The sequence below is a fragment of the Streptomyces sp. ALB3 genome, from assembly GCF_044385685.1.
Taxonomy (GTDB): domain Bacteria; phylum Actinomycetota; class Actinomycetes; order Streptomycetales; family Streptomycetaceae; genus Streptomyces.
This window is the reverse complement of the sequence record NZ_JBISCE010000039.1, coordinates 56,201-111,105: the sequence shown is the minus strand read 5'-3', so window position 1 is coordinate 111,105 and position 54,905 is coordinate 56,201. Positions and strand designations below refer to the sequence as shown.

Genomic DNA, 54,905 nt, shown 5'->3' with positions numbered 1-54,905 from the left:
GTGATGTACCCGGCGGCGAGCCGCAGTTCCTGCCCGAGCGCGCTTCCGCTCTCCGCACCGGCCGGGTTCCAGTACGTGTGGTTCGTCAGGTTCACCACGGTCGGCGCGTCCGTCGTCGCCCGGTAGGCGATCCGCAGCGCGCCGTCCTCGTCCAGGGTGTACGTCACCGACACCGCCAGCCGCCCCGGGAAGCCCTCCTCGCCGTCCTCGGCGACCAGGGAGAGCCGGACGCCGTCCGGCACCTCCTCCGCGTCCCACACCCGCTTGTCGAAGCCCCGCTCACCGCCGTGCAGCGTGTTGCGGCCCTCGTTGCGCGTCACCCGGTGCGTGCGCCCGTCCAGGACGAACGACCCACCCGCGATCCGGTTCGCGTACCGCCCGACCACGGCGCCGAAGTAGGGGCTGGTGTGCGTCTCGTACCCCTTCAGGTCCGGCAGCCCCAGGGCCACCTCGGCCCGGGTGCCGTCCCTGCCGGGCACCACGACGGACTGCACCACCGCCCCGTACGTCAGCACCCGCACCCGGGTGCCCCCGCGCTCCAGGGTCCAGCGCCGGACGGCGGTGCCGTCGCCGAGCGTGGAGAAGTCTTCGCCGTGTACCGCTGCGCCCGTCGTCACGATCAAGAACTCTACGCGGAGGGCCCGGCCGCCGTGACCTCCCGGTAGGCGATCTCCGCCAGCCTGGCCTGACCGTTGCGGCCCGGATGGAACCAGTCCCACTCACTGAGCTGCTCGCCGGTGAACCGGTAGTCGAACACCGCCCCGCCGTCGTAGCGGCAGCGCTCGTCCCGCGCGCAGACGTCCCGCAGCACCCCGTTGTACGCGACCACCCTGTCCCGCACCGCGTCGCGGCGCGCGACGGCCGCCGCACCCATGTCGTCGGCGTCCCCCAGCATGGACCGGCAGATCCCCAGCTTCCAGATCTGCTTGCCCAGCGGGTTCTCGCGCCCGGTCGACCAGAGCCGCTTGAGGTCCGGCACGCTCGACACGTACACCTGCGCCTTCGGGGCCGTGGCACGCAACCGCCCCATCGACGCCTCGAAGGAGGCACGGAAATCGGCCACCGGGGTCATGAGCGCCACCGAGTCCCGGCAGGCGTCGTTCGCGCCGATCATCACCGTGACCAGCTCGGGCTCCTCCTGTGCCGCCAGCGCCATCTGCTCCGGCAGCTGGGCCATCCTGGCGCCCGAGACGGCGTGGTTCCAGCTGTGCGAGGCGGCCTTCGAGGCACCCAGGAGCCGGACGGCCAGGCTCTTCACCCCGCCGTCGGTGCCGGTCGCCCAGGACACCTCCGGACAGTCGGCCAGCACCGCGCAGGCGTCGAAGCCCCGGGTGATCGAGTCCCCGACGGCCGCGACGGAACCGGGGCTCACGTCCCACACCGCCGTAGGGGAGGGGGAAGGGCTCGGCGCGCCCGACGTGCCTCCGTCGGAGGTGCAGCCCGTCAGCACGGACGCACCGACGAGCGCGACCGCCGTCAGAGTGGTCGCGGCTCCCCGGACACGACGGCGTGACGAACGCTCAGGCATACCTGTTTCCCCTCCGGTCACACGGGTGATTGTGCCCGTGGCACACCCGGACAGCCCCAGGTGGGGGCCCTCGCGCCCTCGCGGGTGAATGCTGGACCGATCAAGGGCCCGGGACCGACGGTACGTCACACACCCGGCCCCGGCGCACGGTAGCTTTTCCCCGTCGGACCAGTGGCGCCCGACGGGTCCGCGCACGAATCGGCGGGTCCGGTAAGTTAGCTCACGTCACATACTGTCCCTTTTCAGGAGATTCACTCCCGATGCTGTTTACTGATGACAACCTCGGGAGCCGGCCGGGAAGAGGCGGTACGGGCGCGAGGCCGCTGGGGAAGGCGAACCTCGTCCCACACTGGAGGTCCCGGTGACGACACGTGGAGTCCTTTACGTCCACTCCGCACCGCGCGCGCTGTGCCCGCACGTCGAATGGGCGGTGGGGGGCGTGCTCGGTGTGCGGGTCCAGCTGGACTGGATCAGACAACCGGCCGCGCCCGGCACCTGGCGGTCCGAGTTCTCCTGGAAGGGCCGTGCGGGTACGGCCTCGGAGCTGGCTTCGGCCCTCCGCGGCTGGGACCTGCTGCGCTTCGAGGTGACGGCGGAGCCCTGCCCCACGGCGGAGGGCGAGCGCTACAGCTCCACGCCCGGGCTCGGCATCTTCCACGCCGTCACCGGCATGCACGGCGACATCCTGGTCCCGGAGGACCGGCTGCGGGCGGCGCTGGCGCGGTCCCTGCGCGGTGAGACGGACCTGGAGGCCGAGGTCGCCAAACTCCTGGGCAAGCCGTGGGACGACGAGCTGGAGTCCTTCCGCCACGCGGGCGAGGGTGCCCCCGTGCGGTGGCTGCACCAGGTGGTGTGACGGGGGCAGCCCCTGCCCCGGCCCCGGTCGACGGTCCGGCAGAAACGTTTGGCCCCCGGCCCCGCCCGTGCGGCGCCCCCCCCCGCGACGGCGCGCACATGCGCGAGGCCCGCCTCCCGACGGGGGAAGCGGGCCTCGCGACAGGGCCGGGCGGGTCAGACCGAACGGAACGCCAGCACCACGTTGTGGCCGCCGAAGCCGAACGAGTTGTTGATCGCGGCGATCGTCCCCTCCGGCAGCGCCCGCGGTTCACCGCGCACGACGTCCGCGTCGACCGCCTCGTCGAGGTCGTCGACGTTGATGGTGGGCGGCGCGGTCCGGTGGTGCAGCGCCAGCACGGTCGCCACGGTCTCGATACCGCCCGCGCCACCCAGCAGGTGACCCGTCATGGACTTCGTGGCGGAGATCGCGACGTGGTCGAGGTCGTCGCCCAGCACCGCGCGCAGCGCCTTGATCTCCGCGACGTCACCCTGCGGCGTGGACGTGGCGTGCGCGTTCAGGTGCACCACCTCCGACGGCTTCAGGTCCGTGGAGTCCAGCAGGTTCTGCATCGCCGCGGCGATGCCGCGCCCGGTGGGCTCCGGCTGTGCGATGTGGTGGGCGTCGGCGGACAGGCCCTGGCCCAGCACCTCGCAGTAGACCCTGGCGCCCCGCGCGGCCGCGTGCTCCGCGGACTCCAGGATCACGACGCCGGCACCCTCACCGAGCACGAAGCCGTCACGGGCGGTGTCGTAGGGGCGCGAGGCCTTCTCGGGCTCGTCGTTGCTCTTCGACATCGCCATCATGTTGGCGAAGGCCGCGATCGGGAGCGGGTGGATGGCGGCCTCGGTGCCACCGGCGACGACCACGTCGGCGCGGCCGGTGCGGATCATCTCGACGGCGTAACCGATGGCCTCGGCGCCCGACGCGCAGGCGGAGACCGGGGTGTGGACACCGGCCTGGGCGTTGACCTCGAGGCCGACGTTGGCCGCGGGCCCGTTGGGCATGAGCATGGGGACGGTGTGCGGGGAGACGCGGCGTACGCCCTTCTCCTTCAGCACGTCGTACTGGTCGAGCAGGGTGATCACGCCGCCGATGCCGGAGGCGATGACCGAACCCAGGCGCTCGGGCTGGATCTTCTCGTCCTCACCGGCCTTGCCGGTGAAGCCCGCGTCCGCCCACGCCTCGCGGGCCGCGATCAGCGCGAACTGCGCCGAACGGTCCAGCTTGCGTGCGAGCGGACGGGGCAGTACCTCGCCGGGGTCGACGGCCGCGAGGGCGGCGATCCGGACGGGCAGTTCGGCGAAACGTTCGCCCTCGAGAGGCTTGACGCCGGACCGGCCGGCCATCAGACCTTCCCAGGTCGATGCGGAGTCGCCACCCAGCGGAGTGGTTGCGCCGATACCGGTGACGACCACGGTGCGATTGGTCGGGCTCACTGGAAAATCTTCTCCACGTGTAGAGGGTCGTGAATCAGCGGCGCCACCGCCGGGTGGCGACACACGGGACGGGCTGGGGTCAGCCCTGGTGCTTCAGGATGTAGTCGGCGGCGTCGCCGACCGTCTTGAGGTTCTTGACGTCCTCGTCGGGGATCTTGACGTCGAAGCGCTCCTCGGCGGCGACGACGACCTCGACCATGGACAGCGAGTCGACGTCCAGGTCGTCGGTGAAGGACTTGTCCAGCTGGACGTCCTCGACCGGGATACCGGCGATCTCGTTGACGATCTCGGCGAGACCGGTGACGATCTCTTCCTGAGTGGCGGCCATGTTGGCGCTCCTTCGATATGTTTCTGCAGGGTTCGGGCGTGCGGACCGAAAGGTCCGGTGTGCCTAGGGGAGGGTAACGACCGTCGCGGCGTAGACGAGACCCGCCCCGAAGCCGATGATGAGCGCCGTGTCGCCGCTCTTGGCCTGACCGGTCGCCAGAAGCCGCTCCATCGCGAGCGGGATCGAGGCGGCCGACGTGTTGCCGGTGGTTTCCACGTCACGGGCGACCGTGACGTGCTCCGGCAGCTTGAGCGTCTTCACCATCGAGTCGATGATCCGCATGTTCGCCTGGTGCGGAATGAAGACATCCAGGTCCTCCGGGGAGATCCCGGCCGCTTCCAGCGCCTGCTGGGCGACCTTCGCCATCTCGAAGACGGCCCAGCGGAAGACCGCCTGGCCCTCCTGGGTGATGGCCGGGAACTTGACCTCGCCCCGTTCGTTGAGCGGGAGGTTCGAGACGTCGCCGATGTGGAAGTCGTTCCACGCGACGGTCTGCTTGATCGTCTCGGACTTGTCGCCCTCGGAGCCCCAGACGGTCGGGCCGATGGCCGGCTCCTGGGACGGCCCGACGACGACCGCGCCCGCGCCGTCACCGAACAGGAAGGCCGTCGCGCGGTCCTCCAGGTCGGTGAGGTCGCTGAGCCGCTCGACGCCGATGACGAGGACGTACTCCGCCGAGCCCTCGACGATCATGCCCTTGGCGAGCGTGAGGCCGTAGCCGAAGCCCGCGCAGCCGGCCGAGATGTCGAAGGCGGCGGGCTTGCCGGCGCCGATCCTGTGCGCGATGTCGGTCGCGACGGCCGGGGTCTGCTTGAAGTGCGAGACGGTGGAGACGATCACTCCGCCGATCTGCGAGGGAGTGATCCCGGCGTCCGCGATCGCCTTGCCCGAGGCCTCCACGGACATCATGGACACGGTCTCCTCGTCGGAGGCCCAGTGGCGGGTGGCGATACCGGAGCGGGAGCGGATCCACTCGTCGGACGAGTCGATCGTCTCGAGGATCACCTCGTTGGGCACGACACGGGTCGGACGGTAGCCGCCCACACCCATGATCCGTGCGTACGGGGCGCCCTTGCTGGGCTTGATCTTCGACATGCTCTCGGGCTCCTTAGGCGCCTGCGTGCTCGGAGATGAGCGCGCGGGCCGCGTCGAGGTCGTCGGGGGTCTTGAGCGCGAGGGTCTTCACACCGGGCAGCGCGCGCTTGGCGAGCCCCACCAGGGTCCCACCCGGCGACGCCTCGATGAGGGCCGTGACACCGAGCTCGGCGAAGGTCTCCATGCACAGGTCCCAGCGGACCGGGTTGGCGACCTGGCCGACGATCCGCGAGATGACCTCGTCGCCGGTGGCGACCGTCTTCCCGTCCGCGTTCGACACGTACGTCACCTTCGGGTCGGTGACCGTCAGGGTGGCGGCGGCGGCACGCAGCTGGTCCACGGCCGGAGCCATGTGGAGCGTGTGGAACGCGCCGGCCACCTTGAGCGGCACCACGCGGCGTACGCCTTCGGGCTTGTCCTCGGTCAGCGCGGCGATCTGGGCCGCGGTGCCCGCGGCGACGATCTGTCCGGCGCCGTTGACGTTGGCCGGGGTGAGCCCCAGCTTCTCCAGGTGCGGGACGGTGACCTCCGGGTCCCCGCCGAGGAGAGCGGCCATGCCCGTCTCGGTCGCCGCGGCGGCCTCGGCCATGCCGAGCCCCCGGGTGCGCACGAAACGGAGCGCGGCCTCGTCGTCGATGACGCCGGCCAGCGCGGCGGCGGTGATCTCACCGACGCTGTGTCCGGCGACGACACCGGGCGAGGCGTCCAGGGCGGCGGCGGACAGCAGACCCGCGGCAACCAGCAGCGGCTGAGCCACCGCCGTGTCGCGGATCTCGTCCGCGTCGGCCTTCGTGCCGTAGTGGGCAAGGTCGAGCCCGATGGCGTCCGACCATCCCGCGATGCGGTCGGCGGCACCGGGGAGTTCGAGCCAGGGAGTCAGGAAGCCGGGCGTCTGAGCGCCTTGGCCGGGAGCGACGAGTACGAGCACCCTCACACTCTCTCTTGTGGACGGCCCCGGACGCCCGTGGGGACAGGGACGAAGAACCGTCAGGGGAATTGTTGAAGTTCGACAAAAGTCTAGGACTGAGTGTCCCCGGCGGCCAAGCGCCCCAGGATGAGGGCGATCCGCAGAGTGAACGCGGAACGGACATCGGAGGGTGACCAACCGGTGACGTCGGTCACACGTCGCAGCCGGTAGCGCACGGTATTGGGGTGCACGAACAACATGCGTGCCGCGCCCTCAAGACTGCTCGCCTGCTCCAGATAGACACTCAGCGTCTCCAGAAGTGCTGAACCCGCTTCTTCGAGCGGTCTGTAGATCTCCTCCACCAGTTGATCGCGCGCGGCCGGGTCTCCGGCCATCGCACGCTCAGGAAGGAGATCGTCCGACAGGACGGGCCTCGGAGCGTCCTGCCACGCCGAGCAGGCCTTCAGACCCGCTGCGGCGGCCTGCGCGGACCGGGTGGCCGCGAGGAGGTCGGGCACCACGGGACCGGCGACGACCGGACCGGCCGCGTACGGGCCGATCAGCGACTTCGCCACGTTGAGGGGGTTGTCGCTGCCTCCGGCGATCACGACCAGGCGGTGTCCGAGTACCCCGGTCAGGACCTGGAGCTTGGCGTGCCTCGCCGCCCGCCGGATGGCCTCCACGGTGAGCTCGCTGTCACCGTCGGGAGCGGTGCCGAGGACGACGCACACGTGCTCGGGGGAGTTCCAGCCGAGCGCGGCGGCCCGGGACACGGCGCCCTCGTCCGCCTCGCCGGACAGCACCGCGTTCACGACGAGCGACTCCAGCCGGGCGTCCCACGCGCCGCGGGCCTCGGCGGCCTGCGCGTACACCTGCGCGGTCGCGAACGCGATCTCGCGCGCGTAGACGAGCAGTGCCTCGCGCAGGACCGACTCGTCGCCGGGGGCGGCGACCTCCTCGATCGCGGTCTCCATGACCTCGATCGTCGTGCGCACCATCTCGACGGTCTGCCGGAGGGTGATCGCCCGGGTCAGCTCGCGCGGGGCGGTGCCGAACACGTCGGTGGAGATCGCCTGCGGTGTCTCCGGGTGCCGGAACCACTCGGTGAACGCGGCGATACCGGCCTGGGCGACCAGGCCGATCCAGGACCGGTTCTCCGGTGGCATCGCCCTGTACCACGGCAGCGTCTCGTCCATGCGGGCGATGGCGTCGGCGGCCAGCCGGCCGGAGGACTGCTCCAGCCGTTTCAGCGTCGCGGTGTGGAGGTGGGCGTCATGCGGGGCGGGCTGCTCAGGATCGGGTCGGGGCACGACACAAGACTGCCTTATCGGGACAGGTGCCCGGAGGGGTGGGGCGGAAGGCCGGCCGGCGGGGATACCTTGGGGGCGTGATGGACGTACGCCGCTCCGGGGACCGCTTCCGCGGCGGAGACCCGGCCACGGGTGACTCCGCGGGCATCGAGACGCTGCACGCGTTCTCCTTCGGACGGTTCTACGACCCGGACAATCTCCGCTTCGGGCCGATCCTGGCCTGCAACGAGGAACGCCTCGCGCCGGGCGCGGGCTTCGACGAGCATCCGCACAGCCACACCGAGATCGTCACCTGGGTCGTGCGGGGCGAACTCACCCACCACGACTCGGCCTCGCACACCACCGTCGTACGGCCCGGAGACGTCCAGCACCTGAGCTCGGCCGCCGGGGTGCGGCACGCCGAGCGCAACGACGGCGACCGTCCGCTGATGTTCATCCAGATGTGGCTGGCCCCTCTGCGCCCCGGGGGCGAGCCCTCCTACACGCACGTCGCCGGGATCGCCGACTCCACCCCGTACCCCCTCCCCGAGGCCGGCGCGATGCTCCACGTGCGCCGGCAGTCCGAGGGCGAGCGGAGCTCGGTACCGGACGCGGCGGGGATCTACGCCCATGTCGTGCGGGGCCGTGTGCGGCTCGCGGGCGAGGAGCTCGGGCCGGGCGACTCGGCCCGGATCACCGAGGCGCGCGGACTGGAGCTCGAGGCGCTGGAGCCGGCCGAGACGCTGCTCTGGGAGCTCGCCGCGGTGTGACGGGTACACGGCTCCCTCTGGCGCCGAGCGCGGCGAAGGCCCGCGGCCTGGCCCAGGGAGTGGAACCGGATCACACGCTCGTGGTGGACCCGGGACGGACGATCATCAGGACGACGACCACGGCCCAGACGAGGTTGAAGACGCCGGTCAGCATGGTCAGCCGGGCGGCGGTGGGACGCGCCGCCTCCTCCGTGAGCGCGCCCCCGCCCTCTTCCTCGGCGAGCAGGCGCCGCTGTCCGGGCAGGATGGCGAACCCGAGGATGGCCGCGGCGGCCACCGTGAGGACGAGCGAGACGATCAGCCAGGCGTCGGTGAGCACCCCGAGCGCGGCACCGGTCGCTATCCCGAACACGGGCACGACGACGCCCCCGAGCGCGTAGGCGTAGCAGACGCGGTGCAGGAGCGCGGCGACCCCGGCGGACCGCCCGTCCTTCTCCGTGCCGCTCAGGGCCCGCAGCGCGTAGCGCGGGAACATCGAGGCGGCGACGGTGATCGACCCGACGGCCACGATCGCCGCGAGGACATGGATGGATAGCAGCAGCTTGGTCACTGCGGATGCCTCCTGCTCGGAACAGACACATGTGTTGGCTGCCAATACATACCCTGTCTACGGCTCTTTTGGGTAGGCTGCCTACTCATGAAGGCGGATGCGGTGCGAGGGCACCTCGACGGACTGCTGCTTGCCGTGCTGGAGCCGGGCCCGCTGCACGGGTACGCGATCATCGCCGCCGTGCAGCGCCGCAGCGGCGGCGTGGTCGAGCTGCGCACGGGCACCATCTATCCGGCTCTGAACCGGCTGGAGCGGATCGGGCTGCTGAGCAGCAGCTGGGAGTCCGCCGGTGAACGGCGCCGCCGCTGTTACGAGCTCACCGACGAGGGGCGGCGCACGCTCGCGGGGGAGCGGACGGCATGGGACGAGTTCACCCAGGCGATCGGCTCCGTCCTCAACCCCTCCTCCCCGCCCGGGCTGACCACGTGAACGCCCCCGGCCCGTCGGCGGCCGATCCCATCGCGGACTACGAGGCGGCCCTGACGGCCGCCCTGCACGGACCCGGCGGGAAGAAGGCCCGCATGATCGAGGAACTGCGTGACGGCCTCGCGTGCACGGCCGAGGCCCACGTCGAAGAGGGGAAACCGTACGAGCAGGCCGCCCGCCTGGCGGTGCGGGAGTTCGGGACCGTGGAGGAGGTCACGCCGGCCTGTCAGCGCGAACTGACCATCGCCCAGGCGCGGCACACGGCCCGCACGGTCGTCCTCGCCGCGCCGTTCCTGATCGCCTGCTGGTATCTGGCCCGGACGTCCGGCCTCCCCGGCACCGCCTGGCAACTGCCGCGTACGGCCCAGTCGCTGGCGGTGTACCTGGCCGGTGCCGCGATCGTCGCCGCGCTGCTGGCCGCGTCGGCCCTCGCCGCCACCGGCGCACTCGCCCGGAGGCTGCCCACGCCGCACCGGCTGCCCCTGGTGGTCGCCTGGGCCGGCACGACGACCAGTGTGACGATGGCGGTCGCGACGCTCGCGCTCGCCGCCTCAGCCGCTCTCACCACCGACTGGCCGCTGCTCGCCCTGGCCGGCGCCCTCTCGGCCGCCTCGCACGCCCTGGTGGCCTCCTCGGCCCGCGCCAGCCGCCACTGCGCCCGCCTGGCCCTGGGACAGGGGTTCGGAGGGGCCGGGACACGCAGCCGGACCTGAGGGGCCGGCTTCGCCCGCTCGGTGGTGACCGCGACCCCGGTGGTGGCGACGGCCGCGGTGGGTGAGGGGAGTCAGTCGTCCTTGTCGGATTGCCCGTTCCGCTTGTTCCACGGGGTGTGGACGGCCAGCAGGTCACCCACCGTGCCGGCCACGTGGACCGCGAGCCAGCCCACCCCCTTGACGACCCGCGCGACCGCAGAACCCGCGACCTCTTCCATGCCCTGATCCCCTCCCGTGCTCCTGGTGGCTCCTTCGGTCCCGAAGACGCGTGTCGCCGCCACCGGGTTGCCCGGGAGACGCCCTGGTGACGCGGTCAGCCCCGCGGTGTCCTCGCCGGCCCGTCCAGCTCGCGCATCGCCTCACTGTGGGCGCTCATCCGGCGGGACACGGTCCCGATGGTGAAGAGCCCCATGCCGGTGATCGACACGGGCAGGGAGAGACCGAGCACGGCCACGGCCTCCGGCCAGTCCCGTTCGTCCGCGCAGTGGTCCCCCCTCAGGAGTCCCTCGTTGGCGGTGCCGCGCTCGGTGAACAGCCGCGACTCGCACTCCGCCGGGTACTGGTCGTCCGGCTTCTCGTCCACCTCGTACGGTATGAGAAGCAGTACGGCGCACCAGGTCCACAGGAGCGCGGCCAGGGACAGCAGGCCGATCCCCCAGGCGCGCGTCCGTGTGGCGCGCTCCCGGAAATCCTGGTCGTAATCACGTGATCGCATAGCGGCCGAATCTATCGGAGCCCACGCGCGAGAGGCCTGCCGGACGGGACCCGGCGGACAGGGTCCGGGATGTGTCCGCCACTCGTCACAGGGCTCCGCGTCGGCGATGAAGCCGGCCACGCGACGTCGTCGATCGCGAGCCACGGCGCGACGGCCACCGCCGTGGGAGTGAGCCCGGCGAACGACTTGACCTCGCGATGCAGGTGGGACTGGTCGGCGTAGCCACTCTCGGCGGCGACGCCGGCGGCGGCGTGACCCGCCGCGAGAAGGCGGGCGGCGTGGTCGAACCGCACCAGTCGGGCGGCGCGTTTGGGCGTGATACCGAGCTGGGCCCGGAAGCGGGCCGACAGACGCTTCCGGCTCCAGCCGACCTCGTCCGCAAGGCCGTCGACCCGCGCACGCCCCCGGCCGGCCCGCATCTGCCGCCAGGCGAAGGCGACCTCCGGGTCGACTGCCGGCCCGCTGCCCAGGCGCCGGCCGAGGAGGTCCGCCGCGATCGTGAACCGTTCGTCCCATGACGCGGCGGCGCGCAGCCTGTCCTCGGTCCGTCCGGCGTCGCGGCCCCAGACGTCGTCGAGCGACACCACGGCCCCGGTGAGCTCGGTCGCCGTGCCGAGCACGACAGCCGCTGCGGCAGGATCCAGCCGGATCTGGAGGCACTCGCCCACCCGGCCGCCCGCCCGGAGATCGCCGGGGAGGAGCCCGACCACGGCACTGCCGCGGACGTCCCGGCCACGGGTGCGGTGGACGAGGCCCTCGCCCTCGCTCAGGTCGATGAACAAGGTGACGGAGGGATGCGCGACCATCGCGATGTCCACGGATGCCGGGGCACGGTGGCGGAACCCGGCCATGCTGACCCCCGGCAGCCGATGCGACGAGCGGTGCACGGCGATGTCCACGAGCGACCAGTCGAGTGGTGCCCCTGTCGACAGCATGCGACCAGCCTAGACCTCGTCAAGGGCGGTGTGTCGGAAGTCAGTTGCCGCGAAATCGAGGAGCAGTCCGCTGGTCGCCCCGGGCGCTTCGAGCATGGGCATGTGCCCGACCCCGGGCAATTGCTCGACCCGCGCGTTCGGCACCGCGTCGTACCGGTGCACCGAGGACGGGTCCCAACGGGGGTCGGCGGAGCCGAAGACGGCCAGGACCGGCACGTCGAGGGCGGCCAGACGCTCGGGCACACTCCGCTCGGCGATGTACTCCGTGTTCCGGCGCAGCACCGTCCTGAACGTTCGGTACGTGGTGCCCCGCATGTCGGCGACCATGTCGTCCGGGACATCCACCGGCCGGGCAGCCGTCGCCCCGATCCCCTTCCGGATCATCGCGTCCGAACGCCTCGACCACAGGAGAGGGCCGAACGGCGGGCCCAGCAGGACGCGAAGGACGAGCGGCTGCGGGAGGAGCGCGTCGGTGCCCGGGCCGGTGCTGATCAACGCGATCGACCTCACCAGGTCCGGGCGCCGTTCGGCGAGCGCGGTGGCGACGTAGCCGCCACTGGAATGTCCGACCACGGTGACGGGACCGAGGCCGAGGCGGTCCAGGTGCGCCGCTACCCCGGCCGCCTGCTCGGGCACGGCGTAGGACGCCGCGGGTGGTGACTGACCGCAGCCCGGGAGATCGACCCGGAGGACGTGATGATGACCGGCGAGTGCCGGGACCATCGGACTCCAGGAACCGCCCGAGGCGCCCGATCCGTGGACGAGCAGCAGCGGTGGCGCCTGCCGGGGGCCGTCCTGGACCACATGCATTCCCTGTACGTGCTCAACGTCGTACTCAGTCATGCGGGTGATGATGCGTGGGGTGTCGGCCATCGGTCTTGTACGAATGTCGTGGTCGAGCTGACGACTGCGTTCGGTCATCACGGCATCAGGCGAGGTGCGGACCCCGGTTACCGAAGACGCCCTACTCCCATTCCGCGTCGACGTATCCGAGGCGCCGGTTCATGGCGATGACGCCCGTGTTGGCCGGGTGGTGGACGGTGCGTACGCGGTCCACCCCGCACAGGGCCGCGAACCCTGTGCCGTACGTCTTCATGGCGAGCGCGATGCCCCGGCCCCGGTAGGCGGCCCTGACCCCGGTCATCTCGTTGAAGACGTGCCCCGACGCACGCCTGTCCGAGGTCGCCGCCATGCCGCACCACTCGTCGCCGTCGAGTGCGATCACGACGCCGCGAGGGTCGTACGAGGGCACGGCGAGCCGCCGCTCGACGTACTGGTCGTAGGTGTGGAACGCGCCGCGGCCGGGGATGTCCGCCGAGCACTCCTTGTTGAGCTCGTACAGGCGGTGCCACCGGCTTTCGGTGTCACCCAGCTCGGCCATCGTGGTCAGCCGGATGCCCGTGTCGCGGCAGCGCTCGACGTACGGGGCGAAGCGTGCGGCCCGGAAGGTGGTGACGTCGAGCTCCAGCTTCACCCAGCGGATGTCCGGCACCTATCGGAGCCCGTCCACGAAGGCCTGCCAGGCGTCGGCGCCCAGGACGAGTACGGGGCCCGCCGGGTTCTTGCTGTCGCGGACGGGAACGGACGCGGAGCAGCCGTCGGCCACCTCGACGCAGTCGCCGCCGGTGCTGCCGCTGTACGAGGACTTACGCCATGCCGCGCCGCCGGTGACGGTGCACTCGACGCAGTCACCGCCGGTGTTGCCGCTGTAGCTGGACTTACGCCACGCCGTGCTCTTCGAGTCCGGGCCGATTGCCATAACGCTCCTCCATCACACGGGCGATCAGAGCCGCGGAATCCTCGACGGAGAGGGCTGCGGCCTGCAAGTGAGCGTAACGGCGCGCGGCCTCTCTGATGGTTTCGGTGTTCGCGGTCATGTGGCCGGAGATCAGGTCCTCGGTGTAGATGATGTCCGGGTCGTTGTCGAAGCGCAGAAGGTTGAACGGCCCATCCAGACTTGAATGTTGGCCCGCTGCGAACGGCAGCACCTGGACCCGCATCCACCGGTGCCCGGTGAACTCCAACAGACGGGCGAGTTGGTTCCGCATGACCTGTCGCCCGCCGATCGGCCGGTGCAGCACCGCCTCGTCCAGGATCGCCCACGCGAGGGGCGGTTGCTTCCGCTCCAGGACACGCTGGCGTTCCATCCGTGCCGCGAGGAGACCATCCAGGTCATCGGGCATGCCGGTGGTGAGTACCGCCCGCGCGTACTCCTCCGTCTGTAGCAGCCCGTACACCAACTGCGCCTGGTACGTGGAGATGTACGTCGCCCGTGCCTCCATGTCCGCGTACTGCTGGAACCACGTCGGCAGTTGGCTCCGCAGGACCAGGCCGACCAGCCGCGAGAACACCCCGTCCGTGCCGAGCGCGGCGTCCAGGCGTTCCGAGAAGTCGCGGGTGGGCACCTTCTTCGTCGTCTCGATCTGGCCGATCAGCGAGCCGGTACAGAAGATGATCTCGCCGAGCTGGCCCTGGCGCAGGCCGTGCGCCTCCCGTTGGCGGCGCAACTCCCAGCCGTAGTAGTCCAACGGGGAAGCACTGGGGTCGAGTGACTGCACGTTGGCCACGGCGGAGGCGCCTCTCGCTACAACGCCTCGCGGCGTTCGTTTCGGATCGTGGCCGAGAGTAACCAACGCACTGCACTCTGGTGACATGAATCACGTATCCGATACCCGGACCGGTGACGTCGAGGGCGCGGTCTATCGCGCCGACCTCGCGATGGGTGAGCACTCCGCCCGTCATCTGCGCCGCATCCTGCGGCTGTACCTCACCGGCTGGGGTTTGCTCGGCGTGGCGGACTCGGCGGAGCTCGCCCTCACCGAGCTGATCGCCAACGTCGTGCGGCACGTCCCGGGCCGCCGCTGCCAGACCCTGATCCACCTGCTTCCGGCCGGAGGCGTGCGGGTGGAGGTCGCGGACCCGTGTCCCCGGCTGCCCCGCCCGGCCGTAGGGGACCCGCTGGACGAGGGCGGGCGGGGGCTGAGGCTGGTCGACGCCGTCACCGACAGCTGGGGCGTGGAGGTGCGCCGGGACGGCTGTGGGAAGACGGTCTGGTTCGAGTGTTCTCAGCGGGAGGCGCCGAGCTCCGCCAGCACCGCGTCGGTGAACGGTGTCCACACCTCGGCGGCCCACGGTCCGAAGGCCCGGTCCGTCAACGCGACGCAGGCCGCGCCCGCCGCCGGGTCGACCCACAGGAACGTGCCGGACTGGCCGAAGTGGCCGAAGGTGGCGGGTGAGGACGAAAGGCCGGTCCAGTGCGGTGACTTGGAGTCGCGGATCTCGAAGCCGAGTCCCCAGTCGTTGGGGTTCTGGTGACCGTAGCCGGGGAGCACGCCCTTGAGGCCGGGGTGGACGACGGTCTGCGCCTGAAGGACCGTGCGCGGGTCGAGGAGGCGCGGGGCCTGCACCTCGGCCGCGAACCGCACCAGGTCGTCCACGGTCGAGACGCCGTCCTTCGCGGGGGAGCCCTCCACGGTCGTCGACGTCATGCCCAGGGGCTCGAGGACGGCCTGGCGCACGTACTCCGGGAACGGGATCTCCGTCGCCTTCGCGAGGTGGTCGCCGAGCACCTCGAAGCCCGCGTTGGAATACAGCCTGCGGGTGCCGGGGGGCGCGGTGACCCGGTGCTCGTCGAAGGCGAGCCCGCTGGTGTGTGCGAGGAGGTGGCGGACGGTCGATCCCTCGGGGCCGGCCGGTTCGTCCAGCTCGACGGCGCCCTCCTCGTAGGCCACCAGTGCCGCGTACGCCGCGAGCGGCTTGGTCACCGAAGCCAGCGGGAAGCGGTGGGCGGTGGGACCATGGGTACCCAGGAGCGTGCCGTCCGAGGTGAGGACGGCGGCTGCCGCGGTGGGGACGGGCCAGTTCTCGATCATCGCCAGGCTCTGCATGCGTACGAGCCTAACGGGAGCCCGATTCCGGATCGCCACCCGTTTGCGCTTGCCTGGAGTGCACTCCAGGGTTCTAGCGTGGAGGCATGACGGTGATGGAGAGCGTTTCCGCACGGACCGACACCTGCGCTTCTGCCCCGAAGGCCCATCCGCGCCCCGAGGGGCAGGACCACTACACCATCAGCGAGGTCGTCGCCTTCAGCGGGCTCACCGCCCACACGCTCCGCTGGTACGAGCGGATCGGCCTGATGCCGCACGTGAACCGCTCCCACACGGGGCAGCGGCGGTTCAGCAACCGCGACCTGGACTGGCTGGCCTTCGTCGGCAAGCTGCGGCTGACCGGGATGCCGGTCGCCGACATGGTCAGGTACGCGGAACTGCTCCGCGAGGGGGACCACACCTTCGCCGAACGGCAGGAGCTGCTGGAGGCGACCCGGCGCGACGTGAGGACACGGATCGCCGAACTCCAGGGAACCCTGGCCGTGCTCGACCACAAGATCGAATTCTATGGCGGCGCCCGTGCGGCGCCGGAAAGGGCCTGAGGCCATGAGTGACACCGGAAAGATCGCTACAGCGGAGCTCGGAACCGGAGGCCCGCAGGTAGGTGTCCAGGGGCTCGGCTGCATGGGGATCAGCGAGTTCTACGGGGCCACCGACGAGGCCGCCGCCAGGGACACCCTGGAAGCGGCGCTGGAAGCCGGCGTGACGCTCTTCGACACGGCGGACATATACGGGCGCGGGGCGAACGAGACGTTCCTCGCGCCGTTCGTCCGGGAACACCGGGACGAGATCACGCTGGCGACGAAATTCGCCGTCGAGCGGACCGATGACCCGCACTACCGAGGCGTGCGCAACGATCCGGCGTACATCCGTGAGGCCGTCGAGGGCAGTCTGCGCAGGCTGGGCACCGACGTCATCGACCTGTACTACATGCACCGCCGCGACCCCCTCGTCCCGTTCGCCGAATCGGTGGGCGCGATGGCCGAGCTGGTGCGGCAGGGCAAGGTCAGGCAGCTCGGACTGAGCGAGGTCACCGGGGACGAGCTCCGTGCCGCGCACGCCGTGCACCCGATCGCGGCCCTGCAGTCCGAATGGTCGCTCTTCAGCCGGGACGTGGAACACAGCGCCGTGCCCGCGGCCGTCGAGCTCGGGGTCACCTTCGTGCCGTACTCCCCGCTCGGCCGGGGATTCCTGACCGGTTCCTTCACGGACGCGGCCACGGACCTGTCACCGGACGACTTCCGCACGCACCAGCCGCGCTTCACCGGCGAGAACGCGAAGACCAACGCGGCCCTGCTGGAGCCCGTGCACAAGGTGGCGGCGGCGCACGGGGCGACGGCCGCACAGGTCGCCCTGGCCTGGGTGCAGCAGCGCGCACAGGTGCACGGGCTGACCGTGGTGCCGATCCCCGGCACCCGTAAGCGCAGCCGTCTGCTGGAGAACGTGGCCGCGACCCGGCTGACACTGACGGACCGGGAGCTGGAGCTGCTGGAGCCCATCGCGGGCCAGGTGGCGGGCGACCGCTACCCGGACATGAGCAGCACGGCCACCGCCCGCGAGTAGCGCGAGCGGGCGGCCCCCGGCCCCGCGTCAGGCCTGAGCGTCCTGAGGCCACCGCTGCTGCCCTTGGTACCCGTGGTTCCCGGCGGCCGCGTCGACGTGTGAGGGGGCGAGGCCGCTCATGTCCTGGCCGTAGGGCGCGTACGGAGGCGTTTCGCCCTCCCCGGAGGTGCCGGACGACGGTGACCAGGCCTCGCCTGTGCCCGCGCTCGCGTACACGGCCCGGCCGAACCCGTGGGAGGGGGCCTCGACGGGCCGGGGGAACTCGTGGGTGACGCGCCGGTGACGGCCCCGGTCGAGGCGTACCTGCGCGAAGCGGCCGTTCGCGTACAGCAACTGGGCCCGGGAGACCAGCTGAGGGAGCCCGACCCCGAGCTGAGCGGCAAGGGTCACGGCGTCCGTGCCCTTGGTCCAGCCCTCCACGAGCAGGGTGTCGTGAGCATGCGACCACTCCCTCGCTCCCGTGGTCCCCGCCGATGACACCTGCTGGGCCGGGAACGTCCCGGCACGGGGTGACGGGATGGAAGGCTGCGCGGGCTCCGGCCGCGCCGCGACCGCGGGCCTCGCGCTCCTGGGCGGTGGCGAGGGGGCGCTGTCCTCGGAGGTGTCCTCCGGCGCCGCACCGGAGTCCGGAGGACCGGCCGGCTGATGGTCGAGCAGTGCCCCCGCGAGTGAGCGGGCATCGCTCTTCCCCACGGTACGGCGGGCGATCCGCACCTCCCGTTCGTTCAGCCCCAGCAACTCGGCCACCGCGGCATCGCTACCCACAGTGACGGCGAAAGCGGCAAGAGTCCTTGCCCGTTCCGCCTGGGCCCCGTCGAATACCGACTGCGCCTCACGCACACGGTCGTCCGCACCGCAGAAGGCGTCAGCCAAAACGGCATGCCGCCTCCACATCTCCCTGGCTTCCACGCTCGGTCAACGCCGTGGCGGCTGAATAGGCTTCAGTGACGTCCTGAAATGACCCGATTGGGCCTGTGGGGTCATACCTGATGACGATCAGGCCGCAGCGTGTTCCCGGACGTTCGTGCTTTTTGTCCGTGTGTCCGGATCGCTTTCGGCCATCACTTCACATGGCCGGCGTGTTCTTCTGCAGACGGAGTATCCGCAAGGTCCGCTCCGTCTCCTCCTGGTGATGCCGGTAGGAGACGAGCCGGTGCCACTCCGGATCCGGGACACCGGGAAGGGTGCTGCCGCGAGCGGCCCACAGCCTGGACAGTTCCCCGTACATCGGCGTTCCCGGTCTTTCCCGGGCCGCCGACGCGAGAGCCGGGGGCGGTGGCGACGACCCGGGGCGTCCCGCGGCCCTGGGGCCGGGCACGCCACCCGTCCTCCGCGCCGTGCGCTCCGTGTGGTCCGCGAGGAAGGACGCGTAGCCGGTGCCCGACACGGTCGCCGAGGCCTCAGATGTACTCATGCCTCGGAAACGAACCACGGCGCCTCTTGTCACTACCCCCGGCCGGCCCCTCGCGTGAACGGGTTCCGTACCGGCCGCCTCAGGCCAGCCGGAGCGCGAACACCGCGAACCCCAGCCCCAGCAGCCCGGCCGCCGCCCGGCGGGCGTGCCCCGCCCGGCTTCCCGTCTCCCACGGCGCCTCGAACCGGCGGGCGTACCGGGAGATCACCACCAGCAGGGCGGCGAACAACGGCATCCACGCCAGCCGCGCCAGGATCCAGCCCGCCGAGTCCGGGCTCGTCGTCAGCCCGGGCACCGCGCCGGCGAACGACGCGGGCACGGCCGCGGCCAGCATCGCCGTCTGGTGCCAGCACAGGACCGTCATCGCCGACAGGTTGACCACCACCACGGGGGCCCACAGCGCGGGGCGGCGCAGCGCCCGGCCGATCCGGCCGTGCAGCAGGATCGCCGCACCGCTCTGCGCCGAGGCCAGCGCCAGGACCAGCAGCGACGGCGGATGCGAGTTCGTCCGCGCCTCGCCCGGTACGCCGACCATCGACGCCGGGTAGTCGAAGGCGAGCAGCAGCACGGCGAACAGGGCCGTACCGCCGGCGAGCAGGAGCCGGGCGCCGCCCCGGGAAAGGCGGCCCTGGCCCCAGCAGACGCCGAGCTGGTAGGCGAAGAGCCAGCCGGGGAGGAGGTTCAGCACACCGAGCCAGGAGGGCACCGCCTCCGCGTAGGGCCCGTAGCGCAGGAAGTCGACCACGGCGACCGATCCGACCAGCGGGACCGCCGCCCAGCCGCCGGCCCGCCGGGCCAGACGCACGCAGTACGGGGTGAGCGCGGTGACCACGGCGTACACCCCGACGAACCAGAGCGGCTGGATCACCAGCTTCGCCCCCGTGCGCAAGGTGGCCTCCGGCACACCCGCCGCGTACAGCACCGGAATCATCAGCGCCCACACAGCGGTCACGCCCAGGACCGGCCTGCCCAGGCGGACCATCCGGCCACGGAGCCACGCCCCGGTGGTGGACGGCCTGCGGTGGTAGGACAGGACGGAGGCGTAGCCGCCGACCAGGAAGAAGACACCCAGCATCTGGAGCACCCAGCTGACCGGGGAGAGACCGGGGAACGCGGCCAGGGGGCTGGCGTTGTGCAGCGTGCCCCCCGCGCCCAGGTCGAACCCGCCGAGCAGCCAGTGGCCGGCAGGCACCGCCATCAGCGCGAGGGCGCGCAACCCGTCGACCGCGCGGTCACGGTGAGCGGGCGTTCCCGCGTCGATCCGGGAGACCAGCTGCCGCACGCTCATCGGGAGGCCCCCTCGGCGATGGCGGCGAAGGCGCGGAGCGAGTCCGTGCCGGGAACGAAGTACCCGGTGTGCCCCACGGCGTCCTCCGCGGGCACCCGGCGCGCGCCGAACTCCTCGCCGGCCGGGTCGGCACCGTGCCCGAGGCCCGCCACCTCCACGTGCGGCACGTCGTCGATCCAGTCGGTGTCGGCCTTGGCCGCCCAGACCCGCGCCCCGGTGCGCAGACCGGCCACGTCGCCGGCGCGCATCCCGGGTGAGCCGAGGACGACCAGGTCCGCGGCACCGAGCCCGGAGGCGGCGAGCCCGCACACCACCGAGCCGTAGCTGTGGCAGAACACGGCGGGCGCGGGCAGCGCGTCCGCCGCCAGCCCCGCGGTGAACCGGGTCAGCCGCCCGGCCCCCGCCTCGGCCAGACCACCGGTCGCCGCGTCCAGACCGAGTCCGACCGGGGTGGTGTAACCGGCCCAGGCGATCACCGCGTGGCCGGGGCCCGTCTCGGCGTACAGCGACTTCGCCATGCCCGCGGGCGTGCCGTACACGTCACCGCGCCGGTCGAAGGTGCCGGCGTCGATGTCCGACCCGGGCACGACGACCGACACGTGGCGCGCGGAGCGCAGGTCCCCGAACACCTCGGCGACCTGGCCGCGCCCTCGCGGGTCGAAGGCGAGGATCTGCCGGCCGGGCCGGGCGAGCCCGGCGTACCGGGGGTCCTGGGAGGCCCGCAGCGCACGGGCGTTGGCGCGGTAGCGGAGCTCCAGCGGCGCCCCGTCCAGATTGCCCACCACCGAAGGGTGCCGCTCCAGCAGGTGCTCCCGCCCGGGGGCGCTCAGCCCGCGGAAGAAGCGCCGCACCTCTGCCGGACGCGCGCGGGCAGGGTCGGGCAGCTCCCGCCCCAGCACCCCGTCGGCACGCCAGGAGGCGGTGCCGGGAGGCGGCCCGGTCACCGCCCGCTGGGTGCTCCCGGACGCCCAGCCGGCCGTCCCCGCCACCACGGCTGCCGCCAGTGCGACCGCGGTCAGCGTCCTCGTGAACCGGCTCATCATGCCCTCCCCGTACGGCGTCAGCACACCGTTCGGCGCGCCGGGAGGAAGGTAGGAAGAGGACGGGTGGCAAGGCGTCACCCCGCGGAGCCAACCGTCCGGTCATACCGGGGTAGGGGGCGTACGGGGGGACGGCCCCACCCCGCGCCGGGGGGTACCGGGGAGCTACGCCTCCCCGGGGGCCACCAGCCCCGACTCGTACGCGAAGATCACGGCCTGCGCCCGGTCCCGCAGCCCGAGCTTGGCCAGGACCCGGCCGATGTGGGTCTTCACCGTCTGCTCGGCCAGCACCAACCGTGCCGCGATCTCCTGGTTCGACAGGCCCCGGGCGATCAGCTCCAGGACCTCCGTCTCACGCGGGGTCAGGCCGTTCAGGCGCAGCGCCGGCCCGCCGGACGGTGCGGCCGGCCGCTGCCGCGCGAAGTCCGCGATGAGCCGCCGTGTCACCGACGGCGCGAGCAGCGCGTCCCCCGCCGCCACCACCCGCACCGCCGAGATCAGGTCCGCCGGCGGCGCGTCCTTCAGGAGGAACCCGGACGCCCCGGCGCGCAGCGCCTCGTAGACGTAGTCGTCGACGTCGAACGTGGTGAGCATGAGCAACTTCGGCCGGTGCACCACCCCCACCGGTGGACTCAACAGCTCGCGGGCGGCGGCCAGGCCGTCCATCTCGGGCATCCGGACGTCCATCAGGACGACGTCCGGATGCGCCGTCCTGCTGACCTCGACGCCCCTGCGCCCGTCCGGGGCCTCGCCCACCACGTCGATGTCGCTCTGCGCCGCCAGCAACGCGGCGAACCCGGCCCGCACCATGGCCTGGTCGTCGACGATGATCACGCGGATGGTCACGGTTCCTCCGGGGTCAGGGATGCCGAGGGCGGCTGGGGCGGCGGCAGCGGGAGCCGCGCGGCCACCCGGTAGCCCCCGTCCGGCAGGGGGCCGGTGTCGAGGGTGCCGCCGGTCAACCGTACGCGTTCACGCATGCCGACCAGCCCGTGTCCCGTCCCCGACGTCTCCAGGGGCGAACCCGGCTCCTGCGGACGGTCGTTGACGACCAGCACCGTCAGATGGCCGTCGCGTGCCGTGACCGACACCCGCGTCCGCGCCCCGGGCGCGTGCCGGACCACGTTGGCCAGTGCCTCCTGCACGATGCGGTACGCCGACAGGTCGACGGCCTGCGGCACACCGCCCCGCTCCACCGCCTCCAGCACGTCCGCCGCCAGCGACAACTCGGCCGGCAGCCCCGCCCGTACCGTCGCCTCCACGAGCTGCTGCACCCGGTCGAGACCCGGCTGCGGAGCCAGTTCGCCCCGGCTGCCGTCACTGCGCAGCACCGACAGCAGACGCCGCATCTCGGCCAGCGACTCCCGGGCACCGGCGGCGATGGACGTGAACTCCGCCCGCGCCTCGTCGGAGAGCCCGCTGATCCGGTACGGAGCCGAGTCGGCCTGCACCGTGATCACCGACATGTGGTGCGCGACCACGTCGTGGAGCTCGCGGGCGATGCGTGTGCGCTCCTCCAGCAGGGTCCGCCGCGCGCGCTCGGTCTCGCTGATGGACCACTGCTCGACGAGCCGGCGCTGCGCCTCGCTCCGTTCCCGTACCGACGCACCGATCACGAGCACCACCGCGCCGAGTATGAACAGCAGGAGCGCGCCGCCGTCGCTGCGCACGGGCGCGACCAGGTGCAGCAGCAGCCCGGCCGCGCCCGTCACCAGCCACACGCCGGTCACGGTCCGCCGGCTCTCCCGCAGCCCCAGGGCCAGCAGCACGAAGAGGTACCCGACGATCGCCGGCGGGGTCCACGGCCAGATGGTGCCGTGCTGCTCCGGCCGCCCCAGCAGGACGAGGGCGCCCACCACGTCGGCGGTGAGGACGATCCACCAGGCCTGCAACGGCCGGTGCGCCAGCATCAGGAGAGGGGCGGCCTGGCCGACGGCCAGGGCACCGGCGACCCCGCCGGGCAGCCCGTAGTCGCCGGTCAGCACGGCGGTCGTGACGGGGACGAAGACGGCGGTGAGCGCGACCACCACGGCGTACGGCAGCAGTCGCAGCCAGCGGCGCGGGGACCCGGCGAACAGAGGGGCCGGCGGATGGGACGCGTGGGACAGCCCGTGGGCGAGCTCGCGCAGATTGCGGCGGGCGGCGCTCAGCAGACCGTCGGCGGGCGGTGGCCCGGCGGGAGATGGGGACATGATCGGGTCAGAGTAGGCGCGGAGCGCTCCGGGCGGCGTCATACCGGGGGGTGGACCGCGGGGCCCCGGCCCCCCGTACGGGAGTAGGGGCCGGGGCGGAGCGCCCCGGCCGCAGCCGGTTCCGCCCCGGCCTAGAGCTCGGCGAGGAGCTCCGTCTTCTTCGCGCTGTACTCCGCGTCCGTCACCAGCCCCGCCTGGTGCAGGTCCCCGAGGTGGCGTATCCGCTCGGCGATGTCCGCCGGGTCACGCCGGGCGCCGCCGACCGGGACGGGAGCGGTCGCCACCGGTACGGACTGGGTCCGGCGGACGGACTCCAGGACCGCCGCGGCGAAGGGCAGCGACTCGTGGACCGGTCCGTAGCCCAGACCGAACACGACGGTGGCGGGGTCCTGGTCCGGCTGGGCACGCGCCACGGGCGCCCCGCCCGCACCGGGCACCGGGTCCGGCGCGGGACCGCCCGCCTCGGAATCCGCCGCGGCGCCGCGCGGCACCAGCCGGAGGTAACCCTCGAAGGCCTCAGGTGAACGCCACTCGATTCCGGCCAGTTCCTTCACGGGGAAGGTCTGGTCGCCCGCCTTCCACTTGGCGCTCGACGCCCCCGTCCAGAACCACCGGAAGGACACCAGGGAACCGTCGAAGCCCGCCCGGCCGTCGTACGCCTTGAAGTGCAGGGGCGGCTCGGGAGCCGTCACCATGAAGCGCTCGGCGGGCAGGGAGGCCTCGGGGCCGAGCACGGCCCGCACCTCGTCGGCGTAGTACTCGGCGAGCGTCTCCCGTTCGGCCGGCAGCACCAGCCGGTACGGGTCGGCACCCTCCTTGAGCTGCCCCGCAGCCGCATCCAGCAGCGGATCGGCACCGGGTCTCGGCACCGCGTGCAGGACCACCGTGCCCCGCTTGCCCGGGGTCAGAGTCACCGACGAGAGCGCCGCGTACGGAACGCGGCGTTCACGCAGACTCTGGAAGAGCCTCGGCGTGCGGATCCCCCGTTCGAAGCGGATGATCACGGAGTCGGTGTCGAACTCCCAGGTGGCATGAATTCCGGCCAGCACATCACCCATGTGCCTCATCGTATGTGGCACAGGCCCGCACGTCCCCCTTCGGTACCGGCAGAATCGCGAGCGGGCACGCAGGCCGTTCGCCGTTCTCTACGCGCGTCAGACGCCTCTCTACGCGCGTCAGACCTCCGCGTCGCCGGAGATCTCGCGGTGGCAGGTGCCGTCGGAGGGCGCGCAGCTGACCGAGTCGTAGGCCCCCACGCCGATCGCGGCGAAGTTGCTGAGGCTCTCCGTGCCCGGCTCGAAATACCCGCTGTGCCCGACCGCGCCGCTCGCCGACACGATCCGCGCGCCGAAGGCCGGGTCGACCGGATCGGCACCGTGCCCCAGTCCGCCGACCGCCATGTTCGGCACGTCCTCGATCCAGTCGTCGCTGTCGCGCATCGCCCACACCCTGGCCCGGGTCTGCAGCGCGTCGGCGCTGTCCGCCCGCATCCCGGGACTGCCGGCGACCGCGATGTCGGACACCCGGGACGGCAGCTCGCGCGCGGCCAGACCGCACAGCACGGAACCGTAGCTGTGGCAGAACAGCGAGACGTCCGAGGTGCCGGGCAGCGCCGTCACCAGGGCGTTCAGCCGCACCGCGCCCTGCGCCGCCAGTCCGCCCAGCGCGGCGTCCATGCCGATTCCGGCGGGCGCCGTGTAGTCGGCCCACGCGATGACCGCCGTACGCGAACCCGGGCGCGCCGAGCGCTCGGCGCCGTACAGCGACTGCGCCATGCCGACGGGAGCCGCGTTCCTCCTGACGCCGCTGCGCTCCAGCGTCAGGAGGTTCGTGTCCACCCCCGGCACGACGACCGAGACCCGCTCGGCGCGGTCGAGGTCGCCGAACACCTCGGCGGCCCGGCCCCGGCCCGACGGGTCGAAGGTGAGGATCTGCCGGTCACCGGCCAGCAGGGAGCGGAAGCGTGCCAGCCGGAGCACGGCCTGATGCCGCCCGTCCGGCGAGAGCTGCGTGTCCCGCGTCCGTTGTTCCTCGGCGGCTTCCGCCTGCGCCAGGGCGTGCCGGTTCGCCCGGTACCGCAAGGTGACCGGCGCGCCGTTCAGGTTCCCCACCACCAGCGGGTACTTGTCGGCCAGGGCGACCTGCTGGCCCGCCGTGAGCGTCGCGAAGAAGTGCGCCAGCCGGTACGCCGGAGCGCTCACGTCCGGGAGGCCGTGACCTGCTATCCGGTCCTTCGCCCACGAGGCGAGCGCCGTCTCACGCGGTGCGGCGGAGTGCTGCTGACGCACCGCGGTCCATCCGGTGGTCGCCAGCATCACGAACACCACCGCGATGGCGAGCAGCGCGCGCCACGCGGTGAGAGTGGGGGAGGAGTCGAAGGAAGTCACTGCGCCCCACCCTAGGAGACGCGCACGGGGCGTCGTCGCAGGGGTGACGCGGATCACTCGACCGCGGGGAATGGGCGGCCCGTTCCTCACGCTCCGTGCGCGACGGATCCACGCTGCGGTGCGTCGGGCCTCCGCCGGACGCGTGGAACGGCGGGCAGCAACCGGCCTTTGTGAGTTCGGCCATGCGGCCGCGGTGAGGAGTGCGGCACACCTGTGCGGTGCGCGTAAAGGAGGGCCTATGCGGCGCGCCAGCTACCGGAGAGCGCAGGTCCGAGCTGGTCCAGGTGCAGTTCGGTGAGATCCCGCAGCGCGTCCACACCCGCGTCCGGCCTCCGGCCCCACAGCTGTCCGGTCATCCGCAGCACCCCGGTGAAGGCGGCCACCGCGACCCGGGGGCGGGGATCGGACTCCGGGTCGAGACCCTCACGCTCCGCGATCAGCACGACGGTCTGCTGCTCCAGGCCGATGTTGCGCCGCATGTGCGCGGCGTGCAGCGCGGGGGTCGATTCGATCATCCGGTAGGCGCGCATCTGGAGCTCGGCCGTGACGTCCTCGTCGTCGGTTTCGGCGACCGTGCTCCAGGCGTCCACCGCCGCCCTGCGCATCGCCTCGAAAGGGGCCTCCGAGGCGGGGCGCCGGCGCAGCTCCGCGAGGAAGCGGGCGTCCACCGCCTCCTGGACGGCGAAGGCGACGGCCTCCTTGTTCGCGAAGTAGCGGAAGAAGGTGCGCTGGGAGACCTCGACGGCGTCGACGATCTCGTCCACCGTGGTCCGCTCGTACCCCTGCGTGGTGAAGAGCCTGAGGGCGGCGTGCAGGAGGGCCTCGCGGGTGCGCCGTTTCTTGCGTTCGCGCAACCCGGCCGAAGCCTCTGGCGCGGCGGCCCCGGATGTCTGCCTGCGTGTCACGTACAGGACCTCTTCTCGCTGCTTTTCCCTGCTCAGCCTACCTGTGAGCTACGTGACAGTTACTGTCTTGTGAATTGGTTTGTCAACTGTCAGTGGCTGACATAACGTCCTGTGCATGACTAGTCAGACCACTGTCGAGAAGGCGCCGCGGGAGCCTGAAGACACCCTTGTTCCCGCCCCGGCGAAAGGGCTGCGCGGCCATCCCTGGCTGACGCTCTTCGCCGTCGCCATCGGCGTGATGATGGTGGCGCTCGACGGCACGATCGTCGCGATCGCCAACCCCGCCATCCAGCAGGACCTCGGCGCCTCGCTCGCCGACGTCCAGTGGATCACCAACGGCTACATGCTCGCCCTCGCGGTCTCCCTGATCACCGCCGGCAAGCTCGGTGACCGCTTCGGCCACCGCCAGACGTTCCTCATAGGCATCGCGGGCTTCGCCGTCGCCTCGGCCGCCATCGGCCTCTCCGACAGCGTCTCCCTCGTGATCTTCTTCCGGGTGCTGCAGGGCCTGTTCGGCGCGCTCCTCATGCCTGCGGCGCTGGGGTTGCTCCGCGCCACCTTCCCCGCCGAGAAGCTCAACATGGCGATCGGCATCTGGGGCATGGTGATCGGTGCCTCGACCGCGGCCGGGCCCATCCTCGGCGGCGTGCTCGTGGAGCACGTCAGCTGGCAGTCCGTGTTCTTCATCAACGTGCCCGTCGGTGTGGTCGCGCTCCTCTTCGGCCTCGTGATCCTCCGTGACCACCGCGCCGAGAACGCCCCCAGGTCCTTCGACATCGGCGGCATCGTGCTGCTGTCGCAGGCGATGTTCTGCCTCGTCTGGTCGCTGATCAAGGGCTCGGAGTGGGGCTGGGGCGACTGGAAGACACTCGGCTTCCTGGGCGCCGCCCTCGTCCTCTTCTTCGTCTTCGCGCTCTCCCAGAAGAACGTCCGCGAGCCGCTGATCCCGCTGGCCATGTTCCGCTCCGTGCCGCTGTCCGCCGGTGTGGTCCTGATGGTGCTGATGGCGTTCGCTTTCATGGGCGGCCTCTTCTTCGTCACCTTCTACCTGCAGAACGTCCATGGCATGAGCCCGGTGGACAGCGGCCTGCACCTGCTGCCACTGACCGGCATGATGATCGTCGGCTCCCCGCTCGCGGGCGTCGCGATCACCAGGTTCGGCCCGCGCGTACCGCTGGTCGGCGGCATGGTGTCCGTCGCGGTCGCCATGTTCGGCATGTCGCAGCTGACCATCGGCACCGGCACGCTGACCATGTCGCTCTGGTTCGCCCTGCTCGGATTCGGTCTCGCGCCGGTCATGGTCGGCGCCACGGAGGTCATCGTGGGGAACGCCCCCATGGAGCTCTCCGGTGTCGCGGGCGGACTCCAGCAGGCCGCCATGCAGGTCGGCGGCAGTCTCGGTACGGCCGTGCTGGGCGCCGTCATGGCGGCCCAGGTCGACGCGAAGCTCGGCGACAACTGGAAGGCCGCGGAGCTCCCGCCGGTCGACCCGGCACAGCTGGAGCAGGCGTCCGCCGCCATCAAGGTCGGCATGCCGCCGGTCGCCTCCGACACCCCGCCGGAGATCGCGGCGAAGATCACTGGCGTCGCCCATGACACGTTCGTGTCGGGCATGAGTTCGGCCTTCATGGTCGCCGGCATCGTCGCCGTGGCCGCCGCCCTGGTGGCCACCCTCGCCAAGCGCGGCACGAACGCCGAGGCCGGGATGGGCGCGGGCCACATCTGACCCCGCGGCGACGTCCCGGGCAGCCCCTGGGCCCAGGCGTCAACACAGCGCATCCGACAGCCCCGCCGGACGGTACCGGCGGGGCTGTCGCCTATCAGGGTGGTCCGCCGCCCGGCCCCTTCCCGGCCCCCGCCCGCGCGGGTCAGAGTGCGGACACGGCGAGCCGCCCGGCTCGCCGGACCACGGGGGTTGATCCACCATGCGCACGACCGTCCTCGCCGCCACCCTGGCGGCCACCGCACTCGTCCCGGCCACCGCCCTGTCCTCAGGTGCCGCGCCGGCCGTCCACTCCGCGCACGAGCAGTCGCGCAGCGCACCGCACGCCGCACCCGCGGGCCTCGCGCCCTGCGGAGCGGGGCAGCTCTGTCTCTGGGCGAAGCCGGACTTCACCGGAACCAGGCACGTCAGCGAACTGTCCACCGTGGACATCGAGAGCTGCGTCCCGCTGCCGGCCGGCGGCCACGCCCAGGCACTCGTCAACCGCACCGGGCGGCCCGTCACCACCTACCAGTCGGCCGAGTGCGCCGAGACCGGTGAGTTCGAGACCTACCCGGGCGGCGGCACCTGGGTGCCCCGGTCGCCCTACACGGTGCGGGCCTTCAAGATCTGGGAGAGCTGACTCGATCTCTAGGTTGAAGATCAAGTGAGGCGCGGGGGGCCTCGGCGGCCACGGGTGCGGGCACCTGACCCCCGGGCGCGGGGACGTCCGGGGCACCCGTCCGCACCTCGGGCACGGGGCGGGATGCCTCCGTGCCCGACAGCCGGGCCACCTCGGACCGCAGCGCGCGGACCTCGCTCGTCAGTGCCTCCAGGAGCGCGGTCTGCCGGCGCTCCTCGGCATCGTCCCGCTCGAAGCGGGAGATGAACCACGCCGCGATGTTGGCCGTCACGACACCGAGGAGGGCGATCCCGGAAAGCATCAGGCAGACGGCGAGCAGCCGTCCCAGACCGGTCGTCGGTGCCAGGTCGCCGTACCCGACGGTCGTCATCGTGGTGAACGACCACCACACCGCGTCGCCGAGCGTCTTGATGTTCCCGTCCACCGCGTTCCGCTCCACCTGGAGCACGGCCAGCGAGCCGAACATCATCAGCCCGGCCACCGTGCCGCCGACGTAGGCCGTCAGCGTGACCTGGGAGGCCATCCGGGCCCGCCTGCCCATCAGGAGCAGCGCGGACACCACCCGGAGCAGCCGCAGCGGCTGCACCAGTGGCAGCAGTACCGCCAGCAGGTCCAGCGGATGTCTGCGCACGAAAAGCCACTTGGCGGGTGCGAGCGCCAGCCGCACCAGGTAGTCGACGGCGAAGGTCGCCCACACGGCCCACTCGGCGGCCAGGCACGCCTCGTGCGTCCATCGCGGGGCGCCCGGCGCGACGATGGGAACCGCGTAGGCGATCGCGAACGCGAGAGCGAGCCCCAGTAGCGGGACCTGCATGCGCTGTTCCCAGCGGATCTGGGCGGTTCGCTCTTTCATGTCCGGCATCGTAGGGAAACGCACGGGCGGCGGACCCGCTGGGTCCGCCGCCCGTCACCGGATCGTTGCCGTCGCGCCCTACGCGTCGCCCCCGGCCGGGCCGGGCCCTGCGGCGGCCACGTCCAGCAGTTCGTAACGGTCGAGCGCCGTCTTCAGCGCCGAACGGTCGATCTTGCCTTCCTTCGCCAGCTCGGTCAGCACCGCGAGCACGATCGACTGCGCGTCGATGTGGAAGAAGCGGCGGGCCGCGCCCCGGGTGTCGGCGAAGCCGAAACCGTCCGCACCCAGCGACTGGTACGCGCCGGGCACCCAGCGCGAGATCTGGTCGGGCACGGAACGCATCCAGTCCGAGACCGCCACGAACGGGCCCGCGGAGCCGGACAGCTTCTGCGTCACATAGGGCACACGCTGCTCCTCCTCCGGGTGGAGCAGGTTGTGACGCTCCACCTCCACGGCCTCACGGCGCAGCTCGTTCCAGGAGGTCGCCGACCAGACGTCCGCCTTCACGTCCCACTCGTCGGCGAGGATCCGCTGGGCCTCCACCGCCCACGGGACCGCCACACCGGACGCCATGATCTGGGCCGGGATCCGGCCCTTCTCGCCGTCGCGGTAGCGGTACACGCCCTTGAGGATGCCCTCGACGTCCACGTCGGCGGGCTCGGCGGGGTGCTGGATCGGCTCGTTGTAGACGGTGAGGTAGTAGAAGACGTCCTCGCTGTCCTCGCCGTACATCCTGCGCAGACCGTCCTTGACGATGTGCGCGATCTCGTACCCGAACGCCGGGTCGTAGGAGACGCAGGCGGGGTTCGTCGACGCGAGCAGCTGCGAGTGGCCGTCCGCGTGCTGCAGCCCCTCACCGGTCAGAGTCGTACGACCGGCGGTCGCGCCCAGGACGAACCCGCGCGAGAGCTGGTCGGCCATCTGCCAGAACTGGTCACCGGTGCGCTGGAACCCGAACATCGAGTAGAAGACGTAGACCGGGATGAGCGGCTCACCGTGCGTGGCGTACGCCGAACCCGCGGCGATCAGCGACGCCGTGCAGCCGGCCTCGGAGATGCCGTCGTGCAGCATCTGGCCGGTCGGCGACTCCTTGTAGGCGAGGAGGAGCTCCCGGTCCACGGACTCGTACTGCTGACCGAGCGGGTTGTAGATCTTCGCACTCGGGAAGAAGGCGTCCATGCCGAACGTGCGGTACTCGTCGGGCGCGATCAGCACGAACCGCTTGCCGATCTCCTTGTCCCGCATAAGGTCTTTCAGGACGCGGACGAACGCCATGGTCGTGGCGATCGACTGCTGTCCCGACCCCTTCTTCGCGGTCGCGTACGCCTTCTCGTCCGGAAGGGGAAGCGGCTTCGCCCGCACCACGCGCGTCGGGACGTAACCGCCCAGACCCTTGCGGCGGTCGTGCATGTACTGGATCTCCTCCGAGTCGCGGCCGGGGTGGTAGTACGGCGGGTTGCCGTCCTCCAGCTGCTTGTCGGGGATCGGGATGTGCAGGCGGTCGCGGAAGCGCTTGAGGTCGTCGGCCGTGAGCTTCTTCATCTGGTGGGTCGCGTTGCGGCCCTCGAAGTTCGGTCCGAGCGTCCAGCCCTTGACCGTCTGCGCCAGGATCACGGTCGGCTGGCCCTTGTGCGCCTTGGCCGCCGCGTAGGCCGCGTAGACCTTCCGGTGGTCGTGACCGCCGCGGCCCAGGTGCAGGATCTGGTCGTCGGACATGTCCTTGACCATGTCGCGCAGCCGCGGGTCGTCACCGAAGAAGTGCTCACGGATGTACGCCCCGGTCTCGGTCGCGTACGTCTGGAACTGGCCGTCCGGGGTGGTGTTCAGCTTGTTGACCAGGATGCCCGTGCGGTCCTGCGCGAGCAGCGGGTCCCAGGTGCGGTCCCAGACCAGCTTGATGACGTTCCAGCCGGCACCGCGGAACTGCGACTCCAGCTCCTGGATGATCTTGCCGTTGCCGCGCACCGGCCCGTCGAGCCGCTGCAGGTTGCAGTTGACCACGAAGGTGAGGTTGTCCAGACCCTCACGGGCGGCGATGGAGAGCTGGCCGAGCGACTCCGGCTCGTCCATCTCGCCGTCGCCGAGATAGGCCCAGACGTGCGACGCGGAGGTGTCGGCGATGCCGCGCGCCTCCATGTAGCGGTTCATCCGCGCCTGGTAGATCGCGCCGAGCGGGCCGAGGCCCATCGAGACGGTCGGGAACTCCCAGAAGTCCGGCATGGACCGCGGGTGCGGGTAGCTGGACAGCGCGTGCCCGGCCTTCGACTTCTCCTGGCGGAAGCCGTCGAGCTGGGCCTCGCTCAGGCGGTCGAGCAGGAAGGCGCGGGCGTAGATGCCCGGGGACGCGTGCCCCTGGAAGAAGATCTGGTCACCGCCCAGGCCGTCGTCCTTGCCCCGGAAGAAGTGGTTGAAGCCCACGTCGTACAGCGAGGCGGACGAGGCGAAGGTGGCGATGTGGCCGCCGACACCGATCCCGGGACGCTGCGCGCGGGAGACCATCACCGCGGCGTTCCACCGGGTCGCGTTGAGGACCTTGCGCTCGATCTCCTCGTCGCCGGGGAAGAACGGCTCGTCCTTCGTGGCGATCGTGTTGACGTAGTCGGTGCTGCGCATCTCGGGCACGGCCACGCGCTTCTCACGCGCGCGCTCGATGAGCCGGAGCATCAGATAGCGGGCCCGCTCACGGCCGCGCTCGTCGACGGCGGCGTCGAGGGAGTCGAGCCATTCCTGGGTCTCTTCAGGATCGAAGTCCGGGACCTGGCTCGGAAGGCCGCCAATGATGATCGGGTTGCGATCGGATCCGGAAGCCACGCTGTTCCTTCGCTGTTCGGTGGTGCTCTTCGGGGCCTGGTTGCGGGGAACGTACCCCCGGGCGGCTGCTGTAAGCCGTGTCCATCGTGTACCGCGAGGGCCCAAACGTCATCTCTACTGTGGGGTAACACAAGGTTCCCGGACGCCGTGTCCGGGCACGAGCACGGCAGTGTCGGGGGCGGCCCCGCCCAAACCGCAACCATACGCCCAACCCGGCCAAGCGTTCCCAAAGCCCGTTCGAATCCGAATGGCGGAGCGAAACGGCATAAGCTGAGGAAGGACGTAAAGGGTCCGGACACCGTTTCCGGCCCCGCAGGGGACATGCCGGACGTTGCGGTGACGTGGCAGGGAACGTCACCGTTTAGGCGGTCTCGTACGCCGGGTACTTGCGCGATTCGCCGAGCCCGTGTGGACTACGGCCAACGCCCCGCGCACGCGCGTGGCTGAAGCATTTTCCGAAACATGATCAGGAGGCAACCCGTGAGCGCGACCGCGGACCACGCGGAGGAACGGACCAACACGGCCGCGAGGCTTGGGTTCGAACCCGGACAGGTGGTCCAGGAGATCGGCTACGACGACGACGTCGAGCAGGAGCTCCGTGAGGGCATTGAGGCCACAATCGGCCAGGAACTCGTCGACGAGGACTACGACGACGTCGCTGACGTCGTCCTGCTCTGGTTCCGCGACGAGGACGGCGACCTTACGGACGCGCTGGTGGATGCCATTGGTCTGATCGAGGACGGCGGGGCGGTCTGGCTGCTGACGCCCAAGACCGGCCGAGACGGATACGTCGAGCCGAGCGACATCAACGAGGCTGCCCAGACAGCTGGTCTTGCCCAGACCAAGAGCATCAACGCGGGCAAGGACTGGACGGGCAGCCGTCTGGTCACTCCCAAGGGGGCCAAGGCCAAGCGCTGAGAGCTCCTTCACCACCCGAGGCCCCCGACGGCAGCCCGCCGCCGGGGGCCTTCGTACGTGCGGGTGCGGGCCTTCCCTGATCCGGTGGGGGGCGCTGCGTAGGGTGGGAGCCACCCGGACGGCCCAGGCCGGGGAAGTGCGACGTTTGCGAAAGGACGCGTTCACATGGCGATCGAGGTCGGCACGCAGGCTCCGGATTTCGAGCTGAAGGACAACCACGGGCGGACCGTGAGGCTCTCCGACTTCCGGGGTACCGACGGCGCCAAGAACGTGGTGCTGCTCTTCTACCCCTTCGCCTTCACCGGCGTCTGCACGGGGGAGCTGTGCGCGCTCCGCGACGAGCTGCCGAAGTTCGAGAACGACGACACCCAGCTGCTCGCCGTCTCCAACGACTCGATCCACACCCTGCGCGTCTTCGCCGAGCAGGAGGGCCTCGAGTACCCGCTGCTGTCGGACTTCTGGCCGCACGGGGAGACCTCGCGGGCGTACGGCGTCTTCGACGAGGACAAGGGCTGCGCGGTACGCGGCACGTTCATCATCGACAAGCAGGGCGTGGTCCGCTGGAGCGTCGTCAACGGCCTGCCGGACGCGCGTGACCTGAACGACTACGTCAAGGCGCTCGACTCGATCTGATCCGGGGACGCCCCCGGACCGGCCCGCGCGCGGTCCGCCGCCCGGGATGTGCGGGATCCCGGGTTTGCGACCCGCCGGATACGGGGATCTCCTGGCGGCGACCGGCCAAAAGCCTGTTTTGGCCGGGAACCGGTCACTAGGATCCAATCGTTGATCCTATGCCAACGCACAACGGGGGCGCTGGTGTCTGCCGGCCCTCGCAACACTTTTTGGAGGACTCGTGGGAGTCAGCCTCAGCAAGGGCGGCAACGTCTCGCTGACCAAGGCCGCGCCGAACCTGACCGCGGTCATCGTCGGTCTGGGCTGGGATGCCCGGACGACCACCGGTGGTGACTTCGACCTCGACGCCAGCGCGCTGCTGACGAACGCCGAGGGCAAGGTCGGCAGCGACGGGAATTTCGTCTTCTTCAACAACCTCAAGAGCCCCGACGGCTCCGTCGAGCACACCGGTGACAACCTCACCGGTGAGGGCGAGGGCGACGACGAGGTCATCAAGGTCAACCTGGCCGGCGTCCCGGCCGACGTCGACAAGATCGTCTTCCCGGTCTCGATCTACGAGGCCGAGAGCCGTCAGCAGAGCTTCGGCCAGGTGCGCAACGCGTACATCCGCGTGGTGAACCAGGCGGACAACACCGAGCTCGCCCGCTACGACCTCAGTGAGGACGCCTCGACGGAGACCGCGATGGTCTTCGGCGAGCTCTACCGCAACGGCGCGGAGTGGAAGTTCCGCGCCATCGGCCAGGGGTACGCCTCGGGTCTGCGCGGCATCGCGCAGGACTTCGGCGTCAACGTCTGAGCCGGTCCGGACCCACATCCGGACCCTCCAGGCTCCACCACGTCCGGCGCCGCACCACGTGCGGCGCCGGACGTGCTCGGCAGGGCGCCCCGCGTCCTTGGGCGCCCGTGCCGGGCCGGCAAGACCGTCCATCGACTCGGGGAGGACACATCATGGGCGTCACGCTCGCCAAGGGAGGCAACGTCTCCCTCTCCAAGGCCGCACCGGATCTCACGCAGGTGCTGGTCGGGCTCGGCTGGGACGCGCGATCCACGACGAGAGCCGACTTCGACCTCGACGCCAGCGCACTGCTGTGCCAGTCGGGCCGGGTCCTCGGCGACGAGTGGTTCGTGTTCTACAACAACCTCACCAGCCCCGACGGCTCCGTCGAGCACACCGGTGACAACCTCACGGGTGAGGGCGACGGCGACGACGAGTCCGTCATCGTGAACCTGACGCAGGTGCCGGCGCACTGCGACAAGATTCTTTTCCCGGTCTCGATCCATGAAGCCGACAATCGTGGGCAGACATTCGGTCAGGTCAGCAATGCCTTCATCCGCGTGGTGAACCAGGCGGACGGTCAGGAGCTGGCGCGGTACGACCTCAGCGAGGACGCGTCCACGGAGACGGCGATGATCTTCGGTGAGCTCTACAGGTACGGCGGGGAATGGAAATTCCGTGCAGTCGGACAGGGGTACGCATCAGGGCTCCGGGGCATCGCTCTAGACTTCGGGGTCAACGTTTCGTAAAGCCGCGCACGGCGCGGGGGAGCCCCGTACTCACCGGGGGAGACCCTTACACACATGATGGGGTAGCCAGTGGTTCTGAAAACCTTCGGCTGGTCGTTCGCGGTCACCGCGCTCGGCCTGGTCGCAGCGGTGTTCTACGGGGGGTGGCAGGCATTCGGCGTCGTCGCGATCCTGTCGGTCCTGGAGATCTCGCTGTCCTTCGACAACGCGGTGATCAACGCCGGAATCCTGAAGAAGATGAGTGCCTTCTGGCAGAAAATCTTCCTCACCATCGGCGTGCTCATCGCGGTCTTCGGTATGCGGCTGGTCTTCCCCGTCGTGATCGTGGCCGTCAGCGCGCAGCTCGGACCCATCGAGGCCATTGATCTCTCGTTCAATGATCCCGACCGGTACAAGGAACTGGTGACGGACGCCCACCCGTCCATCGCCGCCTTCGGTGGCATGTTCCTGCTCATGATCTTCCTCGACTTCATCTTCGAGGACCGTGACATCAAGTGGCTCGGCTGGCTCGAGCGCCCGCTCGCCAAGCTCGGCAAGGTCGACATGCTGTCCGTCTGCGTCGCGCTCATCGTCCTGATGATCACGGCCATGACGTTCGCGACCCACGCCCACCAGCACGGCGGCGGTCACGCGGACAAGGCGGAGACCGTGATGCTCTCGGGCATCGCCGGTCTGATCACGTACCTCGTCGTCGGCGGCCTGTCCGGATTCTTCGAGAACAAGCTCGAGGAGGAGGAGGAGCGCGAGCACGAGGCGGAGGAAGAGGCCAAGAAGGCCGGCAAGCCGGTCTCCGGTGTCGTCCTGGCGGGCAAGGCCGCGTTCTTCATGTTCCTCTACCTCGAGGTCCTCGACGCGTCCTTCTCGTTCGACGGCGTCATCGGCGCCTTCGCCATCACCAACGAGATCGTGCTGATGGCCCTCGGCCTCGGTATCGGCGCCATGTACGTCCGTTCGCTCACCGTGTACCTGGTCCGCCAGGGCACCCTGGACGACTACGTCTACCTGGAGCACGGCGCGCACTACGCGATCGGCGCCCTCGCGGTCATCCTGCTCGTCACGATCCAGTACGAGATCAACGAGCTCATCACCGGTTCCGTCGGCGTCATCCTGATCGCCTGGTCCTTCTGGTCCTCGGTCCGGCGCAACAAGGCCCTCGCGGCGTCCGGCGGCGACGGTTCCAAGGCGGAAGTCTCCTCCGGGGTGTGACCCGGTAGGGAATGAGGAACGCTCTCTCTGCGGGGCGGCCCACGGCGGCGGTTCTCCGGGAACACCCGGACCCGGCCCGGTGGCCGCCCCGCAGCGCCATGTGGGCGTGCGGGCCGCGCAGACGGGGCCGGGCGGTACTTACCGATACATGTGGGGGTTGGGATGGCCTTCTGGGACGGCCTGTTTCCGCGGCGGGCCGCGCAGTTCGAGTCGGGTAACTCCGCGACGAACTCGATCGTGCTCTCCAAGCGCAACGCGACGGTCTCGCTGAACAAACAGGGCGCGCTGACCGGCAATCTGCGCGTCAACCTGTCGTGGCGGATGCGCACGTCGGACTTCGGCGGCAGGTCGCGGCAGAGCGGCCGGCTGCTGCGTCCGCTGAAGCTCTTCCAGCCGGACGTCGTGCAGGCGCACACCCAGGGCATGGTCAACGTCGACCTCGACCTGGGCTGCATGTACGAGCTGACGGACGGTACGAAGGGGGTCGTGCAGCCCCTGGGCAACTTCATCGGCGACCTGAACGGGCCGCCGTACATCAGGCTCAGCGGCGACGACCGTTTCGGGGCGCCGTCGGGCGAGACCGTCTACGTGAACCTCGACAAGCGCGACGAGATCAAGCGCCTGCTGTTCTTCGTCTACATCTACGACCAGACCCCGGCCTTCGACCGCACGCACGCCAAGGTGACGCTCTATCCGGGCAACGGCCCGCGCATCGAGATCGAGCTGGACGAGCGGGCTCCGCAGGCCCGCTCCTGCGCGGTGTTCACGGTGGACAACGTCAAGGGCGAGCTGATCGTGCGGCGCGAGGTGAAGTTCGTCTACGGCTTCCAGTCGGAGCTGGACCGGATGTACGGCTTCGGTATGCAGTGGGGGCGCGGCTACAAGACACGGGCCTGAGTGCGCGCCGTGGAGGGCGGCCGCGCCTCCGGCTCACGGCCGGAGGAACTGCGGGCCCTGCGGGGGGAGCACGAAGTTCGGGTCCGCGGCGGGCGCCGCCGCCGCGGCGGGCTGCGGGTAGCCGTAGGCCGGCTGGGCCGCCGGGGGCTGCGGGTATCCGTAGGCGGGCTGCGGGGCCGCGGGGGGCTGCTGCGGGTAGCCGTAGGCCGGCTGGGGCGCCACAGGGGGCTGTGGGTAGCCGTAGGCGGGCTGCTGGTGCTGGACCGTGGCCTGCGAGTCGGGCGCGGGCGCGGTGGGCTCCGGCGCGGGCGGGAAGGACGTGGACGGCCCGGGAGGGCTGGGCACGGCCGCCGGGCCCGGCTCGGACGCGGCCTCGGCCTCGTCCACCGAGATCCCGAAGGCGGTGGCCAGACCGACGAGGCCCGTCGGGTAGCCCTGTCCCACCGCACGGAACTTCCAGCCGTCGCCGCGCCGGTACAGCTCGCCGCAGATGACGGCGGTCTCCTCACCGGTTTCCGCCCGCACGTCGAAGACCGCCAGCGGCTCACCGTCGGCCGAGGCCGCGTCGTACAGCGATATCCGCAGGTCCGTCACGCGCTCGAACGCGGACTCGTCGCAGGACGCGGCGATGACCACCTGGTCCACGGAGGGGTCGAGCGAGGAGAGGTCGGCCTCGATCGTGTCCGTGAGCCCTTCGGGGCCACTGCGCTTGGGCAGGCGCCGCACGAGGCCCGAAGGGTGCCGCGGCTGGTTGTAGAAGACGAAGTCCTCGTCGGAACGCACCCGCCCGGCGGGGCCGATCAGCAGGGCGGAGGCGTCCACATCCGGCACCCCGGGGCCCGGGGTCCAGCGCAGCACGGCCCGTACCGCCGTGGCGTCGAGAGGGACGTTCGAGCCCTTCAGCATCGCGTGCGTCATGGCGGTCATCCTGCCTGCTGGTGGGGTGTCCGGACAACGCGGGGGTACGAGCCAGTAGGCCAGGCACTGTCCGCGGCGGCCCGGCAGGCGCGCCGCGCGACGTGCGCATTACGCCGGGGACACGCGAAGTTCACCGTGCCGGGGAACTGGCGACACCTCCCCGAACGTACTATTACCGGCCATACGTTTGTCCGGTCTCTATGGCAGTACGGGGGAATCACATGCGTCATTTCGGGCACATCTCGCCCGCTGTCCGCGAGAGCCTGTTCTTCAGGGAGCCCTGTGAATTCCACACGGGCTCCTCGCCCCACGTGCTGTCCGCGGCTCTGGGTGCCACTCTCTACAGCCCCGCGACGCGGCCCAGGCTGGCCGACGACGTGATCAAGCAGGCCGGTCAGGGAGTCGTCTCCATGGTGCTCTGCCTGGAGGATTCCATCGACGACGCCGAAGTCACCGGCGCCGAGGCCAACCTCGTCCGGCAGTTCGCCGACCTCGAGGCGAGGGACGCGGAGGTGCCTCTCCTGTTCGTGAGGGTCCGCGAACCGGACCAGATCTCCGACCTCGTACAGCGGCTCGGAAGCTCCGTCCGATTGTTGTCCGGATTCGTACTTCCCAAATTCACGGAGGACCGGGGCGAGCTCTTCCTGGAGGCTCTCACCGCGGCCGAAGCCGCCAGCGGGCACCGGCTGTTCGCCATGCCCGTCCTCGAATCACCCGAGCTGCTCCACCTGGAGACCAGGGGGGAGACCCTCCGCGGGATCGCCCGCACCGTCGACAAGTACCGCGACCGGGTCCTGGCCCTGCGGCTCGGTGTCACCGACTTCTGCTCCGCCTACGGTCTGCGCCGGGCGCCCGACATGACGGCGTACGACGTACAGATCGTCGGCGCCGTCATCGGCGACGTCGTCAACGTGCTGGGCCGCGCGGACGGCACCGGTTTCACCATCACCGGGCCGGTGTGGGAGTACTTCCGCCTCCAGGAGCGGATGTTCAAGCCCCAGCTGCGCCGCAGCCCCTTCATGGGGCAGGCCGAGGAACTGCGCACCGCCCTCATCGAGCACGACCTCGACGGACTGCTGCGCGAGATCGAGCTCGACCGGGCCAACGGACTGCTCGGCAAGACCTGCATCCATCCGTCCCACGTCCTGCCCGTGCACGCGCTGTCGGTCGTCAGCCACGAGGAGTACAGCGACGCGCAGGACATCCTGCGGCCGGAGCGGGGCGGCGGCGGGGTGCTGCGCTCCGCGTACACCAACAAGATGAACGAAGTGAAGCCCCACCGCGCCTGGGCCGAGCGGACCCTGCAGCGGGCCGAGGTCTTCGGCGTGGCCCGTGAGGACGTCGGCTTCGTGGAGCTCCTGGCCGCCGGCGTGACGGGCTGACGGCCGGCATGGGCGAGTACGGGCGGGCACACGAGCACATACGGGAAGAAGAGGCAGTGGACGTGGAGTGGTCGGGTAACTGGGTCGCCGGGCGGCTCGGGGTCGAGCTCGCCGGCGACGGCGAACTCCGGGAGCTGCTGGGCCTCGCCCTGCGCCGGAACCCGAAGCGGGCCCATCTGCTCGTTTCGAACGTGCTGGGCAAACACGTGCCGCAGAGGCCGTCCCTCGTCCACGGCGTCGGTTTCGAGCTAGGCGAGAGGGTCCGGAACCTCCTGGGCGAGGCGGAGGCCCGCCGTGCCGTCGTCCTCGGGTACGCGGAGACCGCGACGGGCCTCGGCCACGCCGTCGCGGACGGGATCGGCGTCGCTCCGTACCTCCACTCGACCCGGCGGCCCGTCGAAGGCGTCGCGACGGCGGGCGGCTTCGAGGAGGCGCACTCGCACGCCACCTCCCACCTGCTGCTGCCCGAGGACCCGGACCTGCTGCACGCGAAGGAGGCGGGCTCACCGCTGGTCCTGGTCGACGACGAGTTCTCCACCGGCAACACCGTCCTCAACACCGTCCGGGCCCTCCACGCGCGCTACCCCAGGGAGCGGTACGTCATCGTCGCCCTGGTGGACATGCGGTCCGAGGCCGACCAGGGGCGTCTCGCCGAGTTCGCCCAGGAGATCGGCGCCCGCGTCGACCTCGTGGTGCGGGCGCGTGGCACCGTGCGCCTGCCCGACGGAGTCCTGGAGAAGGGCCGGAGCCTGGTCGCCGCGCACGAAGCAGGCCACGCGCCCCGTGCGGCCGGCGCACCCCGCGCGCCACGGCCCGCCCCCGTCCGCGTCCCCCTCGACTGGCCGGCCGGCGTGCCCGACGGGGGCCGGCACGGCTTCACCCCCGTCCACCGCGCGGCCCTGGAAGCCGCCCTCCCGGCCATGGGGGCGCGCATCGCCGACGCCCTGGGCGACGCCCGCAGGGTGCTCGTCCTCGGCTTCGAGGAGCTCATGTACGCGCCTCTGCGGCTCGCCACCGCCCTGGAGGACGCCACCACCGCCGAGGTGCGTTACTCCACCACCACCCGCTCACCCGTGCTCGCCGTCGACGACCCCGGTTACGCGATACGCAGCCGCCTCGTCTTCCCGGCCCATGACGACCCCGCCGACGGGCCCGGCGACCGGTACGCCTACAACGTCGCGGGCGCGGGGTTCGACGCCGTCGTGGCCGTCGTCGACTCCGCAGCCGACACCCCCGCCCTGCACGCCCCCGACGGTCTGCTGGCCCAGCTCGCCGGGCACACCGACCAGGTCCTGCTCGCGGTGATCCCCTCGTACACCCCGCCGCCGGCCCCCGGCGGGACCGTGCCGACGACCTCCCACAGGCAGGAAGCCGCCATGCTGCCCGACCCCCTCCGGGGCCCCGCCTTCTCCTCCTACGCGGCGGACGACGTCGGCTGGCTGCTCCAGGACCTCTCCCACACACGACTGGAGGCCCCCACCGAGGAGCGCGAGGAGGCCATCCAGAGCGGCGGCGCCCATTACGCCGAATCGCTCCCCGTCGAGTACCAGCCGAGCCCTCGGTACCAGGAGCTGTTCAAGGCGGCCTCGGAGACCTCGGCGGCCCGGATCGCCCGTGCCGTCGGCACCGTCACCGAGACCGTCCTCGCGGAGAGGGGGCCCCGCCCCGTCCTGGTCTCCCTCGCCAGGGCCGGCACCCCCGTCGGCGTCCTCATGCGCCGATGGGCCCAGCACCGGCACGGCCTCGACCTGCCGCACTACGCCGTCTCCATCGTCCGGGGCCGGGGCATCGACGCCAACGCCCTGCGCTGGCTGGCCGCCCACCACGACCCCGCCGACGTCGTCTTCGTCGACGGCTGGACCGGGAAGGGCGCCATCACCCGGGAGCTGGCCGCGGCACTGGAGGACTTCGAGGGCTTCGACCCGGAGATCGCCGTACTCGCCGACCCCGGCGGCTGTGTGCGGACGTACGGGACGCGCGAGGACTTCCTCATCCCGTCCGCCTGCCTCAACTCCACGGTGTCCGGACTGGTCTCCCGCACGGTCCTGCGTTCCGACCTGGTCGGCCCCCACGACTTCCACGGGGCGAAGTTCTACCGCGAACTCGCGGACTCCGACGTCTCGGGTCTGTTCCTCGACACGATCACCGCCCGCTTCGACGAGGTCATAGACGCCGTCGACGCCGAGGCGAAGGACATGCTCGCAGCGGACCGCGCCCCCACCTGGGAGGGCTGGGCCGCCGTCGAACGCATCAGCGAGGAGTACGGCATCCACGACGTCAACCTGGTCAAGCCCGGCGTCGGCGAGACGACCCGGGTGCTGCTGCGCCGCGTCCCCTGGAAGATCCTGGCCAAACGGGGAGCCGGCGCCGACCTCGACCACGTACGGCTGCTCGCCGAACAGCGAGGCGTCCCCGTCGAGGAGGTCGGAGAGCTCCCGTACACCTGCGTCGGGCTGATCCACCCGAAGTACACCCGAGGCGCCACCGGTGCGGACGGCACGGCGGTGGCGGCGAAGTGAGCGACACCGTGAGCACGACCCCGGGCACCGCTGTGGACGCCCGCGTGCATGCCGCCGACGCCCCTGTGGAGGCTGTGGACGCCCCTGTGGAGGCCGCCGTCGACGCCGTGGACGCCCCCGTGACGCTGGTGGCCAGCGACCTGGACCGCACCCTCATCTACTCGGCGGCGTCCCTGCAACTGGCCATGCCGGACGCGCAGGCCCCGCGCCTGCTCTGCGTGGAGGTGTACGGCGGTGCGCCCCTCTGCTACATGACGGAGACGGCCGCCGCACTGCTCGACGAACTCGCCCGCACCACGGTCTTCGTCCCGACCACCACCCGCACCCGGGAGCAGTACGGCCGCATCCACCTCCCCGGACCCGCCCCCACGTACGCCATCTGCGCCAACGGCGGGCACATCCTGGTCGACGGGGTGTCCGACCCGGACTGGCACGACCACGTGGTCCGGCGGATCGAGGACGAGTGCGCCTCCCTCGCCGAGGTCCGTGCCCACCTCCGGGCAGCCGGCGACCCCTCCTGGCTGCTCAAGGAGAGGATCGCCGAGAACCTCTTCGCCTACCTCGTCGTCGACCGCGGCGCCCTCCCCGAAGGCTGGGTGAAGGAGCTGACGGCCTGGGCGGACCCCCGGGGCTGGACCGTCTCCCTCCAGGGACGCAAGATCTACGCCGTACCGAAGCCGCTCACCAAGAGCGCCGCGATGCAGGAGGTGGCCCGCCGCTGCGGCGCCACGCTCACGCTCGCGGCCGGCGACTCGCTCCTGGACGCCGACCTGCTGCTCGCCGCCCACCGGGCATGGCGCCCGGGTCACGGCGAGCTCGCCGACTGCGGCTGGGGCGCGCCCAACACCGAGGTGCTCAGGGAACGGGGCGGCGCCGCGGGCGAGGAGATCGTGCGCCGGTTCCTGCGCGCCGCCGGCCGCCGGCAGGCGAGCCGCTGAGCGGGCGCGGGCGATCTTCGGCAAGCTGGACGGGCCGCCGCGAACGGAGGAGACCCGCATGACCAAGGGCAACGACACCAAGATCACCGACGAGCTGTACGCGTACGCGCTCGCCCACAACCCCGCGCTGGACGAGGTGCAGCGCGAGCTCGTGGAGACCACGTACGCCGAGCTGCCCGACCAGGCGGGCATGCAGTCCGCGCAGGAGCAGGGCCCGTTGCTCGCCTTCCTCGTCCGGCTGACGGGCGCCCGGCACATCGTGGAGGTCGGTACCTTCACGGGGTTCTCGGCGCTGTCGATGGCCCAGGCCCTGCCCGGGGACGGAACGCTGATCGCCTGCGACATCTCCGAGGAGTGGACGGCGTACGCCCGCGAGGCCTGGGGGAAGGCGGGCGTCGCCGACCGGATCGACCTGCGGATCGCGCCCGCGCTCGACACCCTGGCCGCCATGCCCGCCGAGCCCCACATCGACATGGCCTACCTGGACGCGGACAAGGGCAACTACATCGCGTACTGGGAGGCACTGGTCCCGAGGATGCGCCGGGGCGGGCTCCTCGTCACCGACAACGTCCTCTTCCACGGGCGTGTCACCGACCCACTGGCCACCGGGGACGCCGCCGCCATCAGGGGCTTCAACGACCACGTGGCCGCCGACGACCGGATGGACAGCGTGCTGCTGACCGTGGCGGACGGCCTGACGCTCTCACGCAGGAGGTAGCGGGCCCACGGACGCAGGGACCCGGCCGCGCAGTCGACGGGCCTCGCGGCCTGCGGGCTTCGCGACCCGCGCTCCCCTCGGCCTGCGGGCCTTGCGCTGGTCGCCGCTCGTGGTCCGCGGGCCGTGAAGCCCGCGGACGTCAGCCGCAGCAGCCGCCACCGCAGCAACCTCCGCCGCCTCCACCACCGGCCGACGGCGCGGCGGGAGCGGCGGAGGAGGCCGAGCCGCCCACGGCCACGGTGGAGAGCAGCTTCACGGTGTCCTCGTGCCCGGCGGGGCAGGAGGCGGGTTCGGACGACTCGGCCATCGGGCGGCTGAGCTCGAACGTCTCGCCACAGGGGCGGCAGCGGTACTCGTAACGAGGCATGCCCCCAGATTAGAGCCTCTTTCCCTTCACGACCTCGGGCATCGGGGGACGAGCGCGGCGTTCCTCCCTGGCGGCCTGCTCGGGATGGCGGGCCCGCCAGTAGGGGTTGTCGTGCGGCAGACCACCGCTGACCCGTCCATACATGCCGAACATCATCAGCAACAGCCCGACCACGAAGCTGAACAGCACGTTCTGCATGCGGAAGGCCAGGAAGTTCATGCCGCTGTCCAGCAGGGCCAGGTTCACGAAGCCACTGAGGATGAAGGCGATACCCAGGACCATGTTCAGGGTCGACGCGAAGTTCCCGCCGATGACCATGCCGACGAAGAGCAGCAGCCCGACGCAGATGGACAGGATGCTCAGCGCACCGTTGGTGTTGAGGCCCGCCACCGTGTCTCCGCCGGTGTCGAAGAAGCCGATACGGTCGATGAGCCCCAGGATGCCGAAAGCGAGCAGCAGCAGGCCCATCAGGCCCGCGCCCACCCGGTAGAACCGGCTGAGGCCGTGGTCGACGGGCAGGTGCTCGTCGAGTCGGATGGCTTTGCGGGGGGTGTACCTGCCACGCCCCGGCCCGCCGTGCGGGGGTCCGTCCTCGCGCCGGCGTGAGGGACGCATGACGTGTGTGGCCATGACGGCCTCCTTAAGCCGCGTGCGGCCAGGGACGCCTCAGCGGAAGCCGCTGCGTACCTCCAGCATCGGCCCACCGGCTGCGGGGGACAAGTCAACCGTTTCCGGCCCGTTCGCCGTCAGTGCCTGAGCGGACGCAGCAGCCGGCTTCCACGGGCGGCTCCCGGGGGCCGGGCGGCACGGCGGGCGGCGACGACGGACGGTGGTGGTGGCGGTGGTGGACGGGCGCCGTCAGGCGCCTCCTCCCAGCTCCTCCCGGATGGCCGAGACCACCCGGTTCGCGGTCGTGCGCACGGCCTCGGTCTCCATGAGGAAGTGCCAGTAGTCGGGATGGCGCTCGTCGAGCGCGGCGATCGCCCGCTCCAGCCGTGCCACGGCGTCGTCAAGCGGCCGGGCGTGACGCGGGTCGGGCGTGTGGCGCCCGGCCATCGCGAGGCGCTGGGCGTCCCGGATCGCGAAGCGGGTGCGCTCGATCTCCGCCTGGGGGTTCTTCGCCACCGCGTCGAGCCGCTGAAGCCGGTCACCTGCGGCGGAGACCGCCTCGTCGGTCGCGTTGAGCAGCGCCCTGACCGTACTCAGCCGGGACGTCGCATCCGCCCAGCGCTGCTCGGCCCGGGCCTCGACGGCCTCCGCGAGCTTCGCCTCGGCCTGCCGCACATTGACGGCCGCCTGTTCGGGCACCGGTTGCAGGTCCTGCCAGCAGGCCGCCGAGAAGCGCCGCCGGAGCTCGCTGAGCACGGGCTCGACCTGCCCGGCGCGCGTCGTCAGCGCCTGGGCCCGGGTGCGCAGCGACACCAGCCTCCGGTCGATCTCGGCCGCCCGCTGGGGAAGCCGTTCGGCCTCCGCCCGGACCGCTTCGGCGTCCCGCAGCACCTTGTCCGCGCGCTGCAGCGTCTCGGCCACGCCGTGCCGCCCCGCGCCCTGGTTGAGCTTGGTCAGCTCCGGCGCGAGAGCCGCGAGCCGGGCCGCGAGATCGTCCGCCCGGAGCCCGGAAGCGCGGACAGCGTCCAGGGCGTTGCTCGCGGCCAGCAGCGTCTGGCGGGCCCGCTCCACAGCGGGGGCGAGCCGCGCGAGCTGGGTCTCCGCGCTGCTGAGCAGCGTCCCGAGCCCCTGGGCGAACCGGTCGAGCTCACCCTTCACCCGCACGAGCTCGTCCTTGGCCCGGGTCAGCTGGGTGCGCGCACCGGCCGCCGCCGAGGGCTCCAGATCGTCACGGTCGAGGTCGTGGGCGTCGACCGCGGTGATGTAGAGGTGACTGACCTCGTCGATCCGCCGCCCCAGCGCCGCGAAGTCCTCCGCCACCTTGTGTGCGCGGGGCGAACTGTCCACGGCGGTGATCGTCTCGATCGAGATCTGCAGGTCGCGCTGAGCGGTGTCCAGCTCGTAGAAGGCGGCGGCCGCCGCGTCTTTCGCCGCCTGGGCGTCGGCCCGCTGGTTCTCCCCGCGCCCCCCGAACCAACGGCGCGTGCCCCCGCCCGCGAAGGCCCCGGGGATCGCGGCGACGGCAAGGGGCACCGGCAGCAGCATCAGCACCAGGACGTCCCTGACGGCGGAACCAACACTCGCTTTCGCCTGCGGCCGCGTGTGTGTCGCCGTCACATCCCTCTCCCGTGCCGATCCGCCCTGCCCGGTTCATTCTCGCACCAGTTAGGACGAACGCACGGGCCGGTTAGTTCGCACTTCGGACGGTGACTTCGCCGTTGTCACTCCGTGCCTTCACCACGTGCGTGCTGCTGTCGCTGCGGGGCACGTCGACGGAGACGGCACCGTTGTCGGCCTCCGCCGACACCGCGTACGTGTCCTTTCCGGCCGGCAGGTCGATGGAGATGCTCCCGTTGTCACTGACGGTGTCCACCAGATCCGGTACCCGGGTGAACCCCAGCTGGACCGACCCGTTGTCCGAGCGTGCGATCACCGAACTCCCCGAGACCCGCTCGGCCTCGATCGTGCCGTTGTCGGCACTCAGCTTGAGCGGACCGGACACGTCACGCACGGTGACCCCGCCGTTGGCGGCGGAGATGTCGAGCGCGGCGGTGAAGCCCGCCGCGGTGACCTCCCCGTTGTCCCCCTGCACGGTCAGCGCCAGCCCGTGGGGCACCTTCACCTCATGGTGCGCCTGGCAGTTGCTGATCACGGCCCGGCACTTCACCTCGAGCCTCAGCTCGTCGCCCTCGAGCTTCCAGACGGGGTCCGGACCACTGCCCAGCGCGACCCACCCGTCGACCCGGCGGGTCACCTCGATCTGCTCCACGTCGGCGGGCACCAGACGCAGGGTCGAGTTCTCGGCGTCGATGGTGAGCGCCTTCCCGCTGAACGCGAACGACTTGTGCTCGGCGGGGGCGTCCTCCGCGTCCGCACTGCCACAGCCACTGAGCGCGGCGACGAGGAGCCCGGTCCCGGCGATCGCCACGAGGGCGTCGGTACGTCGTGTGCGGATGGTCATGATGTCGAGTCCCCCTGAGAGCGCTGCCGGTGTGGCTCCACCGTATGTACGGGCCCCCACCGGGGACGATCCGGACGGCTACCGTCTCGGGGTGGGGATATCCCCCGTACCGGCCGGGGCCGGGGCCGGGGCCTCGGGCCCGGAGCAGGGGGAGCGGAGGACCGGTGGCCCGGGCCGGAACCGGATTGCGGCTGAGGGCGCTGGGCCATGTAACCTGTTGCCTCATCCACGGGTGCGTAGCTCAGGGGTAGAGCGCTGCTCTTACAAAGCAGATGTCGGCGGTTCGAAACCGTCCGCGCCCACCAATAAAAAGCACGACGAAGGCCCAGGTCACCGGTACCGAACCGGAAGCCTGGGCCTTGTTCGTTGCTCGGCTGCGGGGCGGGAGAGAGGCGTCGTGCCGCTTACGTGCCGGATGCGTCGCGGGGCTGCCGGCGGAGCCTTTCTGATCTGCTCGTCGATGTGAGCGGCGATCGTGGGGGTCGGGGCCGTTCACGGCATACCTCCGTGAGGGATGTTGACCACGATCGGAACACTCCCTTCGAGCAGGTAGGGATGTTCGGGGAAGTAATCGACGTGGAGGTGACCGCCGTCCTCGGCGGTAGCCATGGCCTTCAGGTTGTCCGCCAGGATCGCCCTGGCACCGGGATTGCCACTGATCACCAGGACCTGCCGCGATGCGTCGCGTGCGATCAGCACCCCAGCGCCGGAGGCCTGCCTGACTTCGATGCCGGTCAAGGTGTCCTCATCGCGCGATGAGGTGGCTCCGATGAACCCGTCACCCTCGGCCACTGCGTGTGCCAGGCAGGCCAGCTCCTCGGCTGACGCGGTGACATCTACTTCACCGAAGACCGGATCGGAAACGAGTCGCACGAGCGGCACTCCTTCATCGCGAACTCCCATGATGCCGTTGGGTTTCTCCGTCCTGTCCTCACCCCCAGGCTGGCCAGCGGAGGTCAGGTACGTCGGAGTCCATCACGGGACACGTGCGGTAGAACTTTCTCTACTTCATCAAGGCACCCGGCTGCGCTCCGCTCCGCCGGGCGCGCTTCCCGGCTCTGGCTGCGCCCGCGCTCCTGCCTTCGGCCCGCTCGGCGCTGCCGCCGCCGACGCGCGCCCACAGGGGATAGGCCCAAGGGCATGAGACGAGAACCAAGCCCGCGGCTTTAAGACATGCCTCCGGCGGGGGCGCTACGGCATCGGGATGGCGATGGCGCCGTTCGCGAGTGCCGGCCGGAGCGTGGTGAGCGTCGTGGTGGCTCCCATCCCGACCACCTTCGACCCAGGCAGAGCCGAGCAGTCGCGGCCCAGGGCGTCAAGGTCGTTCGTACAGTGGCGCGCTCCACCTTGACGCCCTGAACCACGACCGCTCCACGGTGTGTGGGTCGAAGGCGGACGGGATGGGAACTGGGGTAGGTGGTTGGCTGAGCGAGATGGGTGCCCTGTTCCCGCTACTTCGCCAGTTCCTTACCTAGCGTAACTACTGCCACCCCCGCGGAAAGTACGGCGACGACAAGCGAGCCCAGTGCAATCTTGTCGGCGCTTGTGGATCGACTCCACCACGAGCCGTGTGGGATTTCACCTGTTGGTTTAAGAAGCGCCCGATTTGCTCGGTTGAACAACTTAAAGCCGCACCAGTACACAAAGATCATGGTCGCAGAGGAACCTAGGATCGCGAAAAGCCCTTGCCACGACTCGCCCCCTCCGCGTGATTCTCTCGATTTAAGGGCTTGCGGGTCGACGACCATTAGGCTTATGAGCATTGCTGCCATATAGGGAATTGCGAGTGCGTACCCCAGTAGAGCGAGCCTTATGCGTCGCGCCTTCTCTTCGCTGTCGCGCCTCGGTTTGCCGCCCGACGCTTTTAGGAAAAGCTCAATTCGGGCAGCCTGTCCGTGGACCCAAGTTGCATCCTGGCCCGAGACTTGAATTTCAACCCGCTCGGTGTCAATGGCTACGCTAACCTTGCGGTCGCCTGTGCCGTCAGCAGCTTCGAGCGCGAGATTTTCCCAATTATTCAGGTTGCCCGTGGTGTTGGAATTACGAACATGGTCAATAAGGTCGGAAAGTTTTGCGGCGCTATAGCGGGTACTGTCTCGCTGAGTTGAAACGGAAACTGAAGCCGCGGGAATTCCCTCTGGGGCGAGATTGAAGAGTCTTTCAAGTTCACCTTTGCCAAGTCGGCAGGTTATATAGACCTTACGGACTTCATCGTGCTGGATGGGGGCATTCATGGCCGAGATGGTGTCACGATTGATTGGGTCAGGGGTCAGAATCGATGTCCAGTGACCAAGTTGTGGCCGGGAGGGTAGGCTTTCGCGGCGAGCTGGGGAGCGCGCGGCGTGCGAAGCGACCGGCTAGGGCAAGGTGACGTGAGCCCCAAGGACTTGCCCGGGCGCGGGCTGCCGTACAGCAGTGGCGTACCGCAACCACAGCAACCGCCCTCGCTCATAGCAGCCCTCCGGGACCTCGTAGCGGCCCATATGGCCGTCGGTGACCGGTCTGGCTTGAGCTACGGATCAGAAGGTCTCTGACATCTACCGCTGACATCAACGATGCTGGGCAGGGGCATATGTGGGCGTTCCCGTCCGGCTGTAGCGGTGGTGGGAGGTGGGGGCCGCAGCGGCGCCCGGCCGAACTTACAAAGCGGATGTCGGCGGGTTGAAACCGTCTCTCCGTCAATCAGTAGCCCCGCTGCGGGCATTGAAAGTAGGGCGGATGCCCGCCGTATCCAATCGTCGCGAGCTCGCGACCAGGTGGCCGACCGCTCAGCTGTGCCGGTGAGGGCTACGAGAGCTACAGCCAAAGAATCAGAGCAACGATTACAATCAGCAGAAGGAAAGGACTAGCTATTGCTTTTCGAAGATCTCGTTCGCCTTTTCCAGAGAACATGGGGACATCGCCCTCGTCGGTAAATGGGGTCGTTGGGCTGTCCTTGCTGGTCAGGATGTTGCTCGCATCGCGGACCAGCGCAGCTGCCGCCCGCACGTCGCCTGATTCCTTCAGCATCGCATCTACCTTAGCCAGCATCTCAGGCGAAGAGACTGCCAGGCGTCGTACGTTTTGTTTGGTTTCTTCGTCAATACCCTCGTTCTTTATAATTGTTTGAAACACGCTGCCATTATTAGTCTGAATGTACTGGTCAATTGCTGGAATTTCGCCCATGGTCACCCCCGCCGCAGCTTGTGTTGCTCACCAGCGAGGGAGCCTGGTCCAGACTTAGCTGGAATGATGAGATGCATTCACCCTCACTCCTGGACTGGCCGAGCGGACCAGCCAGAATGAGTGCGATCAAGACGGCGGCGACGGCCGAGACGGTGGCCACCCCGATCCGCGCGAACGGGTTGAGTGCCTGACCGATCGTCTTAACCAAGGTGGGCCACTTGTGAGTGACCCATAGAGTGAAAGCCACGCCTATGACAATGAAGACGAAGACTCGATCTTGTACGAATGCCCCGACGTATTTGTCAGAAGACAGGCGGATCAGATCTCCCACTAGGCCTTCGATAGCTGGCAACGCGTAGGGGAAGTATTCACTGATGAGTTCGACGCCTGCGAGGACAGCGAGCACAGCGAGGACGGCGCCGAACGCGTAATAGGCGATCCCAAGTAACCCGGCGCTGTTGGTGGTCGGCAGCTTCACCGCTTGCCATCGCGGTAGTTGGTCTGCGAGACGGTGCCGTTGTTCGTTTCGATGAACTGTCCGTTGACGGTGACGCCGCCCGGACGCGCGCTCTGAGGAGGGTGGGGGATGCTGGGGTTGGTTCCCTCCGGCAGTGGGTTGTCAGGGGGGCGAGGGACGTTGGTGTTGACGCCGTCGGGCTGTGGGTTGCTGGTGGCAGGCAAGGCGGCGGGGGTGTGATTGCCGGTGGCGCGTGAGCGTGTCCACCGGGCGGTGATCGCGGCGCCACCGAGTAGGAACACCCCCCCGATCAAGGCGGTGATTATCTCGGTCATGGAGTCCCCCTGAGCGTCTGTGAAGGTCGACAAAATCCTACCCAACAGGGGCGGTTGAGTGTCCGACGTTCGACTAAAGCGAGCAAGCAGCGACTCAGTGAGCAGCCAGCGGTCGGTAGGGGGCCCAACTGCGCGACGGCGGCTTCGGTGTAGCCAACCAGTGGTGACTCGTTTTTGAACTGAGTGGTCCATCGGGGCTCGCTGTCGCAGCCACTGGTGTTGGGGAGGCCGGCGGCAGCGCGTTCGGTGGGATGTGCGATCTTCGCCTATGGTCCTGATGCCGAAGCGCCGTTAGGGGCGATGGATGGACCCTGGCTTGCGTGAGTACCCATCTCCCCCATCACGCGGCGTGCTGCGCCCCGGGAGCCCGCTGACGACGTCGTGGGCGAGCGTGCCAGATGTGTGCCAGATCGAGCGGTCAACCACGGTCATTCGAGGAACGCCACAGCGTCCACAGCTCGCGACAACCGTCGCAGTGCACAGGTGGTCTGAGCTAGGAAGATGACTCAGATGCTGCCGCCAGGCTTACAAAGCAGATGTAGGCGTTTCGAGACCGTCCGCGCCGACCAGCAGGAAACACGACGAAGGCCCAGGTCACCGGTACGGAATTGATCTGCTCGTCGGTGTGGGTGGCGGTCGTGGTCGGGGCCGTTCACGGCATACCTCCGTGAGGACTGATTGCCACGATCGGCACACGGTGCTCGAAACCTGGACGAGGCCAGCCCTCACGGGCGGAGCCGTGACGGCAAGCACCTACGCGCGAGTTCTCGCCGCAAGAAGTCGCTCCTGCCGGCGGCCTTCGCACTGAGCTTTGACCGTGTTCGCACCAAGGGGTCTCACGATGACCTGCGACTGCGGATTGGCTCGTCGGCAATACCGGTCCAGATTCAGCTACTTCATGTTGGGCCCTTTTCCTGGGCCCCGGTGACCTTCGCCTCGGACTCTCGTCGGGTCGAGCTGTACATCGAAGGCAGCTCACTCCCCGCACAGCGGCCCCAGCCAGCATGCATAGTGGCCCTCGTTGCCCACATCAGCAGGGGCCACGGGGAATGAGGAGTAACGCGCAGGCGAATGGTCGCCGACCGATTCGCCTGGTCGCGGGCCGTTGACCTGTGGTGGGTCGGGGGTGTAACCGACCCGCGGTGACACGCGGCCACGAACGAACCTCGGAAATGCGGCCACTGAGTCGGGGCTTGGCCCGTTACCTCCTTGCCGCAGTGTTACATGGCGGCGTGTCTCGCGTTCGTCACAACGTGGGCGCTCGCCCCACGTCTGCAACAGTGAGCGGCAGGATGCTGTCGTGGAGATCGCAAAGCTCGTTCTGGAGTTCGTCAAAGCCCTGGCTTGGCCGGTGTTCGCCGCTGCCCTTCTCTGGGTCGTGAGGGCTCAACTGAGAGACGTTGTCGGCCGGTTGACGCGGGTGGAAACGCCTGCAGGGAGCGCCGAGTTCGCCGCAGCGGCAGCCGACGTACTCGATGACGCGGAAGAGCTTGCTCTGTCCACGGCCGGCGGTCCAGACCCAGTCGCGGTGGTACCGAGGCCGGCCCTCCCCACTGAGGCGGAGGGCAGCCGTGTCGAGCCCGAAGCCGATGCAGAGGCTGAACAGGAACCAAGTACAGATGACCAGGTGTGGGAGGAACAGCGGCTGAGGCAGAGAGTATGGGAGGTGTTGGAGAGCATGCCCTACCTCTTGGATCCGCCGGACTTCGAGTCGAGTGTGTCAGGAAAGCGATTCAGAAAGGCGATGCATACAGCGGCCGTTGCTCCCAGGGCTGCGGTGATCCGGGCATGGGAGGCGCTCGAAACCAGTTTCCAGGAAGTGATGTGGGCCCGGGGAATCGAGACTGAGGGGCAAGACGCGCCCTTTGTCGGGCCAACCAGACGCAGGCTCTTGGCCATCGAGGCTCTGGGGCTGTCTCGTGACGCACTGGACGTATACGCGCGCCTACGCAAGCTGCGCAATCGGGCGGTCCATACGGGGGAGGAAGTGACCGTTGCCGCTGCCGAAGACTTTGTTCGCAGCTGCCGGACCATCGCGATCGAGCTGCAACGGGCCGGCTGAGCAGCGTAGCGACGGCCCGAAGCGTCACCCGGCACGAATGCGGGATCAGTCGCCGAGAATCCGCTCCCACAGCATTCCGTCCCGCCAGCTGCCGTCGAGGAAGATCGACGAGTGCGCGATGCCGTACGGGCTGAATCCGTTGCGGCGCAGCACCCGTTGCGACGGTATGTTCTCCAAGTTGGTCGATGCCTCGGCGCGGTGCAGGCCGAGTTCCTCCGTCATCACCCGGAGTGCGAGCCCGACGGCGTGCCCGGCGTGTCCTTGGTTCTGGGCGACGCCGGCTATCCAGTATCCGACGGAACCGCGGCGCAGGTGCGGCTGGGGCAGGATGCCTCCGATGGTGACCTGCCCGATCACCTGGTCGCCGGCCAGCACCACGCCTGGCCAGACCGTGCCCGCCCGGTGTGCGGCCAGCAGGTTGTCGATCCGCTCCGCCTGGCCCTCCGGGGTGAAGAACGTGGCCGGCTGCGCCGGTTCCCACGGCCGGAACGCCTCGACGTCCCGCACCCGGTGCGCTGCGATGGCGGCGGCGTCGGTGGGCTCGATCAGGCGGATCCTGGTGCTGCTCCGCATGGGTTGATCCTCGTCGCACGGCGTTCCAGTGGGACGGTCAGCCTATGCGGGCGTGCCCGCCCCGCCGGCCCCTGCCCCCGTCAGGAGGAGCCGGGCGATCGCGCAGCTCCTGTCATCGGCTCAGCAGTGTGCGCCTTCGTGCCTCGTGCCTCGTACCTCGTGTCGCGTTCGCCTCGCATCGAGCGACGCGACGCGGCTAATGTCGGACCATGCCACGCACGGACAGGGCCTCGCGGGTGATCGCTGCGACACCGGAGCGGGTCTGGGCCGCACTCGTCGATCGTGAGGCCCTCACCACCTGGCTCCCTCCGGCCGGGATGACCGGCAGGTTCGAGCGGTTCGACGCCCGGTCCGGCGGGTCGTACCGGTTGGTGCTCACCTGTTCCGACGCCTCGGGGGCGTCCGGTAAGGCGACCGCGGACTCCGACATCGTGGAGGCGCGCTTCGTGGACATCGTTCCCGGTGTGCGCGTCGTGCAGGCGGTCGACTTCGTCTCCGACGACCCCGCGTTCGCCGGCACGATGACCATGACCTGGGACGTCACCGCCGTCGAAGAGGGGGCGCGCGTCGACATCATTGCCGAGGACGTCCCGGACGGCGTCTCCGCGGAGGACCACGCCGAGGGCCTTTCCTCCACCCTGGCGAATCTCGCCGCGTACGCGGAGTCCGGCCGGCCCCCTGCTGATGTCGGGTCAGGTCGCGCCGGGCCGGTACCACGGGCGACGTGACGACGCCCTGCTCGGAGGCGACGCACCGTCCCGCGCGGCGAACATCGCCGATGTGCGCGGAGGAAAGGCAGAACCGGCCGGATTCGAACCGGCGTCCTCACGGTTTTGGAGACCGCGCGCGACGACCTCTGCGCTACGGCTCCGCCTCGTCCCTCATCCTACGGACGCCCGCCCCGCGCCGGTGTTCCCGTGGCCGTCCTCGTCCGCGTCCTCCGTCGTCCTCAGACGCGTTCCAGCGGGCGGTGCGGGCCCGGTGGGAGCTCGATCCCGACGGTGTCCT

59 protein-coding genes, 2 tRNA genes and 1 pseudogene (2 of these 62 running past the window's edge) are annotated in these 54,905 nt (G+C 70.4%); 22 read left to right on the top strand and 40 right to left on the bottom strand.

The window, feature by feature from the left end; all coding sequences use genetic code 11:
• Positions 1-617, bottom strand: partial view of an aldose epimerase family protein gene (locus tag ACHFIV_RS25275; protein WP_398973286.1) — the 5' portion only. It extends 376 nt beyond the left edge of the window; 617 of the gene's 993 nt are visible here — the first part of the coding sequence; its start codon is at positions 615-617; its stop codon lies beyond the left edge, outside the window.
• A gap of 11 nt (positions 618-628) precedes the next feature.
• Positions 629-1,528 carry an SGNH/GDSL hydrolase family protein gene (locus tag ACHFIV_RS25270; protein ID WP_398973283.1) on the bottom strand — a complete coding sequence of 300 codons (900 nt, stop codon included), beginning with the start codon at positions 1,526-1,528 and terminating at the stop codon, positions 629-631.
• 361 nt (positions 1,529-1,889) lie between these two features.
• On the opposite strand from ACHFIV_RS25270, the gene ACHFIV_RS25265 reads away from it, so the two are divergent.
• Positions 1,890-2,384, top strand: a complete 495-nt coding sequence (locus ACHFIV_RS25265; protein WP_398973280.1) for a DUF3145 domain-containing protein — start codon at positions 1,890-1,892, stop codon at positions 2,382-2,384.
• A 155-nt stretch (positions 2,385-2,539) separates the two neighbouring features.
• On the opposite strand, the gene fabF is transcribed toward ACHFIV_RS25265, so the two are convergent.
• The 5 genes from fabF to ACHFIV_RS25240 form a co-directional block, all read right to left on the bottom strand.
• On the bottom strand, positions 2,540-3,802 hold the full coding sequence (gene fabF, locus ACHFIV_RS25260) for a beta-ketoacyl-ACP synthase II (RefSeq protein ID WP_398973278.1): 1,263 nt from the start codon (positions 3,800-3,802) through the stop codon (positions 2,540-2,542).
• A gap of 79 nt (positions 3,803-3,881) precedes the next feature.
• Positions 3,882-4,130 carry an acyl carrier protein gene (locus tag ACHFIV_RS25255; RefSeq protein WP_014045780.1) on the bottom strand — a complete coding sequence of 83 codons (249 nt, stop codon included), beginning with the start codon at positions 4,128-4,130 and terminating at the stop codon, positions 3,882-3,884.
• Between the two features lie 63 nt (positions 4,131-4,193).
• Positions 4,194-5,225, bottom strand: coding sequence for a ketoacyl-ACP synthase III (locus tag ACHFIV_RS25250; RefSeq protein WP_398973275.1), 1,032 nt, complete (start codon positions 5,223-5,225; stop codon positions 4,194-4,196).
• A 13-nt stretch (positions 5,226-5,238) separates the two neighbouring features.
• Positions 5,239-6,153, bottom strand: a complete 915-nt coding sequence (locus ACHFIV_RS25245; RefSeq protein WP_398973272.1) for an ACP S-malonyltransferase — start codon at positions 6,151-6,153, stop codon at positions 5,239-5,241.
• An 89-nt stretch (positions 6,154-6,242) separates the two neighbouring features.
• A complete protein-coding gene (locus tag ACHFIV_RS25240; RefSeq protein WP_398973270.1) occupies positions 6,243-7,442 on the bottom strand; it encodes a PucR family transcriptional regulator in 1,200 nt (399 codons plus the stop codon).
• Between the two features lie 80 nt (positions 7,443-7,522).
• On the opposite strand from ACHFIV_RS25240, the gene ACHFIV_RS25235 reads away from it, so the two are divergent.
• Positions 7,523-8,191, top strand: coding sequence for a pirin family protein (locus ACHFIV_RS25235; protein ID WP_398973578.1), 669 nt, complete (start codon positions 7,523-7,525; stop codon positions 8,189-8,191).
• 70 nt (positions 8,192-8,261) lie between these two features.
• Here the strand turns inward: ACHFIV_RS25235 and ACHFIV_RS25230 are convergent, their stop codons facing one another.
• A complete protein-coding gene (locus tag ACHFIV_RS25230) occupies positions 8,262-8,741 on the bottom strand; it encodes a DUF2269 family protein (RefSeq protein WP_398973268.1) in 480 nt (159 codons plus the stop codon).
• A gap of 87 nt (positions 8,742-8,828) precedes the next feature.
• Between ACHFIV_RS25230 and ACHFIV_RS25225 the strand changes: the two genes are divergently transcribed.
• Positions 8,829-9,170, top strand: a complete 342-nt coding sequence (locus ACHFIV_RS25225) for a PadR family transcriptional regulator (RefSeq protein ID WP_398973266.1) — start codon at positions 8,829-8,831, stop codon at positions 9,168-9,170.
• Complete coding sequence (locus ACHFIV_RS25220) at positions 9,167-9,880, top strand: permease prefix domain 1-containing protein (RefSeq protein ID WP_398973264.1); 714 nt, start codon at positions 9,167-9,169, stop codon at positions 9,878-9,880. The genes ACHFIV_RS25225 and ACHFIV_RS25220 overlap by 4 nt, the downstream gene beginning before the upstream one ends.
• Positions 9,881-9,951: 71 nt before the next feature.
• Here the strand turns inward: ACHFIV_RS25220 and ACHFIV_RS25215 are convergent, their stop codons facing one another.
• The 7 genes from ACHFIV_RS25215 to ACHFIV_RS25185 all read right to left on the bottom strand — a co-directional run bounded on the left by ACHFIV_RS25215 (position 9,952) and on the right by ACHFIV_RS25185 (position 14,097).
• The gene (locus ACHFIV_RS25215; RefSeq protein ID WP_398973262.1) at positions 9,952-10,098 is read right to left on the bottom strand and encodes a hypothetical protein; all 147 of its coding nucleotides are present in this window, start codon (positions 10,096-10,098) and stop codon (positions 9,952-9,954) included.
• A 95-nt stretch (positions 10,099-10,193) separates the two neighbouring features.
• Positions 10,194-10,595 carry a hypothetical protein gene (locus ACHFIV_RS25210; protein ID WP_398973260.1) on the bottom strand — a complete coding sequence of 134 codons (402 nt, stop codon included), beginning with the start codon at positions 10,593-10,595 and terminating at the stop codon, positions 10,194-10,196.
• Between the two features lie 11 nt (positions 10,596-10,606).
• On the bottom strand, positions 10,607-11,530 hold the full coding sequence (locus tag ACHFIV_RS25205; RefSeq protein WP_398973257.1) for a helix-turn-helix domain-containing protein: 924 nt from the start codon (positions 11,528-11,530) through the stop codon (positions 10,607-10,609).
• A 9-nt stretch (positions 11,531-11,539) separates the two neighbouring features.
• Entirely contained in the window at positions 11,540-12,373 is an 834-nt protein-coding gene (locus ACHFIV_RS25200; RefSeq protein ID WP_398973254.1) for an alpha/beta fold hydrolase, read from the bottom strand.
• A gap of 121 nt (positions 12,374-12,494) precedes the next feature.
• Positions 12,495-13,022 (bottom strand): GNAT family N-acetyltransferase, encoded by a 528-nt coding sequence (locus ACHFIV_RS25195; protein ID WP_398973252.1) that lies wholly within the window; start codon positions 13,020-13,022, stop codon positions 12,495-12,497.
• Positions 13,023-13,289, bottom strand: coding sequence for a DUF397 domain-containing protein (locus ACHFIV_RS25190; protein ID WP_398973249.1), 267 nt, complete (start codon positions 13,287-13,289; stop codon positions 13,023-13,025). It lies immediately after the preceding gene.
• Positions 13,249-14,097 (bottom strand): helix-turn-helix domain-containing protein, encoded by an 849-nt coding sequence (locus ACHFIV_RS25185; RefSeq protein WP_398973246.1) that lies wholly within the window; start codon positions 14,095-14,097, stop codon positions 13,249-13,251. Before ACHFIV_RS25185 ends, ACHFIV_RS25190 begins: the two co-directional genes overlap by 41 nt.
• 85 nt (positions 14,098-14,182) lie before the next feature.
• Between ACHFIV_RS25185 and ACHFIV_RS25180 the strand changes: the two are divergent.
• Positions 14,183-14,593 (top strand): annotated as a pseudogene (locus ACHFIV_RS25180) (ATP-binding protein); the annotation flags it as partial.
• Between the two features lie 2 nt (positions 14,594-14,595).
• Here ACHFIV_RS25180 and ACHFIV_RS25175 read toward each other — a convergent pair.
• Positions 14,596-15,417, bottom strand: a complete 822-nt coding sequence (locus tag ACHFIV_RS25175) for a serine hydrolase domain-containing protein (protein ID WP_398973243.1) — start codon at positions 15,415-15,417, stop codon at positions 14,596-14,598.
• A gap of 86 nt (positions 15,418-15,503) precedes the next feature.
• Between ACHFIV_RS25175 and ACHFIV_RS25170 the strand changes: the two genes are divergently transcribed.
• Together ACHFIV_RS25170 and ACHFIV_RS25165 are read left to right on the top strand one after the other, a co-directional pair.
• The gene (locus ACHFIV_RS25170; RefSeq protein ID WP_398973241.1) at positions 15,504-15,959 is read left to right on the top strand and encodes a MerR family transcriptional regulator; all 456 of its coding nucleotides are present in this window, start codon (positions 15,504-15,506) and stop codon (positions 15,957-15,959) included.
• Between the two features lie 4 nt (positions 15,960-15,963).
• Positions 15,964-16,980, top strand: coding sequence for an aldo/keto reductase (locus ACHFIV_RS25165; RefSeq protein ID WP_398973239.1), 1,017 nt, complete (start codon positions 15,964-15,966; stop codon positions 16,978-16,980).
• A 27-nt stretch (positions 16,981-17,007) separates the two neighbouring features.
• Here the strand turns inward: ACHFIV_RS25165 and ACHFIV_RS25160 are convergent, their stop codons facing one another.
• From ACHFIV_RS25160 to ACHFIV_RS25120, 9 genes are all read right to left on the bottom strand, one after another.
• Positions 17,008-17,727: a hypothetical protein gene (locus ACHFIV_RS25160; protein WP_398973236.1), complete on the bottom strand. Its 720-nt coding sequence runs from the start codon at positions 17,725-17,727 to the stop codon at positions 17,008-17,010.
• A 319-nt stretch (positions 17,728-18,046) separates the two neighbouring features.
• Positions 18,047-18,394, bottom strand: a complete 348-nt coding sequence (locus ACHFIV_RS25155) for a hypothetical protein (protein ID WP_398973234.1) — start codon at positions 18,392-18,394, stop codon at positions 18,047-18,049.
• A 79-nt stretch (positions 18,395-18,473) separates the two neighbouring features.
• On the bottom strand, positions 18,474-19,682 hold the full coding sequence (locus ACHFIV_RS25150; RefSeq protein WP_398973232.1) for an acyltransferase: 1,209 nt from the start codon (positions 19,680-19,682) through the stop codon (positions 18,474-18,476).
• Positions 19,679-20,722, bottom strand: a complete 1,044-nt coding sequence (locus ACHFIV_RS25145) for an alpha/beta hydrolase (RefSeq protein ID WP_398973231.1) — start codon at positions 20,720-20,722, stop codon at positions 19,679-19,681. Before ACHFIV_RS25145 ends, ACHFIV_RS25150 begins: the two co-directional genes overlap by 4 nt.
• Positions 20,723-20,887: 165 nt before the next feature.
• Entirely contained in the window at positions 20,888-21,568 is a 681-nt protein-coding gene (locus ACHFIV_RS25140) for a response regulator (RefSeq protein WP_398973228.1), read from the bottom strand.
• Entirely contained in the window at positions 21,565-22,914 is a 1,350-nt protein-coding gene (locus tag ACHFIV_RS25135) for a sensor histidine kinase (protein WP_398973225.1), read from the bottom strand. Before ACHFIV_RS25135 ends, ACHFIV_RS25140 begins: the two co-directional genes overlap by 4 nt.
• Positions 22,915-23,045: 131 nt before the next feature.
• Complete coding sequence (locus ACHFIV_RS25130) at positions 23,046-23,972, bottom strand: DUF4429 domain-containing protein (RefSeq protein ID WP_398973222.1); 927 nt, start codon at positions 23,970-23,972, stop codon at positions 23,046-23,048.
• A 117-nt stretch (positions 23,973-24,089) separates the two neighbouring features.
• On the bottom strand, positions 24,090-25,301 hold the full coding sequence (locus ACHFIV_RS25125; RefSeq protein WP_398973219.1) for an alpha/beta hydrolase: 1,212 nt from the start codon (positions 25,299-25,301) through the stop codon (positions 24,090-24,092).
• Positions 25,302-25,537: 236 nt separating this feature from the next.
• The gene (locus tag ACHFIV_RS25120) at positions 25,538-26,206 is read right to left on the bottom strand and encodes a TetR family transcriptional regulator (RefSeq protein ID WP_398973216.1); all 669 of its coding nucleotides are present in this window, start codon (positions 26,204-26,206) and stop codon (positions 25,538-25,540) included.
• 238 nt (positions 26,207-26,444) lie between these two features.
• Here ACHFIV_RS25120 and ACHFIV_RS25115 point away from each other — a divergent pair, with 238 nt between their 5' ends.
• Positions 26,445-27,932, top strand: a complete 1,488-nt coding sequence (locus tag ACHFIV_RS25115; RefSeq protein WP_398973575.1) for an MFS transporter — start codon at positions 26,445-26,447, stop codon at positions 27,930-27,932.
• 199 nt (positions 27,933-28,131) lie between these two features.
• Positions 28,132-28,551 carry a peptidase inhibitor family I36 protein gene (locus ACHFIV_RS25110; RefSeq protein WP_398973212.1) on the top strand — a complete coding sequence of 140 codons (420 nt, stop codon included), beginning with the start codon at positions 28,132-28,134 and terminating at the stop codon, positions 28,549-28,551.
• On the opposite strand, the gene ACHFIV_RS25105 is transcribed toward ACHFIV_RS25110, so the two are convergent.
• On the bottom strand, positions 28,532-29,404 hold the full coding sequence (locus tag ACHFIV_RS25105; protein WP_398973210.1) for a potassium channel family protein: 873 nt from the start codon (positions 29,402-29,404) through the stop codon (positions 28,532-28,534). The genes ACHFIV_RS25110 and ACHFIV_RS25105 overlap by 20 nt on opposite strands.
• Positions 29,405-29,482: 78 nt before the next feature.
• Positions 29,483-32,215, bottom strand: coding sequence for a pyruvate dehydrogenase (acetyl-transferring), homodimeric type (aceE, locus tag ACHFIV_RS25100; protein ID WP_398973208.1), 2,733 nt, complete (start codon positions 32,213-32,215; stop codon positions 29,483-29,485).
• A 480-nt stretch (positions 32,216-32,695) separates the two neighbouring features.
• On the opposite strand from aceE, the gene ACHFIV_RS25095 reads away from it, so the two are divergent.
• From ACHFIV_RS25095 to ACHFIV_RS25070, 6 genes are all read left to right on the top strand, one after another.
• Positions 32,696-33,133, top strand: a complete 438-nt coding sequence (locus ACHFIV_RS25095) for a DUF3052 domain-containing protein (protein ID WP_124276683.1) — start codon at positions 32,696-32,698, stop codon at positions 33,131-33,133.
• Positions 33,134-33,298: 165 nt separating this feature from the next.
• Positions 33,299-33,766, top strand: a complete 468-nt coding sequence (locus ACHFIV_RS25090) for a peroxiredoxin (protein ID WP_398973204.1) — start codon at positions 33,299-33,301, stop codon at positions 33,764-33,766.
• Positions 33,767-33,986: 220 nt separating this feature from the next.
• A complete protein-coding gene (locus ACHFIV_RS25085) occupies positions 33,987-34,562 on the top strand; it encodes a TerD family protein (protein WP_203185949.1) in 576 nt (191 codons plus the stop codon).
• Between the two features lie 152 nt (positions 34,563-34,714).
• A complete protein-coding gene (locus ACHFIV_RS25080) occupies positions 34,715-35,290 on the top strand; it encodes a TerD family protein (RefSeq protein WP_398973201.1) in 576 nt (191 codons plus the stop codon).
• Between the two features lie 69 nt (positions 35,291-35,359).
• Positions 35,360-36,496: a DUF475 domain-containing protein gene (locus ACHFIV_RS25075; RefSeq protein WP_398973197.1), complete on the top strand. Its 1,137-nt coding sequence runs from the start codon at positions 35,360-35,362 to the stop codon at positions 36,494-36,496.
• A 162-nt stretch (positions 36,497-36,658) separates the two neighbouring features.
• A complete protein-coding gene (locus tag ACHFIV_RS25070) occupies positions 36,659-37,393 on the top strand; it encodes a Tellurium resistance (protein ID WP_398973194.1) in 735 nt (244 codons plus the stop codon).
• A gap of 33 nt (positions 37,394-37,426) precedes the next feature.
• On the opposite strand, the gene ACHFIV_RS25065 is transcribed toward ACHFIV_RS25070, so the two are convergent.
• A complete protein-coding gene (locus tag ACHFIV_RS25065) occupies positions 37,427-38,311 on the bottom strand; it encodes a TerD family protein (RefSeq protein WP_398973191.1) in 885 nt (294 codons plus the stop codon).
• A 221-nt stretch (positions 38,312-38,532) separates the two neighbouring features.
• Here ACHFIV_RS25065 and ACHFIV_RS25060 point away from each other — a divergent pair, with 221 nt between their 5' ends.
• From ACHFIV_RS25060 to ACHFIV_RS25045, 4 genes are read left to right on the top strand one after another with little or no spacing between them, the layout of a single operon-like run.
• The gene (locus ACHFIV_RS25060; RefSeq protein WP_398973189.1) at positions 38,533-39,693 is read left to right on the top strand and encodes an HpcH/HpaI aldolase/citrate lyase family protein; all 1,161 of its coding nucleotides are present in this window, start codon (positions 38,533-38,535) and stop codon (positions 39,691-39,693) included.
• A gap of 8 nt (positions 39,694-39,701) precedes the next feature.
• On the top strand, positions 39,702-42,212 hold the full coding sequence (locus ACHFIV_RS25055; protein ID WP_398973186.1) for a phosphoribosyltransferase: 2,511 nt from the start codon (positions 39,702-39,704) through the stop codon (positions 42,210-42,212).
• Between the two features lie 8 nt (positions 42,213-42,220).
• Complete coding sequence (locus tag ACHFIV_RS25050) at positions 42,221-43,150, top strand: HAD family hydrolase (RefSeq protein ID WP_398973184.1); 930 nt, start codon at positions 42,221-42,223, stop codon at positions 43,148-43,150.
• Between the two features lie 58 nt (positions 43,151-43,208).
• On the top strand, positions 43,209-43,868 hold the full coding sequence (locus ACHFIV_RS25045; protein ID WP_398973181.1) for an O-methyltransferase: 660 nt from the start codon (positions 43,209-43,211) through the stop codon (positions 43,866-43,868).
• Between the two features lie 139 nt (positions 43,869-44,007).
• Here ACHFIV_RS25045 and ACHFIV_RS25040 read toward each other — a convergent pair whose 3' ends face one another.
• From ACHFIV_RS25040 to ACHFIV_RS25025, 4 genes are all read right to left on the bottom strand, one after another.
• Complete coding sequence (locus ACHFIV_RS25040) at positions 44,008-44,235, bottom strand: zinc ribbon domain-containing protein (protein WP_398973178.1); 228 nt, start codon at positions 44,233-44,235, stop codon at positions 44,008-44,010.
• Positions 44,236-44,244: 9 nt separating this feature from the next.
• Positions 44,245-44,865, bottom strand: coding sequence for a DUF4383 domain-containing protein (locus ACHFIV_RS25035; RefSeq protein WP_398973175.1), 621 nt, complete (start codon positions 44,863-44,865; stop codon positions 44,245-44,247).
• A 228-nt stretch (positions 44,866-45,093) separates the two neighbouring features.
• Positions 45,094-46,461: a hypothetical protein gene (locus tag ACHFIV_RS25030; protein WP_398973173.1), complete on the bottom strand. Its 1,368-nt coding sequence runs from the start codon at positions 46,459-46,461 to the stop codon at positions 45,094-45,096.
• Between the two features lie 70 nt (positions 46,462-46,531).
• On the bottom strand, positions 46,532-47,305 hold the full coding sequence (locus ACHFIV_RS25025; RefSeq protein ID WP_398973171.1) for a DUF4097 family beta strand repeat-containing protein: 774 nt from the start codon (positions 47,303-47,305) through the stop codon (positions 46,532-46,534).
• A gap of 230 nt (positions 47,306-47,535) precedes the next feature.
• Here ACHFIV_RS25025 and ACHFIV_RS25020 point away from each other — a divergent pair.
• A tRNA-Val gene (locus ACHFIV_RS25020) sits at positions 47,536-47,610 on the top strand.
• Positions 47,611-47,797: 187 nt separating this feature from the next.
• On the opposite strand, the gene ACHFIV_RS25015 is transcribed toward ACHFIV_RS25020, so the two are convergent.
• The 5 genes from ACHFIV_RS25015 to ACHFIV_RS24995 all read right to left on the bottom strand — a co-directional run bounded on the left by ACHFIV_RS25015 (position 47,798) and on the right by ACHFIV_RS24995 (position 51,262).
• On the bottom strand, positions 47,798-48,178 hold the full coding sequence (locus tag ACHFIV_RS25015) for an Imm32 family immunity protein (protein ID WP_398973168.1): 381 nt from the start codon (positions 48,176-48,178) through the stop codon (positions 47,798-47,800).
• A gap of 578 nt (positions 48,179-48,756) precedes the next feature.
• Complete coding sequence (locus ACHFIV_RS25010) at positions 48,757-49,539, bottom strand: hypothetical protein (protein ID WP_398973165.1); 783 nt, start codon at positions 49,537-49,539, stop codon at positions 48,757-48,759.
• A gap of 562 nt (positions 49,540-50,101) precedes the next feature.
• Positions 50,102-50,470 carry a hypothetical protein gene (locus ACHFIV_RS25005; protein ID WP_398973163.1) on the bottom strand — a complete coding sequence of 123 codons (369 nt, stop codon included), beginning with the start codon at positions 50,468-50,470 and terminating at the stop codon, positions 50,102-50,104.
• The gene (locus ACHFIV_RS25000) at positions 50,448-50,948 is read right to left on the bottom strand and encodes a hypothetical protein (protein ID WP_398973160.1); all 501 of its coding nucleotides are present in this window, start codon (positions 50,946-50,948) and stop codon (positions 50,448-50,450) included. The genes ACHFIV_RS25005 and ACHFIV_RS25000 overlap by 23 nt, the downstream gene beginning before the upstream one ends.
• Entirely contained in the window at positions 50,945-51,262 is a 318-nt protein-coding gene (locus ACHFIV_RS24995) for a hypothetical protein (RefSeq protein WP_376527696.1), read from the bottom strand. Before ACHFIV_RS24995 ends, ACHFIV_RS25000 begins: the two co-directional genes overlap by 4 nt.
• 1,300 nt (positions 51,263-52,562) lie before the next feature.
• Here ACHFIV_RS24995 and ACHFIV_RS24990 point away from each other — a divergent pair.
• Positions 52,563-53,324: a hypothetical protein gene (locus ACHFIV_RS24990; protein ID WP_398973158.1), complete on the top strand. Its 762-nt coding sequence runs from the start codon at positions 52,563-52,565 to the stop codon at positions 53,322-53,324.
• 45 nt (positions 53,325-53,369) lie between these two features.
• Here ACHFIV_RS24990 and ACHFIV_RS24985 read toward each other — a convergent pair whose 3' ends face one another.
• Positions 53,370-53,897, bottom strand: a complete 528-nt coding sequence (locus ACHFIV_RS24985) for a GNAT family N-acetyltransferase (protein ID WP_398973155.1) — start codon at positions 53,895-53,897, stop codon at positions 53,370-53,372.
• 209 nt (positions 53,898-54,106) lie between these two features.
• On the opposite strand from ACHFIV_RS24985, the gene ACHFIV_RS24980 reads away from it, so the two are divergent.
• On the top strand, positions 54,107-54,625 hold the full coding sequence (locus ACHFIV_RS24980; RefSeq protein WP_398973153.1) for an SRPBCC family protein: 519 nt from the start codon (positions 54,107-54,109) through the stop codon (positions 54,623-54,625).
• 68 nt (positions 54,626-54,693) lie between these two features.
• Here ACHFIV_RS24980 and ACHFIV_RS24975 read toward each other — a convergent pair.
• Positions 54,694-54,768 (bottom strand) — tRNA-Trp (locus ACHFIV_RS24975).
• 78 nt (positions 54,769-54,846) lie between these two features.
• Positions 54,847-54,905: the end of an MOSC domain-containing protein gene (locus tag ACHFIV_RS24970; protein WP_398973150.1), read on the bottom strand. It continues 487 nt past the right edge of the window; the window shows 59 of its 546 coding nt (coding positions 488-546); its start codon lies beyond the right edge, outside the window — the gene reads right to left on this strand; it ends in the stop codon at positions 54,847-54,849.

Excerpts from the sequence above, each read along its gene's own strand:
- ACHFIV_RS25270 (WP_398973283.1), bottom strand. The coding sequence starts at position 1,528 with ATGCCTGAGCGTTCGTCACGCCGTCGTGTCCGGGGAGCCGCGACCACT.
- ACHFIV_RS25255 (WP_014045780.1), bottom strand. The coding sequence starts at position 4,130 with ATGGCCGCCACTCAGGAAGAGATCGTCACCGGTCTCGCCGAGATCGTC.
- ACHFIV_RS25250 (WP_398973275.1), bottom strand. The coding sequence starts at position 5,225 with ATGTCGAAGATCAAGCCCAGCAAGGGCGCCCCGTACGCACGGATCATG.
- ACHFIV_RS25235 (WP_398973578.1), top strand. The coding sequence starts at position 7,523 with ATGGACGTACGCCGCTCCGGGGACCGCTTCCGCGGCGGAGACCCGGCC.
- ACHFIV_RS25225 (WP_398973266.1), top strand. The coding sequence starts at position 8,829 with ATGAAGGCGGATGCGGTGCGAGGGCACCTCGACGGACTGCTGCTTGCC.
- ACHFIV_RS25215 (WP_398973262.1), bottom strand. The coding sequence starts at position 10,098 with ATGGAAGAGGTCGCGGGTTCTGCGGTCGCGCGGGTCGTCAAGGGGGTG.
- ACHFIV_RS25210 (WP_398973260.1), bottom strand. The coding sequence starts at position 10,595 with ATGCGATCACGTGATTACGACCAGGATTTCCGGGAGCGCGCCACACGG.
- ACHFIV_RS25205 (WP_398973257.1), bottom strand. The coding sequence starts at position 11,530 with ATGCTGTCGACAGGGGCACCACTCGACTGGTCGCTCGTGGACATCGCC.
- ACHFIV_RS25200 (WP_398973254.1), bottom strand. The coding sequence starts at position 12,373 with ATGACTGAGTACGACGTTGAGCACGTACAGGGAATGCATGTGGTCCAG.
- ACHFIV_RS25190 (WP_398973249.1), bottom strand. The coding sequence starts at position 13,289 with ATGGCAATCGGCCCGGACTCGAAGAGCACGGCGTGGCGTAAGTCCAGC.
- ACHFIV_RS25175 (WP_398973243.1), bottom strand. The coding sequence starts at position 15,417 with ATGCAGAGCCTGGCGATGATCGAGAACTGGCCCGTCCCCACCGCGGCA.
- ACHFIV_RS25170 (WP_398973241.1), top strand. The coding sequence starts at position 15,504 with ATGACGGTGATGGAGAGCGTTTCCGCACGGACCGACACCTGCGCTTCT.
- ACHFIV_RS25165 (WP_398973239.1), top strand. The coding sequence starts at position 15,964 with ATGAGTGACACCGGAAAGATCGCTACAGCGGAGCTCGGAACCGGAGGC.
- ACHFIV_RS25155 (WP_398973234.1), bottom strand. The coding sequence starts at position 18,394 with ATGAGTACATCTGAGGCCTCGGCGACCGTGTCGGGCACCGGCTACGCG.
- ACHFIV_RS25150 (WP_398973232.1), bottom strand. The coding sequence starts at position 19,682 with ATGAGCGTGCGGCAGCTGGTCTCCCGGATCGACGCGGGAACGCCCGCT.
- ACHFIV_RS25145 (WP_398973231.1), bottom strand. The coding sequence starts at position 20,722 with ATGAGCCGGTTCACGAGGACGCTGACCGCGGTCGCACTGGCGGCAGCC.
- ACHFIV_RS25135 (WP_398973225.1), bottom strand. The coding sequence starts at position 22,914 with ATGTCCCCATCTCCCGCCGGGCCACCGCCCGCCGACGGTCTGCTGAGC.
- ACHFIV_RS25130 (WP_398973222.1), bottom strand. The coding sequence starts at position 23,972 with ATGGGTGATGTGCTGGCCGGAATTCATGCCACCTGGGAGTTCGACACC.
- ACHFIV_RS25115 (WP_398973575.1), top strand. The coding sequence starts at position 26,445 with ATGATGGTGGCGCTCGACGGCACGATCGTCGCGATCGCCAACCCCGCC.
- ACHFIV_RS25110 (WP_398973212.1), top strand. The coding sequence starts at position 28,132 with ATGCGCACGACCGTCCTCGCCGCCACCCTGGCGGCCACCGCACTCGTC.
- ACHFIV_RS25105 (WP_398973210.1), bottom strand. The coding sequence starts at position 29,404 with ATGAAAGAGCGAACCGCCCAGATCCGCTGGGAACAGCGCATGCAGGTC.
- ACHFIV_RS25090 (WP_398973204.1), top strand. The coding sequence starts at position 33,299 with ATGGCGATCGAGGTCGGCACGCAGGCTCCGGATTTCGAGCTGAAGGAC.
- ACHFIV_RS25080 (WP_398973201.1), top strand. The coding sequence starts at position 34,715 with ATGGGCGTCACGCTCGCCAAGGGAGGCAACGTCTCCCTCTCCAAGGCC.
- ACHFIV_RS25070 (WP_398973194.1), top strand. The coding sequence starts at position 36,659 with ATGGCCTTCTGGGACGGCCTGTTTCCGCGGCGGGCCGCGCAGTTCGAG.
- ACHFIV_RS25065 (WP_398973191.1), bottom strand. The coding sequence starts at position 38,311 with ATGACGCACGCGATGCTGAAGGGCTCGAACGTCCCTCTCGACGCCACG.
- ACHFIV_RS25060 (WP_398973189.1), top strand. The coding sequence starts at position 38,533 with ATGCGTCATTTCGGGCACATCTCGCCCGCTGTCCGCGAGAGCCTGTTC.
- ACHFIV_RS25055 (WP_398973186.1), top strand. The coding sequence starts at position 39,702 with ATGGGCGAGTACGGGCGGGCACACGAGCACATACGGGAAGAAGAGGCA.
- ACHFIV_RS25045 (WP_398973181.1), top strand. The coding sequence starts at position 43,209 with ATGACCAAGGGCAACGACACCAAGATCACCGACGAGCTGTACGCGTAC.
- ACHFIV_RS25040 (WP_398973178.1), bottom strand. The coding sequence starts at position 44,235 with ATGCCTCGTTACGAGTACCGCTGCCGCCCCTGTGGCGAGACGTTCGAG.
- ACHFIV_RS25035 (WP_398973175.1), bottom strand. The coding sequence starts at position 44,865 with ATGGCCACACACGTCATGCGTCCCTCACGCCGGCGCGAGGACGGACCC.
- ACHFIV_RS25025 (WP_398973171.1), bottom strand. The coding sequence starts at position 47,305 with ATGACCATCCGCACACGACGTACCGACGCCCTCGTGGCGATCGCCGGG.
- ACHFIV_RS25010 (WP_398973165.1), bottom strand. The coding sequence starts at position 49,539 with ATGAATGCCCCCATCCAGCACGATGAAGTCCGTAAGGTCTATATAACC.
- ACHFIV_RS25005 (WP_398973163.1), bottom strand. The coding sequence starts at position 50,470 with ATGGGCGAAATTCCAGCAATTGACCAGTACATTCAGACTAATAATGGC.
- ACHFIV_RS24995 (WP_376527696.1), bottom strand. The coding sequence starts at position 51,262 with ATGACCGAGATAATCACCGCCTTGATCGGGGGGGTGTTCCTACTCGGT.
- ACHFIV_RS24985 (WP_398973155.1), bottom strand. The coding sequence starts at position 53,897 with ATGCGGAGCAGCACCAGGATCCGCCTGATCGAGCCCACCGACGCCGCC.
- ACHFIV_RS24980 (WP_398973153.1), top strand. The coding sequence starts at position 54,107 with ATGCCACGCACGGACAGGGCCTCGCGGGTGATCGCTGCGACACCGGAG.